Genomic DNA, 57,671 nt, shown 5'->3' on the forward strand with positions numbered 1-57,671 from the left:
AAGTGAACCTTCATTTGCGGGCCCTACGCCTGTCCGTGTCACTGCGCGCATAGACAAAAAGGGGCGGGCGGTGTCCCAGCCATTTACCATAAATGTTGCAAACTGAGACCTTGTAACCAGGCCCAAATGATATACATTAATAGATGTGTATCATCTGATGATTGGAAGGTGCCATGCAAGTAGCAAAATGGGGAAATTCTCTTGCGGTTCGACTGCCCGCAGATTTGGTGCGGAAGTTGGGTATCAAAGAGGGTGACAGCATTGAATTACATCCTGACAAAGAGGGCCTCTCTGTGTCCCGTCACCCTCGGCCAGAAGAGGTTCTTGCGAAGTTTAGGCAATTCCGTGGGCGGCTTCCCGCCTCAAAGCGCATGAGCCGCGATGAAGCTCATGCGAGGTGACTTCTTTGACACAAACGTCATTCTGTATCTCCTCGACAGAAGTGTTAAAGCTGATACTGCCGAACAGGTTTTGAGTTCCGGTGGAAAGGTTAGTGTTCAGGTTCTGAATGAAGCCCTGGTAAATTGTATCCGAAAAGCTGGAATGTCTTGGGAGGAAGTAGGCACTTTTTTGGATGGTATTCGAGATATTTGCGACGTCGTGGAGCTCACCACGGAAATACACGACGTTGGGAGTGCCCTTGGTGAGCGCTACGGGTTTTCTGTATATGACGCAATGATCGTTTCTGCTGCACTCGTGAGCGGTTGCAGCACACTTTATTCAGAAGACATGGATGGTGGGCTTCTTGTCGAAAACACGCTTCGGATCGTGAATCCGTTCTCAAAAAGTTAAACAGACAGTAATAAGCCCACCTCGAAAAATTGTTCGAAGCAGGCTTGTTCTCATCACGTTCCAAGCATGAACTTCAGAGAATGAAACAGGAGAATGTGCAACATTTATGGTAAAGGGCTGGGCGGTGTCGCCGCTTTCTTGATCCATAAGCGCTGTCGGACGTCAGACGGTTTTGCCCTTTGGGTCACAACACCGATCCTACAGGGTCTGAGGGAACTCTCCAGTTCCCACTGTCGAATGTCACATCCCTTCGGTCCGATGTCGCGCAGCGGAAAAGGCCCGTTGTGAACCCAAAGTGAGAGCAACCATTAAGTGGTTTGGCTCTTCTCAATGCACTGCAGCGGAATCTGAAGCCCCGCCGTTATGCGCGTGATGAGTTTCTATAGACAAACAGAAACCTCCTGCCGCAATTGAATCTCTGTCACACCGGGTCGATCTGATCCGGCGTGCGCCAGTTCAGAGATGGCGTGACGACTCCCGAAAAAGGAGACCTCTGCCACCGAAACTGAAAGACCACCGGATGTCCGTATTTGACATCCCACGACTCGCGGCGTCCGGTCGTGTCAGTATTTTCTGCCAATGTTTTTTGATTAGAGCTCAGGGAGCCACCTCCTTTCCAGAACTTGGAAATGGAGACCCCGAATGATTGTATCCCCTGATGAAACCTTCTCGGCCCGCGAAGCGGCTGAGTTTCTGCGCAAGTCCGAGCGCCAGGTGCAACGCTATCTCGCTGATGGCCGGCTACAGGGCAACCGCAAGAACGGCCGGTGGCAGATCACCGCGCTGGCCCTGTGGAATTACCAGGGCATTGCCCGCGAAATGCAGGATATCTGGGTCGATTACTGCGTTCGGGTGGCAAAACATGACGCAGAATAAATTCACATTAATTCAATGGGTTAGAATTCCCGGGGATTTTGGGTGGTCTCCATTGTGTGGGAATGCAGGCCGACCTTTTTACCCCGATGTCTGCTTATGCCGCCCCGTGTCCGAAGATGACGCAGAGGGGTTGCTGATGTCTGCCCCTGCCAGTGATCCGATGAGGATCTGAAAGCCCGTTTCCCGGTGAACGGACTTTCAGATCATCCCCGTCATCCCAATCAGAAAGATAAGAAAATGCTGGATAATACCCAACCTCAAGGAACCGTTGCAGACGTGATTGCTGTTTTGCGTCTGACACCCATGAACGCAAGCACGCGGGTGGTCACGATCAAATCCGTGCGTGACCTGCGTGCGGCTCTATCAGGTGGAACGAACCTGTCAGCCTCGGAGTTCTTCGATGCGACCACAGTCCCCACGCCGGAGTTGCGCAGTAAGCTCGGCCCGCGACATGTTCAAATCCTGAGCGACGTCAAACGGGCGCAACGCGCCTGGTCGGACAGGTTTCGCCGTGACCTGGTATTGCGGCTCAAAGGTAAGTTGCCAACTTTGGCGGACGCCATTGATGCGGTCGAAGCCATGGGCGCTTCTGATCATGGTCAACGGACAGTTCAATCGATCCGAAAATTTGCGACCGCTCAGGCGACATCACCGGCAAACATTACCGCGACAGCCGTGGTTACCGAACCCCTGTTGCGCGCATTGGTGCCGGAAGATCTCGGAGTTCGGACAGCCAAGACGCTGAGGAACAAGGTTGTGCAAATCCGTTCCGCCGTTGAGTTGATCGATCCCAACGCCGTGTCCGGACGGGAGGCGGATGTCAAAGGCCTCCCGAAGGTTTGGCAGGAGTTGCTCGCAAAGTTGGAAGCAGAGATTCCGAAATCCTGTAACGCCGAGCTGGCTATTCTTCGCCGGCTCGCGGTTCGGGCGGATCGCGATGGTCTCGTGCCTGGTCAGGTACAGGCCGAGCTCATCGCCGGTTTTGTCGCTTATGAGAAGGCCACCAAGTCCTCCGGCCACATCGAAAAAATACGCCGGGCAGCAAAAATCTGGAACAAAGTGATTGTTCAAGAAGGCCTGCTTGCCGCGCAGTTTGAAACCACCAATCCTCAGAACAGGCTTCCGGACGTGGCCTGGGATGAGGTTCCCGAACCGATACGGTCGCGTATCGACGCACTCACTGACAGAATGGTCGCCCCTCAAGGGGATGAAGCCTGGTCCTCGTTCATTGAAGATGAAGACGATCTGGGACTGGGTGAACTTTCCTTGGGGGTTGGGTCAACCGATACAAAGCTCGCCCGTGAGAAAGGCACACAGCGCAACCTTCGAGATGCGGTGAAGCGGGTCTGGCACGCGGCTCAGACCAGTCCCAAAGTACTGGAAAAGCCGCGGACACTGGACGATCTTTTCCGCACAGACTGCCTTCTGGCTGTCGTTGCAGCCATTCGCGAAAAGCGGCGTGCACGCGTCGAGGCGAGGGGAGACAGTTGGGAGGCCCAGAAAAAAGGCCGGTATGAGTGTTCTCTGATCCAGGCACTATACTCGGTTGGCAAATCCTGTGAACTGCCCGTCGAGATCCTGGAACCCGTCAGGGAACTGACTCTCAAGCTGGACCCAAGCGTCGTTGGCACCAAGATCAATTCCGATGGCACGCTGGCTTATGTCTACGAAGATCGCAAGATCGGCCGTCATCACGAAACGATGTTGCGCCAGTTCAACGAAGACTCGGCGCTGAGGCGCTGGTTCCAGGCACCGGCTGTCCTGTGGCGTGAAGCCGAGGCATGGACGCGCCGGGGCAAGAACCGGCCCACATTGGCCCAGGCAGCACTGGCGCGTTCCGCATTGATCGCCCAGCTCGAACAACGTGTCACGCCGATGCGTCGTACCAACCTGGCGCGGTTGCGAGCCTTCGGTGATGACAGTCACCTCAGCTTTCCCGTGGGGGCAGGGGAGGGAACGTTGATCCTGCCGGGGGCGGAGTTGAAAAACCTCCGGTCGATCCATGTCACCATAGATCCGGAGACGGTGAAGATGGTGAAGAGTTTCATCGAGGTCTATCGGCCACTCTTTGTTGAAAATGCAAATGCCGACCCGGAAAACCCGCATCTCTTTCCCGGCGCGGCCAGTGAGCGCAAGGAACGTGGCGAAGATGGCGGTTATCCGACGGGTCTCGGCTACATCACCAAGGAAAAACTGTCCCAGCGCTTCCGGCAGCACATCTGGAAACACTGCCAGTTGCGCATGGATCTGCAGGTGATGCGCCATATCGCCGGCAAGGTGATCCTCGACATGGATCCGAGTGCTATGGGGCTGGTGCAGGAAGTGCTGGGGCACAAGCGGATTGAGACCACGCAGTCTTACTATGCGCAGGTTTGCAAGATCGTCGCGCAGAAAAACTACCTGCAATTGCTCGACCAATATACGCGTCGCGTCGTTTCGCATGTGGATTTCCAGGTCATGCTCGAACAACAGAAGGAGGGCTGAGATATGCCAAGATACCGCCTTTCCATGGCACCTTCCAACTGGCCCGAGGATGTCCGGGCCCAGTTCGAGGAGGTGTTTTCAAGCGCGACAAAACATCAGCATCGGCGGCTTGAGCAGGGGCTTGGCCGTTGGCTTTTGGAGGCAGATCGCGATGATCTGCCACCGGACCTGATCACGCCGGCGCTGGTTGAGCGCAGGTTGGGGCATCTGCGGCCGGAAATCGCGGCCGCAGCCAAGCAGGCGCTGCAGGCCGTCTATCCCGAGGCGGCGGTCTTTGTTCGGGAAAACAAGGTCGAAGTGGAAAGCAAGCGGAAGGCACTGCAACGCGAAATCGACCGCAACTGGCATCGTTTTCCAGCATTGTGGCAGGAAGAGGCCCAGCCAAAGCTGCATTTTTGTTCCGAGGGGCTCAATGATGGCATTCTGGTGGAAGCCTGGACATCCGATACGCTGCAATCGCGTTTGCAAACGGCCTGGTCCTTTTTCGATTTCTGCCGGCAAGAGGGACTGGAAGAAGAGATCACAAGAACCACCGTGCAGCGGCGCCTGGATGCGCGTCAGGCGGAGTTTCGGGCGGGCCACGTTTCTCTGGCAACGGTCCATGGGGAGATACAGCGCCTGAAGTTACTGGGCATAGCGACGTTTCGGGATCGGGACTGGACATGGCTCGATCCGGTTCTGCGCGTACTAAAAAAGAAAATGGCGCTGCAGCCTTCCCGCAGTGATGCCCGGCTTGTCGATCTGGCCGAGCTGCGCCAGGCGGCAATCAGCTGTTCCGAAGTGGCGCTGCGCCATCACAAAGCTGCTGTTGGGTGCCGAGCCAAAACAACAGCCAACAAATTGGCACGCACCGGGCTTGCGATCAGCCTGCTCGTGAATTCGCCGATCCGACGGGAGTCGCTGGCGACTCTGGATCTGAGGGAGAATTTTGATGCCGACTTCACGCGCCTTTTTCTATCGCCCCACGAGACTAAGGACAAGAAACGCGATGAACGTATATTGACGCCGGAGGTTCGAAAGCAGTTACTGGATTATGTGGCGGACCACAGAGCTTCAGTTGCTCCGCAACGGGAAACCGCTCTGTTTGTTGGCAGCCGCGGAAAGCCGGTCGCACCCGGCTACCTGAGTCAGACTGTGGGCGATCAATGCCAGAAGCTCTTTGGCAAACGTGTCACACCGCAAGTCATCCGCAACATCATTGCCGGTTTCATCGTGTCTCAGGTGCCGGAGAAAGCCAGCCTCGCCAGTGTCGTCCTGAACCATGCGTCGACCACGACGACGGAAACCTACCGGGCCAATGGCAAGCAGGTTCAGGCAGCGAAGAAACTGCGCGAGGCCAATGACCTGGGCCGGGCGGACCATGGCGTAAACCAATCTCCGTTGGAACAACCTGAAAAGCGGGGAAGTAGTCGCAAATGCCGTATCAGGCCAGTGCGACGCCAGCATCGTAGATACTCCGAACCGACATAAGCGGTGCGAATACCGATCTGATGGCTATCGATGCAGCACTCCCCTGTTGGCTTCGCGGCTCCTCTCCATGAGAGCCGCAACGCCAAAGGCGATGTGCTGTTTCAATCAAAAACAAAAAACCCCAACCGTGCCCGAGGAGCGGTTGAACTTGTCACCCGGGGCATCCCGCTCCGGGCATTCAAGGGAGAACGCAATGTTCGATACCCCATCAGCCGGAAACGGTCTGCTTTTCTTCTTATCCAGCAATTCGGAGGCGCTGCAGAATGCGGTTCTTCTGCTCGGCGGGCCACCCTGGGTGCGCCGGTTTCTGAGGATCACATGTGATCTGGAGCAGGCCGGATATGCCACGCCGAAAATCCGCCGCGAGCTGAATTCTCTGCGTAGCCTGTTGGCATTAGAGAATGTTCATGACGCTGAACAGGTTGAAGCTGGCTATTTTGCCCAGATTGACCCGGCATCGGACAACGTTCAGGAAATATGCCGCCTGACCGACGGGTTGGAAGACGCCATGACAGGGCAGGGGATCGCGACTTCAGCCTGTCCTGACACACTCGGCACATATGAAACCCGGGAGGTCTGGCAATGAGTGTGTTCGACGATCCGATCCAAAAGGCGATCTACGAAGCGCTGGTTGCCGCGGGTGCTGCGCGCGATGCTGTCTACGAAGCAACTTCCCGTTCCACCTGTCCCAAAAGACTACAGGCGGCCGCGCTCCGGTTTGAGCGGCTTCGAGATGATGACCTGTTTAAAGGCGCCGCGTTCGACGAAGTGTCCGCGTTCGAGCAAGTGCTGAGCACGCATGTCGCCGCTGAAAGTCAGTCTGGATATGTTGCCGACGAGCATTGTATGTCAGGTGGCGGTTTCGAGATTACGCATCTTTCTGAAGACGGGCAACGGTTTGAAGCCGCGCGCAGGTCGGTTGCGGCACTGGTCGCAGCCCTTCAGGACGTGAGCCGTCAATTGCACGCAGAGCGCCTTTCCGTGTCGTTGCGTGGATAGTTGCTGCCTCGGTTGGCCAAAACTTGGCCAACCAAAACCAATCAGCATCCCGCAAGGCCCACCGAAACGGTTCTGTTTGTCGATGCCGACTGCAAATGGCTCCTGCCGCCGTTGTAGACCAGGGGATGCGAGGCATCAGATCCTCTGAAGCCGAATTGCTACAAGAGGTCCGGGAACTGGGTTTTCAGTTTTTCGGATTCCATGACGGCCTGCATGATTTCGTGCGCAGACAAAATTCCAGATGGTAGTTTGTCCATATGTTCAGTTGTCAGGAGTTTGAAATATTTGCGGGCGTTTTGGTTTGTATCCTCATGGTATTCCGCAAATTCTGTGCGGACATGGAGGGTTCGTTTAGTACGAGTTCCGGCCGTGTTTGAGACCACTCCGACTGCAGGATAACCTTCAGTACAAACCATGATGGTTCCAACTGGGACTTCACGAAACTGCTTCGCCAATCGTCGTTCACGAGCATTTTGCTGCCGAATGTCGTTATCCTTTTCGCGCGCCCGAATAAGTCCCTGGGTGAGGGCGAGAAGCATTGCTCCAAATACAGACTTCGCCTCGCTACTGACATTTTCGATGCCCGGGAAACTTGCTTCAATGGAGCGTCGCTCTTCAGACTTCAACGAATTCACAGGAATTTTTTGTATATGTTCCCATGGAAGCAGATCTTTCACCCTGTCCAAAACCGGTAGCAATTGGGGTAGAAAAGAGAGAACTTGTTTTTCACATAAGGGCTTGTTGCCGACTCTATCAAGTGTTGAACATTCCCAAGTGTGTTCATCGTCCCATGCTCTGTAGCATACGCCGTAGTCGCGATTTCTGAGTGCAACAACAACCTCCTTGGCACCGTTTTCAAATGAAATCAGTGTATCGACAATCACCCCCTCAACAGTTTCTTGGGTTCTCGTTTCCTGCAGACAATACGGGTCATACCTATTTGGAATAAGATTGTCCTGAAACTGTTCATAGAGAGAATAGTACGACGCATAGGGCATTTGGTTTTCCGTCTTTGTTTGCGCTGTTCTTCAGCGGAGTTTCGAATTCTTCTGACTCGCATGTTTCTGCGGGGTCGATCAGAAGATTGGATGGACCGCATTCAATCCAAGAAAGTTTGTTCACTTTTTCATAGGGGGTGTCCGCAAACCGTGTTGGTGCGCTTCGGTGTTTCGCAGAGAAGCCTATATCACTTCGCCATCTACGCGGAGGATATGTGACCCTGCGAAATGCGACCAACGAAACGTCCTCGACGAGTCGGAGCCGACGCGTGCTAAGCTTTCCGGGCACGGACGAACTTATCGAGATGCCGGCAAACGTGCGCAGTAAACCTTTGAAACGCACACCAGCCATGCGGCACGGAATCGACGCTGTCACGAAGAAGGACGGCACCGTGGCGGTTTCAAACCTATATCGCGTGTTGTATCGTCCGTGGCTCTATGCGGGAACACCTGTCGGCAAGAAGTTCGAGCGAAATAGGTAGCAGATACACAGCCGGGGGATCGTACAACGGCAAGTGAATGGGAGGTTCCGATATTCGGTTGGCCAATCCTCACTCACATCGCTTGAACCGCCGCCACATATCTGACGTGAAGTGCGGTTTCCAGCCATTTGCCGCAGCACACGCTGCCGTCCGAACTGCGGACAAAACGGGCGCTAAAGTGCCTTAGGATTAGGAACTAAATCATCCATGCTCAATTGAAGAACCACTCGGCTTTTCGCCGTTTTTGACTGTTAATCAGAGATCGATCTCGGAGGCTATTCCAAATGCTCAAGTATTGGTTTCAAGCTATGAAGATCGAAAATGTACAGCTTACTGGTAGCGAACATCGGCGTTTGCCGCCCTACAGTCAGTGATGGAGTTTGCCTACCTTGAACGGGGCTAAGCTCTCTTGGAACTGCTCGATGAACTCTAGCGTCACCAATGACGGTTGCTTCAAAACCGGACGCACAAGGGAAAGCGTATGTGACAAGAGCGGTTTGAACGGTCGGTAGCTCAATCCGTTGTCTGCGTATTGGACGGCGTCCAACTCGCTGACCACGGAAATCCCAACACCCTTTACAGCTAACTCACAAGCCGCCGTGAACTGCCTGACTTCGATGTGGGAATTGAGTTTGACGTTGGCGCTTTGAAACGATTTTGAAAGTTTCCCAAAAAAGTCGCTGTCGCGCCTTGTGTGAATAATCTTGGCATTCGCAAGATCCGTAGGTGACACCTCGCAGAGTTCTTCCAATTCATGTCCGGTAGGAAACACGCAAACTGTGCGGACATCGATGTCTCTGCTTTCGACGGCCGGATGCCCGTTAAAACTATCTGTGATTCCGAAATCATATTGCTCACCGATCATCCACTCGAGAATGCGTTCCGGTCTGTCTGGTTCGATCGTCATTGTTACACCTGGCCGATGTTCTAAAAAATTGGCGATGACGTTGGGAAGGTGACTGGTGGCGAACCCGGGCAAACATGCGATGCGGATGTGTCCCGCCTTGCGTTGGGTTATATCTTGGCTAACGTCCGAGATCTGCTTCATCAACTCCAAAACACGCTCTACGCTGGGTTGCAGATAACGCACCTCCTGCGAAGGCACTAAGCGACCTTCACGGCGATCAAAAAGTTGAAAGCCAAGCGATTTTTCCAGATCAGAAAGCAGTCGGCTGACCGCAGGCTGGCTTATCCCCAGATCCGTAGCTGCAGCAGTGACCGACCCATTTGTAGAAACTGCCATGAGCGCTTCCAATTGGCGGATCCTCAAAGTTTGACTCATGTTTTGAACCTGGTTCGTTGTTTGCTTTGCAAGTTTATAATGTAATGTTATTTTTTTCTCAAAAATTAAATGCTTGAATTATAAAATTGTGACGTTAACGTCGGGAAATCGTCATGTGTGCTGATTACGCGTTGCGGTCGGTATTCAACGAAGCATCAACACTGATGCATGGGAGGAAACATGAATAAGCAATTTCTCGGCGCTCTCGCCGTAACTACTGCGTTGTCCCCCGTGGCGGCGATGGCCCAAACTGAAGTTCAGTTCTGGCACGCCTTCACCGGCCGACTGGGTGAGCTTGTTAAAGCGCAGGTCGAAGAGTTCAACGCCAGCCAGGATGAGTTCGTCGTGGTCGAAAGCCACAAAGGCAATTACTCAGAAACTCTGAACGCAGGAATTGCGGCTTTCCGCGCCGGTGAGCAGCCCCACATTCTAATGGTTTTCGAAGTGGGCACTGCAACGATGATGTCGGCCGAAGGTGCAATCAAACCCGTCTATGAAGTGATGGCTGAAAGTGGTGCATCGTTTGATCCTGACGCGTACATTGGCGCTGTCAAAGGGTACTATACTACAACGGACGGAGAAATGCTCTCACTGCCTTTCAACTCGTCCACACCGGTGCTGTGGGTCAATCGCGATGCCTTCGAAGCGGCGGGTGTTGATCCGGACACAGACCTATCGACCTGGGAAAAGGTTGGCGACGTACTTGAGCAGCTTAAGGCTGGCGGCGAGGACTGCCCACTGGTGACAGCCTGGCAAAGCTGGATTCACCTCGAGAACCTGTCGGCCTATCACGACGTTCCGTTCGCATCGCAGGACAACGGTTTTGCCGGTCTGGATACCGAGCTGATGTTGAACGGTCCGGCGCAGGTCGCACACCTGACAGCAATGGGTGACTGGGCCAAGGATGGCAAGTTCATCTATACCGGGCGCAGAAACGAAGGTGGCGCAAATTTCCGGGCTGGTGAATGCGCGTTGTTCACCGAAAGCTCGGCTGGTTATGCCGGTATCAGCTCTGAAGCTGAGTTTGAGTTCGACGTACGCCCGCTACCCTATTGGGAGGCAGTCACCAGCGAGCCGCAGAACACCATTATCGGCGGCGCATCGCTTTGGGTAATGGAAGGCCATGATCCCGAGGAATACAAAGGCGTTGGCGAGTTCCTGAGCTTCCTTTCGTCGTCGGACGTTCAGGCTGCTTGGCACCAGAATACCGGTTATCTTCCGATCACGTCCGAAGCTGGTGAAGCTACTCGTGCTGCAGGTTTCTATGATGAAAACCCCGGCACCGACATCGCGGTGATCCAGATGACTGCGAAGGAACCAACCGCAAACTCTAAAGGTCTGCGTCTGGGATCGTTCGACCAGATTCGCGGCATCATCGACGAAGAGCTTGAGGCCGTCTGGTCCGGTGAAAAGACCGCTCAGGAAGCGATGGACAGCGCAAAAGAGCGCGGTGACGCACTGCTGCGCCGGTTCGAATCCGCCAATCAATAAGTCTTAGTTTGATGCGGGCCTGTTAAGGGCCCGCATTTTCTTTTTTCGGTGGAATATCAGGATGGAAAAACGCGTCACCTTCCGCGGCTGGCTTTTGCCATTGGCGCTGATCGCTCCTCAGGTCATCATTTCCGCCGTATTCTTCTTTTACCCCGCAGGCCAGGCCGTTTGGCAGTCTCTGTTCATACCTGATCCCTTTGGGTTGTCGTCCCAATTCGTCGGGCTCGGCAATTTTGAGTTCCTGCTGAGTGATAAATTCTACCGCGCCTCTTTTGTGACTACGGCGGTGTTTTCAACGCTCGTAACGCTTTGCTCAATGATCCCCGCCTTGTTTCTGGCGGTCATTGCTGATCGTCTAGTCAAGGGATCGGGCGTTTACCGGACGCTGCTGATCTGGCCCTACGCCGTTGCCCCCGCTGTTGCAGGCGTGCTGTGGCTGTTCATGTTCAACACACGCGTCGGCGTCGTCTCGTGGTACCTCGGCCAACTCGGCTATGACTGGAACCACGTCCTGAACGGAACCGAGGCCATGGGGCTGGTTGTTGTCGCCTCGGCATGGGGGCGCATCAGCTATAACTTCCTGTTTTTCTTCGCGGCATTGCAGTCAGTTCCAAGGTCCGTGATTGAAGCCGCCGCGATCGACGGCGCGCGTTTCTGGCGCCGGTTCTTCACCATAGTGCTGCCGCTCTTGTCACCAACCGCGTTCTTCCTGCTGGTGGTCAATGTTGTCTACGCCTTCTTTGAAACCTTCGGCGTGATCCACACGATTACCGGCGGTGGACCACAACAGGCAACGACCATTCTGGTCTACAAGGTCTTCTCGGATGGGTTCGTGGGACAGGATCTGGGTTCGTCTTCGGCGCAATCGGTCATCCTGCTGATCGTCGTCGGCCTGCTGACAGTCATCCAGTTCAAATACGTTGAAAAGAGGGTGCACTACTGATGGCAGCCCAACAACACGGAATGGTCGAAAAACGCGGGATGGGGATCTGGCTGACCCACGCATTGATGATTCTTGGAGTGCTGATCATCTTTTTCCCGATCTGGCTGGCATTTGTTGCCTCCACCGTTACCCAGCCGGAAATCGTGTCACCGCCTATGCCGTTGGTGCCGGGTGACCAGTTCTGGGAAAACTACAAGGCCGCGCTGTTTTCTGGTGTGAATGTCCCGGTCGCTACAATGTTGTTCAACAGCCTCGTGATGGCCATTGGTATTGCGGTGGGCAAGATCGTGATCTCACTATTGTCAGCCTTTGCGATTGTCTATTTCCGGTTTCCCGGGCGGACGACGTTCTTTTGGCTGATCTTCCTGACCCTTATGCTCCCGGTCGAGGTGCGTATCGTTCCGACGTTCGAGGTTGTTGCCGGGTTCGGTATGCTCAACAGCTATTACGGATTGATCTTCCCTCTGATCGCTTCGGCCACGGCAACGTTCCTGTTCCGGCAGTTCTTTCTGACGATCCCGGATGAACTGGCCGAAGCTGCCCGCGTGGACGGGGCCCGCCCGATGCGGTTCTTCATCGATATCGTGGTGCCGATGAGCCGGACCAATATCGCGGCCTTGTTCGTGATCCTTTTCATCTATGGGTGGAACCAATATCTCTGGCCGCTTTTGATAACCACCGACCCTGAAATGAACACCATCGTGATGGGCATCAAACAGATGTTCCCGTCCGGCGATGATGTGGCCGAATGGCCGGTCATCATGGCCACATCCATTCTGGCGATGATCCCGCCGGTCATCGTGGTGGTGTCGATGCAAAAGCTCTTTGTCCGCGGCCTTGTCGATAGCGAGAAGTAAGAAATGGCAACAGTAACCCTTGAGAACGTCAAAAAGAGCTTTGGCACGACGGACGTCATCCATGGCATCGATATCGACATTGCGGATGGTGAGTTCATTGTAATCGTTGGTCCTTCGGGCTGTGGGAAGTCCACGCTTTTGCGGATGGTTGCGGGCCTGGAAACCGTGACATCCGGCGAAGTCCGGATCGGAGAGGAACGGGCCAACGACAAAGAGCCGATGGATCGTGACATCGCGATGGTCTTCCAGAACTATGCGCTCTACCCACATATGTCTGTGCGCCAGAACATGGGATATGGCCTGAAAATCGCCGGGTTGCCGAAGGTCCAGATTGATCAGAAAGTGACCGAGGCCGCCAAGCTGTTGCAGCTGGAACCCTTGCTGGATCGCAAACCCAGACAGTTGTCAGGTGGTCAGCGTCAGAGGGTGGCGATGGGTCGGGCTATTGTCCGCGAGCCAGCAGTTTTCCTGTTTGATGAGCCGCTCTCAAACCTTGATGCCAAGCTGCGGGTCCAGATGCGTCTGGAAATTCGCGAACTCCAAGAAAAGCTGGGGATCACGGCGCTCTATGTGACCCACGATCAGGTCGAGGCCATGACGATGGCCGACAGGATGATCGTGATGAATGGTGGCATTGCCGAGCAGATTGGAACGCCGTTGGAGGTTTACGAAACGCCCAGAACTCTGTTCGCGGCACAGTTCATTGGCAGCCCTGCGATGAATGTGTTTGACGCCTTGCGTGAAAACGGGACGATCAAGATCGGTGAAATTTCAGTCGGCCGATCTGCAGGTCCTGATACCGCGTTGAATCTGGGGATTCGCCCAGAGCATCTGCTGTTGGATGATAATGGTCCGCTGGAAGCAGCGATTCAGATGGCAGAACCGTTAGGGGCCAACACTCTGTTGCACGGTCAACTCGCGGGCGTCGGCGGAGCGATCACGATAAGCCTTCCAGGCGTCCATCCGATCGAAGGCAGGCATCCGAACATGCGGTTTTCGGTCGACCCAGAACACATGCATCTGTTTGACCAATCAACCGGCGAAAGGCTGGACGGCTAATGGCGTTTCCACAAGTCGAAGCCTTCCGTGGTGGAGAAAACCTGATCCGGGTCGTGGGCCATCGAGGGGCAAGAGGCGTTTTGCCGGAAAACAGCATGATTGGTTTTGATTTCTCGCTGTCTATCGGTGTCCCGCTTCTTGAGTTTGATGTTGTCCTTACGGCGGATGACGTTCCGGTCATAACCCATAATCATCGTCTGCACGCCCCCAGCTTTCGCGGCGCAGATGGCCTGTTTCTGACCGGGGAGGAACCGAAGGTTTCGTCACTGACTTTCGAACAGTTACAGCAATTCGATATTGGACGGTTAGACGGGCTTTCTGCCTATGGCCAACGCTTTCCAGACCAGGCCCAATTGGATGGCGTCCGTGTCCCAAGGCTGATGGACTTGCTAGATTTGGTAAGTGAACCAAAATATGGCGATGCCTATCTGATGCTCGAACTGAAGTCGGATCCTGACTTGGCCCATGATCCGCTTCATAGGGAGAACTTTGTCGGGCGAGTTCTACAGAAAGTTCGCGCCAAAGGTCTTTCGTCGCGCGCGGTGCTGCACAGTTTTGATTGGAACCTTCTGGAGGAATGTAAGAGACAAGCTCCTGATATGCCGTCTTCTTACCTTACACAGCTTCCAAATAACGCGGATGATGTTGGGGAGGATTCCTCGAAAGCGGTTTGCCCTGACTTTCGTGGTCGTCGTGATGAAATTCCAAATTTGGTCAAGCAAGCTGGCGGCTCGCTTTGGTGCCCGTACTACGCGGATGTAACGGCTGAAAATGTGGCGCGCGCAAAAGATCTGGGCCTATGCGTTGCCGTTTGGACGGTCAATGAGCACGAAGAAATAGACAGGATGATCGATCTGCGCGTGGATGCAATCGTATCTGACTACCCCGGCCGGGTTCAAAGGCATCTGTCGGATTTAGGCATGGGATGGCATGTCGACAACCAGTGAAATCTGCGTCGCTAATTCGTGATTTATTTGTTTCTGCCAATCACAATCGGAAAGGATCGATCACATCATCACTTCAACCTACTGTGGAGGCCGCGACCAAGCTGATCTACTTGGCGATCAGGAACTTCGAGAAAGGAGGCAGGAATGTCCGCGAATGGTTTGCCGCCCGTAACCAATTCGCTATCATGTTCGAGGAGCGCTTCAATGCGTGACCATATCTGAAACCCGCATGGGCCGGAACAGATACACAGAGTTCATGACACTTCTGGGCAGTGGGTACTTTTCTACCACCAACGGCGCCATTCCCGAAGACATCGTCCTTCGATACCTCGAAATCACATCGCCGATCCTACCGGCGCCAGCCGGTAGATGGGATGGTTGCCGCCCATCTCCGACGGCATCGCAATGTGCCAAGGTGGTGATGTTGGAAACCACGAGATGAAAGGACGGCAACCATGACAGAGATTATGATGATCGGTGTGGATCTGGCAAAGAACGTTTTTCAACTCCATGGGGCTTCAATTGCAGGCGACACGGTGTTTCGCAAGAAGCTTACACGGGCTCAATTCCGACGGTTCATGTCTGAGCATCCGCCATGTGTGGTGATTTTTGAAGCTTGCTGTAGCGCCAGTTACTGGGCGCGTGAGATGACGAGGAGTGGTCACAAGGTGAAGCTCATCGCGCCCGCAATATGTGAAGCCTTTTGTCAAAAGGCACAAGAATGACCGTGCGGATGCCGAAGCAATCGTCATTGCCGCACGCCAGCCAGAAATGCGCTTTGTTGAACCAAAGACCGCAGAGCAACAAGCCAGGGCGGTGCTGTTCCGCAGCCGCGAACGGCTTGTCCATCAAAGGACGGAACTGGTGAACGCCTTGCGGGCCGTGCTTTATGAATACGGCCATGTCATACCAAAAGGGATTGGCCAACTCGGGCGGTTCAGGAGATCATTGCAGAGCCGGACAGCAACCTGCCTGAACTGGTACGGGAGGAGTGCTGGGACTTGCTGGAACAGATTGCCGGGAAATCGGAGCGGATTGATAAGAAGACCATGAAGGCAAAGGAACTCGCCGCAAAAACGGACATGGCCCGCCGCTTGAAAACGATGCCGGGGATCGGCCCCATGACTGCACTGGCGATAGAAGCATTTGCGCCTGCGATGGAGAGCTTCAGGTGTGGCCGAGGATTTGCGGCCTGGCTTGGCCTCGTGCCTCGCCAGCATTCATCGGGAGGTAAAGACAGGCTTGGACGAGTTTCCAAGGCTGGCCAGGCCGATATCCGTCGCTTGCTGATCATCGGTGCGATGTCCCGGCTGAACTGGATTGGGCGGCAACCAGTTCCGCCCGCTTCCTGGCTGGGGCGTATGCTGGAACGAAAACCGAAAATGCTCGTCGCAATCGCATTGGCCAACAAGATGGCGCGCGCTATCTGGGCCATGTTGACCAAGAAAGAGGACTATAAGGATCCAGCGTCAGCGATGGCCACATGATATCAATGTGCGCTGAGGCCTGACGCTGGCACCAACGATGTGAGAGGACACTGATCAGAATGGGCAAATGATCGAACAGATCAGGAGTCGGAAAACCAGGTGAACGACTTGAGCTGTTAAGCTCGCTCGGTAGATTTGGACCTGCTCCGCTGATCACCATCCCGGCCCGCGGCGCTGGAAAGGCCGCACTTCAGAGGCCTGACACAAGACCGCATTCGATCACATTGCCGAAAGCTCAGAAAACTCTTGCGTCAGCGGCGGCAACCACACAAGTCGTTCAGTTCTCAACGCCGACAGTTTGGGGGGCTAATACCAAGCTACTATTACTTTGTCGCCGTGCATGAAAAAGGGTAACTCGGGCGAGCCTGTTGCCCAATCGCAGATTTCCCGGGCACCAGCCAGAAATGCCATCTGCTGTGTTGGCAGCGGGTCAGAGACAGGTTGTGTAATAACATCGGGGTAATCGGGAAGCGCGGGGTATAGCTCAAGCATTGCAACCCAACCATCTGATTGTTTCTTGACCTGAAAATCCTTCAGGCCAGGCTGGTTGAGACACAGACATCTCGTTCCATCCATGATCCATTCAGGTTCTCCATTGGGTATTCGGCGGGTCATCTCGAGCGCATCCAAAACAATTTCAAGCAGCGAGGCTTTGTTTTTGGGCTTCTTTTCAGGATTGTATTCAGGTGTGATCGTACAGATTTTCATGTTTGGTACTTCCATCTTTGTGGAGATTTGCGCCCTGTCGCTCAGAAATCGAGAAGTTATGAGGTTAGGCTGGCCTCGTATGTTCACTCGTCGATTTCGGAAGTGTCGGGAATGGCATGGATGCGGTATCGCTGATTTCCTCGTCGCTTGGTCATCTCGCGAGGCGGTGATCGTATGGGATAGCTGCTCGGCATTGGTTCTCGTCCAGGTGATTTCAGACAAGAGTTGGGTTCGTTCGAAACTTCTGAAAAACGCGTTTCACAAAAAAATTCGATTTTCTGAGTTTTGAACCGACCCGCTTGAGTGCAACCCAGCAAAAGTGACAGTGGTTGATAGTGACAGCTACTAGTATGCCGCCATCTCTGGTTTGGTATTTCGGCAATCCAGATCAAATGATCTGCCTGCACTTCAGATCACTGGAGCCGGGCGTCAGGAAGGCAGCAAGTTCAGACGCTCGTCGGGCAAATGCCGAGCTATCGCGAAGCGTGTCGGAGAACTTTCATCGCGCGCCGTGAGTAAGTCCTCATGAGCGACATGCTTGTTGTTTTTTGACCCGCAGTGGTGGCCAACAAGGGCACAAACAGAAAAAATCAAAAAATTTTCGAAAACGATTTCTGGAAAACCGGAAGACGCCCATCTCTTTCCTACAGCAAAGAGCGTGTCTTTGCAGTGACCCCTGAACACCTACATACGAGCGAAAAAAATGGGAATATATACAGTCAACAAATGCATCCTTCTCGACGAGAAAGATTTTGCAGCGATGAACGCCGCGCCAATTGCAACCTCCGAAGAGCTTTCCGATCTCGTTAGAGACATTGCCGATGGCATCATTGGATTTGACGAGAATGAAGACATTCTTACCGAGGTAGTCTCAGTCGTATCAGAGCGGTTTGACGAGGTAGAGTGTTTCTCCGATATCAGCCCCTGCTATGCTAAGGACAATTGGAAAGCCAGCTTGAACACCATTGCTGAGAATTTCGCAGGTGTTGAAGCCGCTAAGATGGCAGAACTCATGCAGACTGGTAACGTTGATGCGCTGAAAACTGCACAAATTGCAAGATTGCATACAGCGATCGACCAAGACCAGTATTGGAAAGCCCGGCAACTTCTGGACGGAATTGAGAACCTGAAAGCGTCGGGGTTGCCAGGGTTCCGTTCAAGCGGCTGCCAAGACATTGGTGGTTCTGATGAGGCTTACGATTTCCGTGATCGAAACCATGGTGCCGGTACGCGTCTCCTGGTCGAATACGCGATTCAATGGCCCTGAACCTAAACCTGAGAATGGCTTGAGTGACGGGACCTACTACGCTCGGGCCATTCAAGTAAGAGCTGTCGCAAAGTTATCATCGAACGATCATCAACAAGCGTTTGGCAAGTGTATGGCCCGGAACCATTTGGCCGGATCACACAGTTCCAGCCTTGGCTTGACGAAATTTAAGTGGGCTGTTGTGCAATCCAAATTTTAACATAAGAACTCTTACCGGTCACAAGGCTGTAGCCGCGGTGCGCGCTACCCTGAAGTGCGACTCCTGTTAGAAACCAATGGGTTATCTAATGAGGAGATCATGGCATGGGCGCAGTATATTCGCAACTCAGCATCGAAGAACGCCGCAGAATTGAGCGCTGGAGGCACGCGAAAGTCCCTGTTCGAGAGATGGCACGTGTGTTGAAGCGCTCGAAGGCAACCATTCATCGAGAGATCAAACGAAACTTCTTCTCGGATCCGTGTCTACCTAAATGTGATGGCTACTACGGCGTGTCTGCGCATCGGAAAGCTGCGGATCGACGCGCCAGGCAACGAAAACTGATCCGCCATCCTGAGTTGCGCAAGCGTGTGATCGAGCGGCTGAAGAATGGCTGGACGCCCGAACAGATCGGCAACCGGATGATCTATGAAGGCGCCAAGCTGCGCGTCTGTCAGGAAACGATCTACCGCTACATCTATTCCAGCGAAGGCATGGCCGACGAGCTCTGGTGGTATCTGCCCGAGCACAGAATGTCCCGCAGGCCACGCCGGGCCAGGACACGTCAGGCCCCCAAGTTTGACCGCGATGTCAGCATCCTGTTTCGCCCGGATGATATCGCACATAGACGTCAATTCGGCCACTGGGAAGGCGATTTGATGCTGTTCAAGCAGGCGCTTGGCCAGTCGAATGTGACGTCGCTGGTCGAGCGCGTCAGCCGGTTCACGGTGCTGCTGAAGAACCCGAACAAACGCACCAAACCCGTGATGGGCAAGATCATGAAAGCTGTGCGCGACCTGCCCCACCTGGCGCGCAAATCCATTACATTTGACCGCGGCACCGAATTCGTCAGCTGGCCGCATCTTCAGGCCGAGATCGGGACGCAAACGTGGTTTTGCGATCCTTCAAGCCCGTGGCAAAAAGGCACCGTCGAAAACACCAACCGCAGGGTGAGGCGCTGGCTTCCCCGCAAGCGCGACATCACGGCGGTCACAGATCATGAATTGAAAATGATCTGTGACCGCCTCAACGCGACGCCCAGAAAATGCCTGGGGTGGAAGACACCGGCCGAAGTGTTCCGGGAAAAGATACTGGAGGAAATGCAATGACGCCCCTACCCTGACACCCAACAGGAGTCGCGGTTCAGGTATCGCTCACAAAAGTCGTTCGCGCCGAAGAAGTCACCTCAGATCTCGATCTCATATTTGACTATCTTGTTGAAACCGCTGAGCACTTTGGCGAAGATCTGGAAACCGCTTTTCTGCGCGCTGAGAAGCGCGTCATAGAGATTCAGGAGAGCCTCGAAAGCCTGGCGAACGTTTCACATCAAGGCACCCTTAGACCACATCTCGGCAATAGCATTCGGAACGTAACCAAGAACAAAACGATCATCTATTTCGAAGTCGACGATGACGAACTGATCGTACGCGTACTCGCCATCTTCTATAGTGGTCAAAACCACGATGCGCATATTCTGCTGCGCCTATTGTCCTGAACCCAACGCGTCCATTGGACGTACGATCGGCCGGCAGTTCTCATAAGTCAGCTACCTTTTTTTGATAGTCGAACAGTACTGAATCTCAAATGTTTCTTTACCGATCCGTTGTGTTTTTGAGCGATGCCATCAGGTTGTGGAACTTCTCGCCTTGCACGGCGACGTGGGAACGAAGGGCGTTGGCAGTATCGTCCGCCAAGCCTTCCTCAAGAGCATGAACGATGTCCTGATGTTCGGACATAGACTGCGCCATACGGCCACGAAATCGAAGCTGTTGCCGTCGGAAAGGTTTGAGGCGCCGATGCAGCTTGGAGGCCTCTTGTTCCAGAAACGAATTCCCGGATTGCTTATAGATAATTCGATGAAACCGTTCATTTTCGAGGTAGTACGTATCTGGATCACCGTCATCGACGGCCTGCTGACATCTCGCATTGGCGTCCGTCAGATCTTTCAAGGCCTCTTCGGAAATGCGCATAGCGGCAAGTCGGCCGCATACAGCTTCGAGTTCGGCCATGACCTCGAACATCTCCATCAGTTCTACCGGACCCGGCTGTCGCACAAAAGCACCACGGCGCGGGATAAGGTCGACTAGGCCTGACAGCGCAAGTCGTTGAAATGCTTCCCTAAGCGGCGTTCTTGAGACTCCAAACTGTTCGGCCAGTTTGACCTCATCCAGACGGTCGCCGTTAGAGAATGTACCGTCAAAGATCAACTCTTCCAGTTCCTGGGCGATATTATCGGCAAGTCGTAAGTCCATAGGATTATGTATAGGACTCAATTTGAAAAAAATTCAAGAGCATTGGTCTTGTATACAAAAAAGTTGACTAAAAAACAGAACCGGCTTAAGCATACCCTGACCCCGGTGCGCCGGGTCGAACCAGGGAGGAAATAATGAAAACCATTTTTAAGACAGCCGTTGCTGTCGCAGCGCTTGTATCTGCTGGCACACTTGTATCCGCAAAAGAGCTGCGCCTGTCGCACCAGTGGTCCAACAAGGACATCCGTCACCAGGTCGCCCAGATCGTGGCCGATGAGGTTGCCGCCGCCGATGTTGATCTTGAGATTAAGATTTTCGGCTCAAAATCGCTATTCAAACCGCGCGAGCAATACAAGCCGCTCAGCCGAGGTCAGCTGGACATGACCGTTCTGCCGCTCAGTTATGCCGGTGGTCAGCAGCCCGCCTATAACCTGACTTTGATGCCCGGTCTGGTGAAAAACCACGATCACGCAGCGCGTCTCTCCGAGTCTCCCTTTATGGAGGCGCTGGAAGAGAAGATGGCCGAGGATGATGTGATGGTTCTGGTCCATGGCTATCTGGCCGGCGGTTTTGCCGGAAAGGACAAGTGCATCACCAAGCCCGAAGATATCGCAGGCTTGCAGACCCGCGCAGCAGGTAAATCCTTTGAGCAGATGCTGGCCGGGGCCGATGCCTCGATCGCCTCGATGGCGTCATCGGAGATCTACAACGCAATGCAGACTGGTGTATTGCAGGCCGCCAACACTTCGTCATCGTCGTTCGTCAGCTATCGCATCTACGAACAGGTCAGCTGCTACACGCCAGCGGGCGACGTTGCGTTGTGGTTCATGTACCAGCCACTGCTGATGAACAAATCCACCTTTGAAGGGCTGAATGAAGATCAGCAGGCCGCATTGCTGGCCGCGTCTGAAAAGGCACAGACCTACTATCTTGAAGAAGCCAAGAAACAGGACGCAAACTCAGCCAAAGTCTTCGCCGAAGCGGGCGTCGAGATCGCTGAAATGACCGCGGAAGACTTCGAAGCATGGCGCGCTCTGGCACAGGAAACATCCTATAAGGCGTTCGTAGAAGAAGTGCCGGACGGGCAGGAGTTGCTGGACAAGGCTCTGGCGGTCGACTGACCCTTTCTCGCCCGGGCGGCCCCGCTGCCGCCCGGCACTGATCTCAGTTCTGATTTTCAGACTTAATTGCATCTCAATCATCAGGAGACGCAAATGGCTGGCCATAGCTCTGCCGTTGCTTCCCATACCGGGAACAATCCCTTCCTTCGCCTTGTCGCTGCACTTTCAACTCTGGCCGGATGGTGTTCCGCAGCTATGATCGTTGCCGCCGTCGCCATCACCTGCCAAATGATCGTCGTGCGCTTTGTCCTGAATGGCTCGACCATCTGGCAAACCGAAGCGGTCATCTATCTTGTCATCGCTGCGACACTGGTCGGTCTGCCTTATGTGCAGCGCCTGCGTGGGCATGTGAACGTCGACCTGATCCCGATTTCGCTGGCCCCGCGCCCCCGCTTTTTGATGGCGATCCTCACGTCGGTTCTGTCCATCGCCATCGTCTCGGTCATGCTGTTCTACGGCTACGAGTATTGGCACTTTGCATGGGAGCGTGGCTGGAAATCCGACACCGTATGGGGTGTACGACTTTGGATCCCCTACCTGTCTATCCCGGTCGGCTTTGGACTGCTGCTACTGCAGCTAATCGCCGACCTCGTCGCCGTCCTGCTTGGCATCGATAAACCCTTTGGTCTGGAGTAAAGCCGATGGATCCCCTCCTACTCGGCGCCGTTGTCGCCATTGCCACTATCCTTGTTCTGTTTTCGGGCGTGTCGGTCGCCATCGGTCTGCTGATTGTTTCAGCCGGTTTTCTGATTGTCTTCGACGGCCCGCGTTCGCTGGAACTGATGCCTGAGATTCTGTTTGGAAAGCTGGATAACTTTGCCCTTCTGTCGATCCCGATGTTCATCATCATGGGGGCCTCGATTGCCTCGACCAGGGCAGGGGCCGACCTTTATGAGGCGCTAGAGCGCTGGCTGACCCGTGTTCCGGGCGGTCTGGTTGTCTCGAATCTTGGTGCCTGCGCTTTGTTCGCAGCCATGTCCGGTTCGTCGCCCGCCACCTGTGCCGCCATCGGCAAGATGGGCATCCCCGAGATGCGTAAGCGCGGTTATCCTGATGGCGTTGCTGCTGGTTCGATCGCCGCAGGCGGTACGCTGGGCATCCTGATCCCGCCGTCGGTCACCATGATCGTCTACGGTATCGCCACCGAGACCTCGATTGGCCGTCTGTTCCTGGCCGGTGTGATTCCGGGCCTGATGCTGGTTGGTTTGTTCATGGCCTGGTCGCTCTATTCAACTTGGAAATCCGGCGACGCTACCCTTCTGGGGTCTGGCAGCTACACTTGGCGTGAACGTTTCGAGATTCTGCCGCGCGTGCTGCCCTTCCTCGGCATCATTCTGGGTGTGCTTTACGCTATGTATGGCGGTATTGCCACACCATCGGAAACCGCTGCCGTTGGTGCCCTGCTCTGCCTACTGATCGCAATGATCATTTACAAACTGTGGAACCCCAAGGACATCTGGATCGTTCTGCGCGACAGCACCAAGGAAAGCGTGATGATCCTGTTCATCATCGCTGCTGCCGGTGTGTTCTCGTACATGCTCAGCTCTCTGTTCATCACACAGGCGATTGCCGAATGGATCGGTACGCTGGATGTGAACCGCTGGGTGCTGATGGGTGCGGTCAACGTGTTCTTGCTGATCGCCGGGTTCTTCCTGCCGCCCGTGGCAGTGATCCTGATGGCGGCACCGATCCTGCTGCCGATCATCACTACCGCTGGCTTCGATCCGATCTGGTTTGCGGTTGTACTCACCATCAATATGGAGATTGGCCTGATCTCACCACCTGTCGGTTTGAACCTCTATGTGATCAACGGCATCGCGCCCGACATCTCGCTGAAAACCATCCTGACAGGCTCTCTCCCCTTCGTGGCCTGCATGGTGATTGCGATTGTCCTGCTGTGTCTGTTCCCCGGTCTGGCCACATGGCTGCCTGACTTGGTGATGGGAGCAGCGGTATGACCCTGCTGGCGGATCTTCTGTCCACCGTGTTTGAGCGACGCTATCACCGCTCGGGCGCGGCGGCCCTCGATGGCCGCCCGCTGACCGAACTGGCCGATGCGCTTGTTGGATCAGCGGGCGAGACCTCGGGGTTGGCGCTGGCCGAGGAAATCTTGACCCGGTTCGACGCTTTGGGTGACGAGGAAAAACTGGAGTTCTTCCGCTATATCGCCTCGGCCATGAATATCGACCCCGAGGCGGTGCGGTCGTCGCTGGATGAATACGAACGCGACCCCTCGAAAGCGTCCTATCGCAGCTTTGCGGTTGCGGTGGAACCTGCCCGGCAGGAAATGATCCGCCGGTTGAACCGGGTGCCCGGAGCCACCGGCGCACTGGTACAGATGCGCGCCGATTTGCTGCGACTGGGTGGCAAGGAGCCAGAACTGCAGGCGCTGGATCTGGATTTCCGCCACCTGTTTGCCAGTTGGTTCAACCGCGGCTTTCTGGTCCTGCGCCCGATCAACTGGGAAAGCCCTGCGCATATTCTGGAAAAGATCATCGCTTATGAGGCAGTCCACGCCATCGACAGCTGGGATGACCTGCGCCGCAGGCTGGAGCCCGCCGACCGGCGCTGTTTCGCCTTCTTCCACCCCGCAATGCCCGATGAGCCATTGATCTTTGTCGAAGTGGCGCTGAACCAGGGCATCCCGGGCTCGGTTCAGGCGCTGCTCGCCGAAGACCGCGATCCGCTGCCGCAAGATCAGGCGGATACGGCTGTGTTTTACTCGATCTCGAATTGTCAGGCCGGGTTGGCCAGCATCTCGTTCGGCAACTCGCTGATCAAGCAGGTGGCCTCGGATCTGGCGGTGGAATTGTCGGGGCTGAAGACCTTTGTCACCCTGTCTCCCGTTCCTGGCCTGAGCCAGTGGCTGACGCAGGAAAAAATCGAATGGGACATCGAAAAGCCCGATCAGATGAAGGCACTGGCGGCGCATTACCTGCTAAACGCCAAGGGCCGGGGCAACATGCCGTTCGATCCGGTGGCGCGGTTCCATCTTGGCAACGGTGCGCTGGTTCATGCGGTTCATGCCGATGCAGACACCTCAGACAAGGGTCGGGCACAGTCCGGGGGCACCATGGTCAACTATCTCTATGACCTCAGCCGCGTGGCGCAGAACCACGAACAATTTGCCAATACCCGCGAGGTGATCGCCTCGACCGAGGTCAAATCGCTTGCCGCGTCCGCCTCTCTCACATCGACACAGGAAAGGTAATCCCTATGGCCAATCCTCTCTATGACGGTTTGTTCGGCGCTCATGCCGATAAAGACACGCCTTTTTTACATCTGCTCGACGGTTCGGTGATCACGCATAGGGACTTTTTAAGCACCGCGGCGCAGATTGCGCATCTGACAACGCAACTGGGCTTGAAACCCGGCGACCGGGTTGCGGCGCAGATCGAAAAATCACCCGAAGCGCTGGCCCTCTATGCCGCCTGCGCGCAGGCCGGCCTTGTGTTTCTACCCTTGAACACCGCCTATACCGTCGATGAGTTGACCTACTTTATTGAAAACAGCGGTGCCTCGCTGATTGTCTGTGACGCCAAAAGTGAAGAGAACCTTGTACCCATTGGCGCGCAATTGAGCGCGCGCATAGAGACCCTGAACGCGGATGGCAGCGGCAGCCTGATGGGAAAGGCATCGGGAATGCCTGTCGGTTTCGGCACTGTCGATCGGGACGGTGAAGATTTGGCGGCGTTCCTCTACACATCGGGCACCACGGGTCGGTCCAAAGGCGCGATGCTGACCCAGAACAACCTGTTGTCGAATGCCGAAACGCTCGTCGATGAATGGCGTTTCACATCCGACGATGTGCTGCTGCACGCGCTGCCGATCTTTCACACTCACGGACTGTTTGTGGCAACCAATGTGTCACTGGCTGCGGGCAGCAGCATCATTTTCATGCCCAAGTTTGATCTGGACGAGATTATCCGTCGGATGCCTCAGGCCACGACGATGATGGGCGTGCCCACTTTCTACACACGCCTGTTGGATGACCATCGGTTCACAAAGGAACTGACCGAACACATGCGCCTGTTTGTTTCCGGTTCCGCGCCTTTGCTGGCGGAAACGCATGTGCAGTTTGAACACAGAACTGGTCATCGCATACTCGAACGCTACGGAATGACTGAAACTAACATGAATACGTCAAACCCCTATGAAGGTGAGCGCCGCGCAGGCACCGTTGGCGTCCCACTGCCCGGAGTTGAGCTGAAAATCTGCGACTCTGATGGTAATGCCCTGCCCCATGGCGAGATCGGAGAGATTGAGGTTCGCGGACCAAACGTATTCAAGGGCTATTGGCAAATGCCAGAAAAAACCGCGGCGGAATTGCGCGAGAACGGCTTTTTCATCACCGGCGATCTGGGCCGGATCGATGAAGAGGGCTATGTCCAGATCGTAGGCCGAAACAAGGACCTGATCATCTCAGGCGGCTACAATATCTACCCCAAGGAGATTGAACTGGTGCTGGATGACCAACCCGGCGTGCTTGAAAGCGCCGTCATCGGCGTACCCCACCCAGACTTCGGAGAAACGGTTCTTGGTGTGATTGTCGCGGCACCGGGCGAGACCCCCAACCTTGAACAGGTGCAGGCCGCGGTGTGCAACAGCCTCGCGCGGTTCAAACACCCTCGGAAGTTGATCCTGATGGATGAGCTTCCCCGCAACACAATGGGCAAGGTTCAAAAGAACATCCTGCGCGACCAGTACAAAGATATGTTCGTGGCGGCATGAGATGAAACTCTCCGATCGGGTAGCCGTCTTTTTTGGAGTTTCCTGCAGATTTGAATTGCAAGGTGCTGGCGTCAGACAGGTTGAACCTGCCGCAGGACTACATGGTCAGCTCGGAGTGGTGCTTGCCGCCGCAATTCGAAAACGTTCTCGTGCCAGAGGACCTGCATTGAAATTGGAGATGACGCGCAAGCACTGCGGTTCGAAGTTCGTGATCACGGTGTGGGAATGCCGGAATCTGCAGCGGCAGTGCTAGTGCAACCGTATCAGAAAGCGGTAGCTCGGGGCACCGACGGCGGCGGCTCGGGGCTCGGGGCTCGGGTTGGCCATATCGCACTATCTGGTGGAAGCAATGGGCTGCCGCATCGGATACGAAAACCGGCCGCGTGGCACGTCGGTCTGGTTCGAAATTCCACTGGAGCCAGTCGCTGCCGAATCCCAGATTGCCGTGCTAGACGCAAACGATCCAACGCCGCGAGGAGGGCTAGCGCGCCTTTGCCTTCTTGTCGATGACGACCCGGTCGGATCAATCGTAACCACACACCAGCTTGAACACCTTGGCCTCGTTGTCACTCGGGCTGCATCGGTAGAAGAGGCTGTGGCCTTCGCTGCGGCGGCCAAATTCGATGTCTTTGTCGTGGACTACCTGCTGCCGGATGGGGAGGGTCCCTGCCTTGTGAGAGCGCTGAAGCCCGATCAACCGGCGTCGGCAAAGTTCCCGGCGTTGACCGCGAATGTCGAAGCGCTGGCGGATGGGGCGAAGGACTTTGATCAGGTGCTTGCCAAGCCCGCAGGTCAGGTCGGACTGGCGTCGGCGATTTTTGGTTCGGCTAACCCGCTTCAGCCAAAGACCGATAAAACGTGCGCTCATTTCGAAGGGCTATAAAGACTGGCGCCAGATACTGTCTTGGCGATGATCGCGACATTCGAATCCGCCTGGGACACACTTCGGACCGAATTTCACGATCTACGTGCTGCACCGAAAGAGGCAGAACTGGCCGTAACCGCCCATCGACTTGCGGGCAGTTGCGCTGTTCTGGGGCTGGTCGTATTGGATCGGAGGCTACCTGACAGCGACGGGTTGCTATTGATACAAAGCATCAGAGACAGCAACAACTGCCCCGTAATCATCCTAAGCGCGATGGATGACGTAAGAGACAAGCTATTGGGCATTGGTCTCGGCGCGGCGGAGTATGTGACGAAACCCTTCAATCCACTCGAACTTACCAGCCGGATACGGCAACTGTTACACACCCGCGCAGAGCCCGACGCAGACAACGACGTTTTCGAAATCGCAAACCTTGTTTTTAATCCGCGATCACGACAATTGGACATCGGCGGCCAACCTGCCATTTATTGCACCGGCGGAATCGAGATTGCTTCAGGCCCTCTTGGCAAACGCAGGTGAAGTGCAAACCAGGGACCAACTCTCCCGCGCCGCAAGTGGTCGGGAGTGGACCCCGGGCGACCGCACCGTCGACGTTCTGATAAACCGCTTGCGGCGCCACCTAAGGAAATCACATGTCAAGATCAAGACGGTTCACAGGACCGGATACATGATTTGCTGAAGCGAAGAACGCCGCCCGAACGATAGCCGACAAGTAAAAACAAGCCGCAGACATTGGGGGCCAGTTCGATTCCTCAATCCATGCGCCCCAAAAAAACTGAATCAAGATTAGTGCACGAAGCCGACTATGAACGAAAGATCTGCGTTCATTTATCTTCTCCTGTTGCCACCGAGCCCCTAATTTCCGGTCGCAGATACATTCTGGTGCGTTTACCCTGATCACGTACTCCTAATTCTCGGAAACTCACAGGCCAGCGGCGGCTTTTCTCGAGGGTGCGATCAGCACATCGGAGCAACTCCGCACGGCCCGCTCTTACACCGAGTTGTTAGATTGTTCTTTTCGCCAACGTCAGAAAATCGGGTTGCATTGTGTTGTCAGGTTTTCGCGCCAGAAACCGGGCCTTCTGAGCTTTGCTATCATTTGTTTCGCAGCTCGACGAACCGCCTGAAAGGTGAAAGAGCTGATCCAATAAAATTGCGTTACCAAGATATGCCCCGCGTCGTCTATCGCCTGTGGTAGGATCACGACGCATCGCAATAGATACAGCCACTTACGGTAGCGTCATCAATAAATGAACAACAGCGAGTTTAGCATACCGGTCATGGTGAGATTTGGGGCAGTGCCCTCCGTGAGTTCCGATTCTGCCAAACAGTTGCCTGGCAAGCACTTGTCAAGATGTCCGTTAGGGCCGCAATCGGTATTTGGTACCGACTCGGGCAGAAGGGTTTGTGATACGATCCCGCACCGAACCGGAATCCACACCTGTATCTTCGGTGGACCGTTGCAGCAGTAATTTATTGATGTTCCCACCAAATCACCCAATTCTGATTACAAGGCAGACCTCCGCGGCCAGTGCAGCCGCAAGCCCATCCGGCCCGGACCTCACAAAAAGTACATCGGTGCGTTGAATAATCGGAATTTGCCGTTCCGATTTAGTGACCAGGTCCGTCGTGCTCTCAGAGAAAAGGCAACTCGCAAAGCGTTCCGCCAACCGGTCCAGCGACACGTTTTACCATGACCCTGTCGCCGGGTTCGGCATCGACCGAGACCAGAGCAAAGCCGATATTCTTTTTCATCCGGAAAGACCAGGCGCACGTCGTCAAATCACCAATTTTTACCCCCCCTTTCTCTATGTCGTTCCAAGTGAATTCTGGATTTGCAGGACTGCCAGCGTCCAGCACAACCCCCAATTGATGCCGTTTCGGCCCCTCATCCGCAATACGGCGCAACGCATCGATCCCAATCGTGTCGTCAGGCACATGCAAGTCCACATATTTGCCCATGCGGACTTCGTAGGGATTGGTCTGTCCATCGGTGTCGCCTCCATAGGAAACGAGACCGCTCTCGACTCGCTCACTCCAGTTGGGGTTCCCTGGACCAATACCGTGTGGCTGGCCGGCCTCTTTGACAATGTTCCAGAGTGCAGTGCCTTTGGCACTATCCATCAGGTAAATCTCGAACCCACCTTGTTTGGACCAGCCCGACCGGGCGACGGCGACCGGAATACCGTCAATTTCGGTTTCCCGGAACCAGAAGTATTTCAGGTCTCGCACCCAATCACCAAAGATCGAGGCAACCACAGTTTCCGCCTTGGGACCCTGCACGGCCAGAGGTGAGACATCAGGCTCACTGACTTCCACATCCAATCCGCGCTCTCGTGCGACGGCTTCGGCCCAGAACCAGATATTGCTGTCCGCGATAGACAGCCAGTAGCGGTCTTGGTCCAGCTTCAGTAGGATTGGATCGTTGATAAGCACGCCATGGTGGTTGCAAAGTGGAACATACTTGCCTTGGCCCATCTTGCATTTTGAAAGGTCTCGCGGCGCAAGGATTTGCGCCAGACGCCCGGCATCTGGGCCCTTTAGCTGCACTTGCCGCTCTACCGCAACATCCCACATCGAGACATCGTTGATGATGCGCCAGTACTCCTCCTCTGGGCTGCCATAGGAGGTCGGCATCAACATGTGATTGTAAGTTGTCATAGCACACACACCATCGGCCAAGGTGGCCTCATAGAAGGGTGATGTGCGCAGACGCGTGGACGGAGAAATAGAGAACATGGCTTGATCGCGATTTAAGGGAGACAAGAGAAGGCCGCCGGTCCGGGTGGAACCGGCGACCCAAGGTCAGTTGACTGGTGCCACTGACAGGGAGAAAGCAGCCTTAGGTAAGCCAGATATTGCGTAGAGTCTGACCAAACCCACCAAGAGTTCCAACCGGATGGGGTGTGTACCCCATGACGTTTTGTGCTGTTGCCTCAAGTTGGTTCTGGAACACGGCGTTCACAAAGCCGCCATCGTCGTTCATCATATGCAACATGTCGCAATACATCTGCGCGCGTTTTGCCTCATCCAATTCGGCGCGGGCCGCCAGGATCATGGAATCGAATTCGTCAGAACCCCACATGGTCTCGTTCCAACTGCCACCCCTCATGTGAGCGATGGTCAGGAAGGCATCGACAGTAGGTCGAGCGTTCCAGCCCGACATGGTCATTGGTTTCTGCATCCAGGTGTGGGTCCAGTACCCGTCCGATGGGGTTTTTATCACATTTACATCTACCGCTCCCTTTGCAGATTGCTGGAAAGTCAAGGCAATGTCGTTTGCCGAATTCCCAGCAGTCTCGGACGTATGGAGGTCGAAGCCCGAAACCCCTGCCTTGTCGAAGTAGAACTTTGCCTTGTCGGGATCGTATTCGGCAGGCTTTACGTCCGGGCACCAGTACTTGTAGGTCGGGCCAATCGGTGTGTCTGCTGAAATAGTACCTATTCCCTTGAACACCTGGTTCAAAACAAGTTCACGGTCCAACGCGTGTTTGACACCTTTACGGAAATTCGCGTCATTTGTCGGAGCGCGGTCCACCATCATCACCATGTTGGTAAACGAACCAGTCGGTGTATTGTGAAGCGTCACAGCGTCGTTGGAGTTGAGCTGATCAACAGCGAAGGCCGGAACGTCGTATACGGAGTCTACATCCCCCGCTAACAACGCGCTCAACATTGCGTTTGCGTCCGGAACAGGGATGAAATCCAAGCCATCTAGGTAAGGCTTACCGTCCTCATAGTAGTTTTCGAAACGTTCGAAAACCACTCGCTCGCCGGGAATGAATTCCATCACCTTGAACGGGCCGGAGCCAATTGCATTCGTGAAATCGCTGTGCCCGGCTGGATGGATGGACAGATGGTAGTCTGACATGATCACCGGCAGGTCTGCATTGCCGGAGGACAAGGTGATCTTTACGGTCATAGCATCGGGTGCATCGATTGCAGTGACTGTCGAAAGCAGAGCCTTGGCAGGCGATTCCGAACCCTCGGCAATGTGGCGCGACAGGCTTTCGACTACATCGGCTGAGGTGACGTTCTGACCGTTGTGGAAAACTAGGCCATCGCGCAACTTGAATGTCCATTCGGTCGCTGCATCGTTGACACTCCATTCCTCTGCAGCGTCGCCTTCGACCTCAAGCGAGGGTAGCAAACGAGTCAATCGCTGGTAGACGCAATTGCCGTAGACTGCATCCGAAGTGTCCGTCATCCTGACGGGCTCTAGGGTATCATCGGTGTTGCCCTGCGCGATCCGCAGCCAGCCACCGCGTGTTGGCGACTGAGCGTATGCGGGACCAGCCTGTGCAAGAATGCTGCTTGCTGTGGGCACCAATAAACCAAAAGCGCCTGCGCGTTTGAAAAAACCGCGACGACTGAGCGATCCCGCCTTATATTGGCGTACCAAGCTATCGATATCGGACATTTTTTCCTCCCAGATGACCGATGCGGGTTGCACCCGCTGTTCATCGAAGTTTGAGCGGACGGCACCCTGTACACAAACAACCGATTCCATGACTTTGCCATAACTGAGGTTATGGAAATGTCAGCAGACTTCGAAAAGCCCAGCCGCGCCCATACCACCGCCGACGCACATGGTGACGACCACATACCGAACCCCGCGCCGCTTCGCCTCAATCAACGCGTGGCCAACCAACCGGGAGCCAGTCATTCCATAGGGGTGACCGACGGAAATCGCGCCGCCATTCACGTTTAGCCTTTCGGGGTCAATACCCAGCTGGTCCCGGCAGGGAATGGCCTGGGCTGCGAAAGCCTCGTTCAATTCCCAAAGACCAACGTCATCCACTTTCAATCCGGCACGCTCCAGTAGCTTCGGAACAGCATAAACTGGTCCCATGCCCATCTCCTCTGGAGCGCAACCTGCCACAGCAAGGCCCCGGTATACGCCTAGTGGAGCGAAGCCGCGCCGTTCGGCCATACGGGCCGACATCAGCACACAGGCCGATGCCCCGTCGGACAATTGGCTCGCGTTTCCTGCGGTCACGACACCGGCTTCAACAACCGGCTTCAGCCCCGCAAGCGTTTCGATTGTCGTTCCCGGCCGGTTGCCTTCGTCCTGCCGAACCGTAACGGTTTCTTCGGTAATTTCGCCAGATTCACGGTTTTTGACCAGCTTGGTCGCTGTTACAGGTACGATTTCATCGTCGAATGCTCCTGCAGCCTGGGCGGCGGCCGTGCGCGTTTGCGACAGTGCCGCGAATTCATCCTGTGCCTCACGAGTTACCCCGTGCAGACGCGCTACATTTTCGGCGGTTACAAGCATCGGCATATACGCGTGCTCTGAGGCTTGGACTACCGCTGGGTCTTTTTCGTACATAACCCAGTCGAAATACCTGGCCTGCACCGCGGAAATGTTTTCTTGTCCTCCCGCCACGACAATGCCCATTCCGTCGACCGAAATCTGTTTTGCCGCTGTGGCAATGGCCATCAGGCCCGAGGCACATTGACGATCGAGAGTCTGGGCTGCAGCCGTTGCCGGGAGACCACCTGCAAGCGCTGCCAGGCGGGCGATGTTCAGGCCGGCAGTCCCAGCGGTCAGGACCGATCCCAGCACCACATCTTCTACCTCTGCTGGATCGATACCGGCCCGACTGACGGCGGCTCGTATGGCGTGTCCAGCGAGTGTCGGCGACTTCGAGTTATTGAAGGCACCCTTGAAAGCCAACCCTATGGGTGTTCGAGCGGTTGATACGACAACGACATCTTTCATATCACGAACCTTCCTATTAGATGAACCGGGCCCTAAGGGCCTTCTTGTCCAGTTTGCCAACCGACGTTCTTGGCAAGCTGTCGGTAAATTCAATCCGGTCTGGGATCGCCCATTTCGAAATCGCCCCTTGGTCAACCGCCACATCGAACGCCATACGAAGACGGTCGTAGGTTTTTTCGGTTTCATCACAGCAGGTAACAATCAGCATAGGGCGTTCCCCCCATTTCGTGTCTGAAACGCCAATGGCGGCCGCTTCACTCACACCTTCAACGGTGCTCGCGAGGTTTTCCAATTCAAGCGAAGACACCCATTCGCCTCCGGTCTTGATCACATCTTTAACCCGGTCGGTGATCCGCAACGTGCCCGTTTCGTCGATGAACCCGACATCTCCAGTATGCAGCCAGCCGCCTTGCCAAAGTGCCCCCGTCCCGGCCTCGTTTTTCAGATAACCTTGAGTTAGCCAGGGCGCGCGCGCCACAATTTCTCCCGTCGTCCTTCCATCGCGAGGGGCATCGTTCATATCCCCATCAACCACACGGATTTGCACAAATGGCGCGGGTTTTCCTGTTGCAATCCGAGCACTCAGCGGTGTTTGCGGGTCCCGCGTGGCCATCATGTCCGCCACTGTCAGGAACGGACAGGTCTCTGACATGCCATAGGCAGCGTGCACGTCAACTCCGTGCTCTAATGCCTGCCTTGCCAGACCTTCGGACAGAGCAGAACCGCCTATGATGACCTTCCAGTTGCTGAGATCTGTTTGCGCGACTTCAGGTGCATTCAGAAGCATCGCAAGTATCGTCGGTACACAATGCGAGAACGTAACACCGTGCTTTTCGATTAGCCCCAAAAGGCGGGCGGGATCGTAACGACCTGGATAGACTTGTTTAAGGCCCATCAATGTGGCGACATAGGGTATGCCCCAACCATGCACATGAAACAGCGGGGTTATCGGCATGTAGACATCGCTCCGGTTCAGCCCGCCGCCTGGTACCGGGCCTAACCCGGCCGCGACCGCCATTGTGTGCAAAACCAGTTGGCGCTGGGAGTAGCTGACCCCCTTGGGATCACCTGTGGTACCGGTCGTGTAGAAAAGCGTCGCTCGGATATTCTCGTCAAAATCCGGGAATTCTTGCTCCGGTTCGCACTGCTGCAGCAGGGCCTCGTACTCGCCTTCCGAGGACTCCACCTCGCGGAACACCCCATCGTCGCTGAGGATTACCAACCGCCAAGGCCGCTCGATCCGCTCAGAGATCTCGAGTAGAAGTGGCAAAAAGTCGACGTGGCACAGGATTACGTCGTCCTCTGCATGGTTGATCGTGTAGAGGATCTGATCCGGCGACAATCGGATGTTCACGGTATGCAGCGTGGCCCCGATCATCGGAATAGCAAAGAAACACTCGAGATACCGATGGCTGTCCCAATCCAGAACGGCCACAACGCTACCCTCACCCACGCCAAGTGAGCGCAACGCCCCTGCAGCCTGACCGACGCGCCTGGCAAAAGTGCGATAGTCATACCGCTTCGTATCGGCGTGTACAATCTGCTGATCTGGCGTGTTTGCCAGCGGCGTGGCGAGGATTTGCTTGATCAACAATGGGTAGGAATAGGCAGTCATGGGCATCTCCGATCGCCCCAGTCTTTGCGTTCTCCAGCCCTGCGGAACAAACAACAAAATCTCGGTCTTTGCCCAAACAAAAGAATACACATGCCTTTGCTATAACCAAAACGACCCCAAACTGGTCGCTATGGTTGTTTGTCTCGCTTCAAGCTTGCGCCGAATATGCCGGAAGCCTTGAAGGGAGGACCAAGGTGTACCGAATTATTCTGACCCGCCTGGCTCAGGGTTTACTAACCTTGCTCCTTGCTTCCATCATTATCTTCGGCGCGACGGAAATCCTTCCGGGCGACGTTGCTGAAGCCATTCTAGGACAAAGCCGCACCGAAGAATCGCTTGCCGCGCTTCGCGAAGAGATGGGACTCAACCGCCCTGCAGTAGTGCGTTATCTCGATTGGCTGGGCGGTATGATCCAAGGGGATCTGGGGACATCATTGGCCACCAAGCGACCTGTGGCTGACATGATAGAAAGCCGTATGTGGAACACTCTGCGGCTTGCGCTTTTGGCAGCGGCAATCTCGGTACCGATGTCTTTGGCTCTTGGCCTTTGGTCTGCGATGCGCGCCGGTGGCCGGATCGACAAAACTCTTGCCATGACCACACTTGCGTTGATTGCAGTGCCTGAATTCTTCATTGGTCTCATTCTGATGAAAGTTTTTGCAGTCGAACTAAAGTGGCTCTCCGCGTCGGCCAACACGCGGCCCTACTTTGATTTCTGGCAGAATTTCCGGGCCTTGGCTCTCCCCGTAGCCACCCTCAGTTTTGCCGTTCTGGCGCACATGATGCGGATGACACGTTCTTCCGTCATCAACATCTTCACCTCCCCATACTTGGAGATGGCAGCACTTAAGGGCTTGCCCAAGCGTAGGCTGGTTTTGCGCCACGCGCTGCCTAACGCGCTGTCGCCGATCTTCACGGTTATTGCACTTAATCTGAGTTACATGGTGTCCGGTGTCATTATCGTTGAAACCGTGTTTGGCGTACCCGGCTTAACGCGGCTTCTGGTCGACGGTGTCACTCTGAGGGACATTCCACTCATCCAGGCCTGTGCAATGATTTTTGGCACTGTCTATATCCTTCTGAATCTACTGGCCGACGTCCTGTCCATCATGGCGAACCCGCGCTTAAGGTACCCAAAATGAGCGAAGCAACCGATATCCCCACTCCCCGGGCCTCCGTCTTTGCGGGCCTGCGCCTGACCTGGACTGCAGGTATTGCCGGCGCGGTGCTGCTGTTCTGGCTCATCCTTGCGTTTTTTGGGCCATGGATCGCACCCCATGGTGAAGCCGAAATCATCTCAGGCCAGACCTTTGCACCAATAGGCGAAGGCGGTTTGCTGGGTACTGACAAGCTGGGACGAGATGTATTGTCCCGCCTGATCTATGGAGTACGTACAACGCTGTTGCTGGCACTTGTCACCACCATGATCTCTTTTTTATTCGGCGTCGCACTCGGTTTTGCCGCCGCGATTCTGAGAGGCTGGTTCGATATCGTAGTAAGCCGCGTTGTCGAGGCATTCATGGCTTTCCCCTCCACCCTATTGGCTTTGGTTGTCATAGGCGCCTTCGGTACTTCTATCACAGTGCTTGTTCTGACTGTTGGGTTGGTCCTCTCGACCAGCGTATTCCGTGTCTCTCGAGCACTTGGTTATGACATCGGCGTTATGGATTTTGTCGAGGCTGCCCGTGCGCGGGGCGAAGGCACCTGGTGGATTCTGACACGTGAGATCTTACCCAATTCCATGGCCCCCTTGATTGCCGAGTTTGGCCTTCGATTCACCTTTTCGATCCTGTTCCTTTCGGGCCTGTCGTTTCTTGGCCTAGGAGTGCAAGAACCTGCGGCCGACTGGGGGCTCATGGTGCAGGAAAACGTGGGGGGGCTGTTCCTCGGTTCGTCCGCAGCGCTTATACCAGCTGCATGCATTGCCTCCTTGACCGTTTCCATGAACCTGCTTGTTGACTGGTTCCAACAGCGCCAGCAAGGCGAAACTGTTCTGGAGAAGATCGACCAATGACCGACATTCTGACCATCAAGGACCTGCGCGTCGAGGGACGCCCCCCAGGCGGTAACTATGTGCCAATTGTCAAGGGCGTGTCCATGAGCGTCGCCAAGGGCGAAGTGTTGGCACTCATTGGCGAAAGCGGCTCGGGCAAATCTACGATCTCTCTGGCATCAATGGGTTTTGCCCGCCCCGGCTGTCGCATCTCAGGGGGTGAAGTCTGGCTGAACGGACGGGACATTATGAAATTGCCCCCACGCGACCGCCACAGCTTGCGCGGGGACGAAGTGTCTTACGTGGCACAATCGGCAGCAGCTAGCTTCAACCCTGCGCTTAGGATCGGCAAGCAAGTTATCGAGGCACCTCTTTGGCATGGCACCGGAGATGCCGAAACTCTGACCGCGAATGCAATAGAGCTTTACCGCAAACTTGACTTGCCCGCCGCGGAAACCGTCGGCGACAAGTTTCCACATCAGGTTTCGGGTGGTCAGTTGCAGCGCTTGATGGCTGCAATGGCCATGTCCTGTGGACCCGACCTTCTGATACTCGACGAACCCACCACTGCGCTTGACGTAACGACCCAGATCGAGGTGCTGAAAGCCTTTAAGGACATTATCCGCGATCAGGGTACCGCCGCGATTTATGTCACACATGATCTCGCCGTAGTCTCGCAGGTGGCTGACCGAATTCTAGTGCTAAAAAACGGCGAGATGGTCGAGGAAGGCACAACGGATCAGATCTTGCACCACCCACAGCACGAGTACACTCGCACACTGATGGAGGCTGTCCGTCCTGCTCCACACTTGGTGGATCACGTGGAGACAGATCTGGCTCAGAGGCCGGTGATTTCGGCACGGAACGTGACTGCGGGTTATGGAGCTCTGACCATTCTCTCTGATGTATCCGTCGATGTACCTGCCGCTTCGGTCGTGGGCGTAATTGGCGAAAGTGGTTGTGGAAAAAGCACACTTGCCCGAGTTGTTGCGGGCCTCACACCGTTAAAGGGCGGAGAAGTCCAACTCGATGGCAATACCGCCGCTCCAGCAGTGAAGGATCGGTCGATTGAAACGCTCAAGGATTGCCAGATCGTCTTTCAAATGGCTGACACGGCGCTTAATCCTCGGCAACGGATCAGCGATATCCTGGGCCGTCCTCTGGAATTCTATCTGAACCTCAAGGGGCGCGCACGCGCCCAGAAGGTCGGCGACCTTTTGGAACTGGTCGATCTTCCTCGCGATTTCGCCTCCCGCTATCCCGGAGAGCTGTCTGGTGGGCAAAAGCAACGCATTAATCTCGCTCGCGCGCTTGCCGCCGAGCCCAAGGTGATCCTTTGTGACGAGGTGACTTCGGCGCTGGACACCGTGGTGGCCGCAGGTGTGATCGAACTCCTGAAATCGCTGAAGGACAAACTGGGCGTCGCCTACATGTTCATCAGTCACGATCTTTCCACCGTAGCTTCTTTCGCCGATGAGGTGGTTGTACTGTATGCCGGACGTGTCGTCGAAAAGGGACCATCAAAAGCGGTTTTTCGCCCGCCTTTTCACCCCTACACAAAGCTGTTGCTATCTTCGGTGCCCGAGATGCGCCAAGGCTGGCTGGAAGGCGTGGCAGATACAAGCGAGGCAAAGGCGGCTAGCGCTGGCAGCGTCGAAATCGGTGCGCGGGGCTGCCCCTTCGCCAACCGCTGCACCCATATCATTGCGGGAACATGTGATACTCGGACTCCACCTTTGCATGACCTACCCGGTGGATTGAGCATCGCTTGCCATTTGACCCAGACGAACCTGCCCCTAGACTGACGTCGCCTCAGTCCACCAGCGCCTGGTAACTCAGAACTCTAAGCTCACGGCGCAGGGTATAGGCGCTCGAAGGAATTAGCTGCGTCATAAGTATCACAGTCATCTCCTCGATCGGGTCCACCCAAAAGGCGGTCGAGGCCATACCGCCCCAGGCAAATTCACCGGGTGAGCCGATGATTTTGGCCCGCGCCGGGTCTAACATCACCGACACACCGAGTCCGAAGCCAACCCCCTCAAAGGTAGTTTCGCTGAAATGAGCCTGTCCCCGGCTCGCCAAATCGCCGCCCATGTGATTGCACACCATTAGATCAAAAGCCTTGCGCCCTAGTAACCTGCCTCCGTCACATCTGCCGCGCCGAAGAAGCATCGTTGCAAAACGCTGGTAGTCGTCCATTGTGGAGAGCAACCCACCGCCCCCGCTTTCCAAGGTAACCGGCGCAATGAAACCTTTCTGATCATCAGAAGCAACAAAGCCGCCTGGCGCGCGGTCATAGAGCGTGGCCAAGCGGCCAGACTTATCGGCCGATACGGCGAAGCCTGTGTCCACCATTCCGAGCGGATCAAAGATCTGTGTCTTAAGAAATTCGCCGAGAGGCTGACCACTGATAACCTCGATCAAATGGCCGAGAACATCCGTCGAAAGGCCATAAAACCAACGGTCACCCGGCTGAAAGGCCAAGGGAAAACTCGCTAGCACTTCAACAGCTTCCGCCATCGTCGTAAGACCTCTGTCAAAGTCGAGACCGCTATCCGAAAGGGCACGCTCCAGCTCGTTTCCCTGCGGATCACCATAGACGATCCCCGCCTGGTGTGTGAGAAGATCATGGATTGTAATACCCCGGTCAGCTGGCTCGGTCTCGTTCAGAGCGTGACCAGGACCCTTCCAGACCTGCGGGTTTGCGAAATCTGGGAGAAAGTCGCAAACAGGCTGATCCAGTTGAAACGCCCCTTCTTCGTAGAGCATAAGCAGGGCGAGTGAGGTCACAGGTTTGGTCATCGAATAGATGCGCCAAATAGTATCAGGTAATACAGGCCGCTTCGACTTTGCATCGGCAAATCCCGCACGCTCCGAAAAACATATCTTTCCCCGGCGAGATATTTGCACAGCCAGACCAGAAAGGCGTCCGTCATGCACATGGGCGTTCATCCAATTGGTGATGCGCGACAGCTTAATCGGGTCTAATCCCAAGGTATCTTCTGGTTGCAAGTCGTCAGCTCCATATAGTCTCAACGTCAATCTGCACCGAGATTCTCTTGGCGTTCAAGCGATAGATAATCTATCTATAACCTAACTGAAATTATGCTTGAGTTGGCCATGAGTACACGGCGACTTCCCCACCTGACCTGGCTGCGCGCATTCGAAGCGTCGGCCAGGCATCTGAGCTTTACCCATGCGGCGCAGGAACTGAACCTGACACAAGCAGCGATCAGCAAACAAGTGAAATTGCTGGAGCATTACTTGCGCGAGCCGCTCTTTGAGCGCAAACCCAGAAGTCTGGTCCTGACCAAAGTGGGCGCCGCCTATCTACCGAAGGTCAGAGACTGCTTTGAACGCCTGGCCGCGGGAACCGAGGAAGTGTTTGGCCTGCGGCGCTCCGAAGTCCTGACCGTGCGGGCGCCGGTCGGGTATTCAGTTAACTGGATCGCGCCGCGACTTCAGGGATTCTTTGACCGCCACCCGGACACTGAAGTGCGTCTGGTCTCAAGTGTATGGGGAGATCAGTTCGACAATGAGCGGTTTGATCTCGATATCCAATACGGCACAGGGAAGTGGCCAGGATACAAAGCCGACCGGTTAACTTGGGAGGTGATCAAACCGGTTTGCTCTCCAATTTTGCTTGAGGGTTCCAAAGCGATCCGCAAACCAGATGATCTTGCCCACCATCGCCTGCTACACGTGCTCGGTTACGAGGAGGGTTGGGCTGACTGGTTGCGTTATGCAAAGGCAAGCGGTGTCAACTCGGGCCAGGGGTTACAGTTCGACACCTCGCTGCTTGCTTTCGAGTTTGCCTCTCGTGGTGGCGGTGTAGCTTTAGCACGGTCCTCAATGTGCGGCGTCGAGATCGAGCGCGGACGACTTGTTGAACCCTTCGAGCTCGAAGCGCCCCTGCAGGAGGCTTTCTACTTGATCGCACCGGAAGCGGATCGCGACCATCCTGATGCCCAAAATTTTCGCGAGTGGCTGATCGAGACGTCAGAAAACGACCTCGAAAACAAGCGCATTCGAGAGACCTATCCGGCTTGAAGCCGCACGCCTGCGTCAAGACGAATGGTCTCGCCGTTCAGCATAGGGTTTTGGATGATGTTAACGGCAAGGCGCCCAAATTCCGCGGGCTCGCCAAACCTGTTTGGAAACATCCGGCCATCTAGCATCCCGTCGATTACCTCCTGCGGAATATGATCAGCGATCGGAGTGCGAAATAATCCGGGCGCAATTGTCATGACCCGCACTCCGCGGGGCATGAATTCACGGGCGGCCTGCAATGTCAGACTGGCAATCGCGCCCTTTGAAGCCACATAAGCCCCCTGCCCAATTTGACCCTCGATTGAAGTAATCGAGCCTGTGTTGATGATAATCCCGCGCTCGCCATCTTGATTGAGCGGCTCCTGCTGCATCATCCGGGCTGCGCATTTCGTCATGACGCTGACGGTTCCCATCAGGTTGACGTTGATCACCTTCGCGAAAGCTTCCATATCAACTGGACCGTCCCGTCCGACAAGTCGCATACCGCCGGGGATGCCCGCACAGTTGACAACTATGCGAATTGGTCCGCTCCAGTCTTCGGCCAGATCCAAAGCGGCCTCGACCGCAGAACTGTTGATAACATCACAACCTATGCCAAGCGCGCCGATTTCCGCTGCCGCGTTTTTTGCCCGAACTTCATCGAGGTCCAGCAAGGTAACTCGTGCTCCGGCTTTGCTGAGCGCCTGTGCAGTAGCAAGCCCCAGTCCTGATCCTGCCCCGGTCACGATCGCAGATAGTCCTTCAATATCCATGCGTGATAATCTCCGTTTGTTCAGAACTTCTTAACCCAGAACCAGAAGGTAAACATCGAAGTTCTATTTACCCTTTGGCCAACCAAAAATCATTTTGCCTCCGCGTGCAGTGCAATATGTCGGGACGGTCGGGTCACAAACCTGCGCTGTTGTTTCGAACAATTGCTCCGCGATAAGCGACTTCGGGCGGGTTGAGTTACACCCGCGACATGCCTTGTTGACAACTTCGGCAGGATATCCCGACAGACGTAAATGCCGCGCTGAGAAGAAGTTCAGTTTAGGTGATCGAAACTGGATGATCGAAGAGTGGGTCGGATCACTCTAAAAGATTCGGCCCAGGTCAAGGACTGCAAAGCGGCCAATCCGTGCCTTCCCCGCTGACACTTAGCTCGGCAACTGCAAACCCGTCAAATGACAGAAAGGCAGACGTCTCGAAGCGTTGTGGCCAGCTCTCCCATATAGGTGTCATCGTAACCCGAGTCATTCTCCAGCACACTTAAGAATGCACAGCTGGTGCCGGTGACCATATCCACCATGAGGAACTGCCCTCCATAGCCAGCATGACCGATTAATCGACCGTCGGTCATGGTCTGGTTTGAGTACTTGAGCCAATTCTTGGGTGATGTCATCGCTGGCGCGCGGCGGATCAGAGTTTCTTGCAGGAAACCGATGTTGGCCATAGGTCGACCGTGCAGGTCGCGGCCTTCCCGCGCCAGTAGCAACCCGAACCGCGCGAGGTCGCGCACGCTTAGGCAACCGCCACCAGAAAACGCTGGGTGCCCGTCCTTGCTGAGGCTGATGTGAAAGGCGCCCTCGTATCCTGCCGCATCAACAATTTCTTCGATTTGTTCAGCTAGTGGAATGGGCGAAACCTCGGCCGCTATCAGGGTCAGGACATCCGTGTTCGCGGATTTATAGTCGGCTTGTCGCACCCCCGAGTTTACCCTGAAACCAGTGATCGAGGCCGCAAATTCCGCAAGCGTGATTTCCTTTTCACCCTCGCCGGGCAAGCGCCAACCCAGGGCGACCTCTTCAGTATAGCAGTCGGCAGCGGGGTCAGCATAATCCTCGGTGAAGTCGTTATCGACGTTCATGTCGAGCAAAGATTGAATGCTGGCCTCGGCATACCCGCTGCCGATACCCGGCAGATAGTCGCGGACCCGCGCGTCCAATGACAACAGCCCCTGTGCAAGTAGACGACCTATGATTAAGTGGATGTGTAGCTTTGTCACCGACTGGATGGAATGCGGCGCTGAGGTCGAAAAGTCATTTGCGGCTTTTTCCAGAATGATCTGGTCATTCTTTAAACAGCAGAACGCAGAGAAAGCCGGATGGGCAAGCATTTGTGCCAGTTCAGGCACTCGGGCGCACAGATTCTGCTCGGCGGCTTCCAGCTGCAAAACCTCTCTGGAACGCACCATGAGACATCGGCGGAACAGCCGATATGCATTGTGGAACCCATGCCGGCGAAATTCCGGCTGGTTCCACCGCTGCTTGTTGTCGTCTCCAACAGCCAGATCGGGATTGGGTATGATCCTATTCCTGCTCATGACCGGGGCACCTGGATCAGGGCATCAACGGCGACGATGTGATCTGGGTAGACAAACATCGGGTTGATCTCGACCTCTGCGACCTGGCTGCGCGCCTCTAGGAACGCCGCACAAAACCGGTGCAGCGCATCCGAAATTCGCGGAATATCCGCTTTTTGACTGCCCCGGTACCCTTCCAACAGTCGAGCTACACGGAGCGAACACAATGCGCGCTCGATCTCGTCTTTTGAGGCAGGCAACAATACAGTGCGCGCATCTCGGACCAACTCGGTCAAAACACCGCCGCTACCAATCACCAAGCTGGGACCAAATTGCGGATCAGCACGCAGCGTGACGATCAGCTCTGCAAGCGGCTTGGGCGACATGGCTTCGATCAGGAAGCGATCCGTCACCGCCGCGCGGTCATAAGCCGCAACCGTTGCCATCATTGCCTTGATCGCCGAGGACAGCCCCTCCGCATCCTTGATCCCCAAAGCGACCGCGCCCGCTTCGGTCTTGTGAGGCAAGCTTGGTGACATCATTTTCAGCGCGACCGGATAGCCGATATCCTGCGCAACGCCAGCTGCCTCGGCCGCGTTGCAGACATGTCCGTTTGGCACAGCAACAGCCCTTTGCCTGAGCCAGGATTTACCTTTGTCTTCGGTCAATACTACTGGGTTCGGGATAGTTGCACCGGGTCGCAAGGCAGCAGGCCGGTCAATCCTTGTCCGCGCCCTTGCTTCGGACCACCAAATTGCGTCGCGCATGGCATTCAACGTCTCATGAATACCCTGCATAGGTGCAACCCCCAGTTCTATGAGATGCCTGCGGGTTCCACGATCAAGATTTTCAGGTAAGGTCGCGCAGATCGCTGCCGGGACGGAGTGTTCCTGAGCGGCCTGCGCAAAAGCTGCAGCATCGTTCTGGTAGTAGATCTTGGACGCGTCCAACCCTTCTGCCGGGTAGTCCTGTACCAGAACAGCCAGATCCGCGTTAAGGGCCGATAGCGCCGTGGCAAAAACCGGGTAAGTCTTATCGCCCTGTCCCCAGATCGGGGTCGTATAATCCAGCGGGTTGGAAACCGTCGCAATCTCAGGCAGCAAACTGGTCAGGCTTTCCTGCCCTGCAGAGCCCACTTTGGGAAAGCACACACCAATCCTTTCCGAGTGATCTGCGAGCATCGTCGCCCCGCCCCCAGAACAGGTAAAGCCAGCGACACGCCTGCCTTGCGGCGCGCCTGCTACGCAGAGGTACTTCAGCGTTTCCAGAAACTGCGACGGGCTGGTGACGTCGATCACCCCGGTGCGATCAAACAGTGCCTGATAAAGCTCGCTCGAACCGGACAGAGAGCCGGTGTGACTGACCGTCAGAGTCGCCCCAATGGCGGAATTGCCGGTCTTTAGTGCGACAACCGGAACCCCCCGATCCAGGGCTTTCAGCGCGGCGCGTTCAAAAGCAGCAATGTCACGCAACCCTTCGACGTGCAATCCAATGGCGCGCACAGCCGGGTCTTCAGCAAAGGCATCCAGGAATTCCTCAATCCCCAAGACCGCCTGATTGCCTGCAGAAACCATGTAGGCCATTGGCAATGAACGCGCACTCATGGTGATATCGGATGAGAACATACCGGACTGGGTAACGATCGCTGCACCGTATCCCGGCGACCAGCCGCCATGTTCAAATGACCAGAGAGCGGTATTGTCGACATAGTTGATCATGCCATAACAGTTTGGGCCGATCAGAGCCATATCACCGGCGGCTTCTATCAGATCTCGTTCCGATTGTATGTCGCCAGTTTCCTTGAAGCCCGCGGAAAAACAAACGACACCACCTGCACCCATCTGTTCCAATTCTCTCAGGGCATCAGTCACCCCGGCCGCAGGGATAGCGAGATAGACGGCATCAGGTGGCTCCGGCAGGTCCGAGATGCAGGGAACACAGCCCACGCCATCCAGATCGGCGCGTTTGGGATTAACGGCCCACATTTTCCCTTGAAATCCACGCCGACGGGCTTCGCGCACGGCAATGGTCGCATCACGTCCACCAATAAACGCGATGTGGCGCGGCTTTAAAAGACGCTCAAGATTTTCGCGCCGCGCCGGCGTCATGCGCCAAGTGGCCTCAGGATGGACCTGGTGATGATGTGGCGTTGGATTTCGCTGGTGCCGTCCCAAATCCGCTCCAATCGGCTATCGCGCCAGAACCGTTGGATCGGCATTTCCTCCATCAATCCCATGCCACCAAAAATCTGAACGGCATCATCGGCGATTTTGTTGAGCATCTCTGAGCAGTAAACCTTGACCATTGCCGCATCTGCATCACCCATGACACCCGCTTCGGCACGTGCAACGGCGTCTTGCACCATCAGATCGGCCGCACGCAACGTCATCGCACCGTCCGCCAAACGGAAGCCGGTGGCCTGAAACGTACCGATCGGTTTACCGAATTGCTTGCGCGTTGCGGCCCACTCGGTCGCCAGGTCAAGGATGCGTTCGGCCTTACCGCAGCAGGTCGCGCCGACCCAGATACGCCCCATGCCGAGCCACTTTCCCGACAGCTCAAGCCCGCGACCCTCTTCGCCCAGGATCTGGTCCGGACCAAGACGCACATTGTCGAAACTCAACTCAAAAGTCTTGTAACCGCGATAGCTGACGCAATGCGTCCCTTCGCGGCAGTCGAACCCCGGAAGGCCCACATCGACCAGAAAAGCCGTCACCCGTTTGCGTGGGCCGCGTGGTGTTTCATCTGTACCAGTTGCAGCAAAGACAATCGCGAAATCCGGCATGCAGGGACCGGAGATAAAGTGTTTGGAACCATTCAGGATCCAGTCATCCCCGTCGCGTATCGCATTTGTCTTCATCCCCATGACATCCGAACCTGCGTCAGGCTCTGTCAAGGCAAAGAGCTCACGCTTTTCACCGCGCACGGCAGGAAGCAAATATCGCTCGCGCTGGTCTCCTTCGCAGGCCATCAGCAATTCCGTCGGGCGGGCCGCCCAGCTTTGTAGCGCATGGCTTGTACGGCCGTATTCCCGCTCGATCAGGGACATGGGCCCATATCCCAGCCCTCCGCCACCGACCTCTTCGGGCAGGTTGCAGGCGAAGAGGCCCAATTCATGCGACCTCGCCTCAATCTGGCGGCCGATCTCCTCGGGCACATAGCCTAGGCGATCCACCTTTTCTTCATGCGGATACATCTCTGTTTCGACAAATCGGCGAACCGTTTTGACCAGCAGGTCTGTTTCGTGACTGGTTTCCAGATTCATGGCAGCCTCATTCATTCTGCCTGAGCCCGTGCGTTTCGCCGCGACAGTACCGCAGAGACGGCAAAGGCAATCAGGGTGATGGCAATCAGGATCACGGCAGCGGCAGCCACTGTCGGATCGGTGTTTTCACGGATGCCGTTCCACATGCGGCGCGGCAGCGTGTAGACGCTGTATTTCGAGATGAACAAGGTCACCACGATTTCATCCCAGCTAAGGATAAAGGCAAAAAGCGCCCCGGCAAAAACCCCTGGCCGGATCGACGGCAGGATCACCCGGCGCATGGTGGTCCAGTTGGAGGCCCCGAGGTTCTTGGAGGCTTGTTCAAGCTTGGGGTCAAACGTCGCCAATGACGCACTGACCGTTATCAGCACCATTGGGGCTGCCAGGATTGTATGCGCAAGGATCAAACCGGCGTAGCTGTCCAATAGACCCAGAGGGATCCACAACCGATAGAACGCCATGGCGGAAATAATCTGCGGTATGATCAAAGGCAGCAGCAGAAAGGCGCGAACCAATTCGCTGTACCGCGATGACACCCGCCATAGACCGATCGCACAAAGCGTGCCCAAAAGCGTCGCTAATGCGGAGCAGGACACGGCAATCACGCCACTTTGGAAAAAACTCGACAGCCATTCCTCACTGGTGAACAGCTTCTCGAAATGACGCAGAGAATACTCGCCCTGCGGCATGGACAAAAAGCGTTTCGACGTCAGCGAAACAGGGATGGCGATCAGGGCCGGTGTCACTAGAAACAACAGCAGCACCCAGGCCCCCACGCGGTTGAAAAATGAGAACAGGCCCGGCTTCATCGCGCTGCCCCCCCGAACACGGTGCTCAGCTTCATGAACCGCGACATGATCCAAAGCATCGCCAGAACGCCAAACAGCATGATGGCCGCCAGCATCGCCGCCGTGCCCCACTTCAAAGTCACCAATAACTGAACCGAGATGTATTCCGCCACCATCAGCACCTTGCCGCCGCCCAACACGGCCGGGGTGACATAAAACCCGAGGCTGAGGATAAAGACCAACAGGGTCGAAGCCACAAGCCCCGGCATGGTCATGGGCAGGTAGACCCGCCAGAAGGTCTGGCTTCCGCTGGCCCCCAGGTTGCGCGAGGCGTCCATCACCCTCTGATCAATGGATTGCATCGAGACCAGCAATGGCAACACCGCATAGGGGATCATGTAATGCACCATTCCAATCAGAACGCCCAACTCGTTGCGCATGAAGGCGATGGGTTCAGCAACCAGGCCGATGTCTTCCAATGTGACATTGACCAGCCCCTTGCGTCCCAGCAACATGAGCCAGGCGAAGGTGCGTACGAGGATGGAGATCCAGAACGACACCAATAGCAGGGTCAGCATGTAAGTCTTCTGGCGTTGATGGCAGTGCACCATCGCATAGGCGATGGAATAGCCGAAAATGACGCTGAAGACCGTCGTGATGATGCAGATGCGTACCGTGGTCCAGACAATGCGGATCAGGGCGTCACCTTCCGTCAGCTTGGCATAGTTGCCGAACCCGGGCTCAGGGTCTGTCACGCTTAGCCAAAGGATATTCAGGATCGGCCCCAGATAGAGCGCGACCACCATCAGCAGCAAAGGCGCGATAATCAGCCATCCTGGGTGGATATGACGGTTTAAGGCTTGCATCCAGAGCTTTCGGAAAGGGTTTGGCCGCCCGACCCTTGGGATCGGGTGACCATAAGGTTGCGCGATCAGCTGATCGCTTCGAGGAAGGCATTCACCGCGTCTCCGCCGTTTTTGCCCCACCATTCCGGATCGTTGTAGACGATTTTGTCGATATTCATGGCCGAGGTGATCGCATAAGGCTGTTGGTCCTCGGGGATCTGGCCAAAGGCCTCGGGATTCGACGGGGTCATGCCAAGGCAATCCAACAGCGCCAACTGCGCTGGTATGTCCTGCGCCGTGGCGATGAAATCCATGACTGCGGCACCAGCCGGGTTGCCCTTGGGCACGATATAGGCCCCCGGCATCGCCATCGCCTGATTGTTCACCAACTTGTACTGGCCATCGGTGTCGTTTTCGATGTTGCGACCCCGGTTCTGCCAGATGATCGCCATCGAGACCTCGTTGTTGACCACCATCGAGTGAACTTCCGATCCCGAGCCCCAGTAAAGGCTGTCATCTTTGATGGACTGGATTTTGTTCAGAGCTCGATCCATGTCAAGCGGGTAGAGATCGCTGCCAGCGACGCCATCGGCCATCAATGCGGCCTCGAGCGACCCATTTGCCCATTTGTAAAGCGCACGGGTCCCGGGGAATTTCTCGGTATCAAAGAAATCGGCCCAGTTTTGCGGTGGATTATCGCCATAGGCTTCAGTGTCATACACAAAGGCATACCCGTAGAGGATGATCGACACACCATATTCCAGCGCATAGCCGGGCAGCGTTTTCTCCTTGGACACCACGGAATAGTCAATCGGCTCCAGATGCCCGGTTGGTCCAAGTGACACGGCGTTGAACAAGTCCGCATCCGCCACATCGGCCGTCACATTGCCACTGTCGACCATTTCCTTGATCTTGCCTTCCAACGGACCAGAGGTATCAAACTTCAAACCTTTGCCGGTTTTGGCGGTAAAGGCCTCACCGATGGCCGAGCCATGGCATTCTTCGGATTGGCCGCCCCAGTTCCACATCACGACATGGTCCGCCGCCGCTTCGGCATCGCCCGCCAGTACCGCATTCATTGCGACACCCGAGGCACCGCAAAGCGCCAGAAACGTGCGTCGATCCATACGGCCAGCCCTAAACGCCTGGGCACTTTCGGCAAGCATTTCCTTTTTGAATTGTTTATCGTACATTTTCTTCCTCCCATTTGATCCGAGATTTGACCCGGCTTTCGGTCATGACGCCTCTGGGCGTTCTGTGTTGGGGTGCCTAGCCCGTTTGTAGCTCCACTGCTGCTGAGTCTTTCCAAAGCAAATCCACCCGCACCCCCTCCGCCAGATCAGAGGCGTTGCGCCAGACGTCGATATCAACCTCAATCTCGGCCCCTTCGTCGGTGTCCACGATGATCCGCTGCATCGAGCCGAAATAGGTGATGCTGCGAATGGCGCCCCTCATCCGGGCCTCAGTGTTTTCGTTGCCGGGCATCAGATCAATTTTTTCCGGGCGCAGGGCAAAGACCTTTCCGTTTTGATGAATAAAGTTCGATTTCCCGAGGAAACTGGCGGTGAACTGATTGATCGGGCGCTCATACAGCTCTTTTGGCGTTCCGACCTGCTCGATCGCGCCGTCGCGCATGATCACGATGCGGTCGGACATCGAAAGTGCCTCTTCCTGATCATGCGTGACATAGATGAAAGTAGTGCCAACGCGGCGATGAATGTCCTTGAGCTGCTCCTGCACTTCGACACGCAGCTTTTTGTCCAGCGCTCCCAGTGGTTCGTCCAGCAACAGCACAGGCGGCGCAAAACACAAGGCACGTGCAAGGGCCACACGCTGTTGCTGACCACCAGACAACTGCCCCGGTTTGCGATCTGCAAACTCCTGAAGCTGAACCAGCTCCAGCATCTCGTCGACACGGTTCCGAATTTCGTCGGCGGGGCGTTTACGCACGCTTAGCGCATAACCTACGTTGTCGCGAACAGTCATATGGGGGAACAGAGCATATCCTTGAAACACCATGCCGAAATTGCGCTTTTCGGCGGGCACATCCGAGATGGACGCACCGTCCAGCGCAATCTCTCCTTTCGATATGTCGAGAAACCCGGCGATCATCATTAACAAGGTGGTTTTGCCCGATCCCGACGGGCCCAACAGCGTCAGGAACTCTCCATTTCGGATATCCAGGCAGATGTCGTTGACAGCACGGAACTGACCAAAAAACTTGGAGACATTGCGAATTTGCAAGCTACCGGTTTGGGTTGGATCAGCCATCCGCCCCCCTCAGGTTCAGCTTGTTGCGCGACTCTTGCGGTGTCAGGATCCGCCCACCCATCCGTTCGATAATCTCTCGGGCGCGGGTGACAAGCTGGCCGTTTGTCGCCAGAACCCCGCGATCAAGGTAGATGTTGTCCTCAAGACCGACACGCACATTCCCGCCAAGCGCGACAGCTGCGGCTGCCATCGGCATCTGCCCCCGCCCAATCCCAAAACTGGCCCAGCTGGCGCCTACGGGCAGTTGCGCCTTCATGGCCGCCATGGTCTCCACCGTTTGATCGGCCCCCCATGGAATTCCAAGGCACAACTGGAACATCGGCGGCGCATCAATCAGCCCCTCCTCCACCATCGCCTTGGCAAATCGGATATGGCCGAGATCAAAGACCTCAAGCTCGGGCTTTACACCCCATTCTTGAACCAGTGCCGCCATCCGACGCAGTGTCGGTGGCGTGGAAATATAGATCATGTCCGTGTCGGAAAAATTCAGCGTGCCACAATCGAGAGAGCAGATTTCAGGCAGGCATTCCTTGATATGGGCCAGCCGTTCTTCTGGTCCGATCATGTCGGTGCCCGGACCGGGCATGGCGGGATTGGACGGGTCTGAAATCCAATCGCCCCCCATACCTGCCGTAACATTGATGACCACATCCGTATCGCTTTCGCGTATTCGATCCACGATTTCCTTGAAGAGCGCCGGATCGCGCGAGCCCTGCCCCGTTTCAGGATCACGCGCATGCACATGCGCGGCAGAGGCCCCTGCCCTGGCGGCTTCGATTGCCGCATCAGCAATTTCTTTCGGGGTCACCGGCACGTGAGGGCTCTTGCCGGTCGTATCTCCCGCACCGGTAACTGCGCAGGTCAGCACAACTTCGTAGGTCATATCCGAGCCCCCCTTTTTACCTAGATTGCCGCGCGATTGACGGATAAAGATGTCGATTATCCGCCACAGATTAGGTTAGAATGGCGAAAAATCTGACCTAAAGCTTCTTGGTAAAACCAATGCATGTCGACATCACAACGCATATGGCTCGGGCTAAACGGCATGCCGTATTTGTCGTTGTCCCGCGTTTCAACCTGACCACGCTGATCACCATGATCGAAACCATGCGGATCGCAAATTACCTGGCGTCAGAACCGATGTTTTCCTGGGACATCGTCTCGTTCGACGGTCCTGAGATTGTTGCCAGCAATGGCATGACGACCGCAGTTGACACCGACTACGGGAGCCTCACTCCGGCAGATTTTGTGTTTGTGTTGGGCAGTTGGGGTACTGAACACTACGATAACACCGCTTTACTCACCTGGTTGCGAAAACGCGCACGCGCAGGCGAAACTGTTTGCGGCGTTGAATTGGGCAGCTACATCGTCGCACGTGCAGGCCTGTTGGACGGCAAACCTGCGACTATTCACTGGTCGTGGTTGAGCGGGTTCCGGGAATCCTTTGATCGGGTCGATGTTCATGAGTGTCTGTTCACTATTGACGGCAAGGTAATGACGTGCGCGGGCGGGTTGGCTGGGGTCGATCTGATGCTAAGGCTGATTGAATCCATCAGCGACAGCGGCTTTTCGGGGGAGATTGCAGACCAGATGCTGCATCACCCCATTCGCGACGCCGCCTCACCCCAGCGCAGCACCATGGGCCGGAGCACGGAAACCATGCTTCCGTTGATCCGAGAAGCGATGACCCTGATCGAAGAAAACATAGAAGAGCCGCTCAAAGTGCCCCAAATCGCTGATGTTCTGGGTGTTTCTCAGCGTCAACTGGAACGCCAATTCAAGAAACACGTGGGCTGTACCGTGGTGCAATTCGGCTTATTGCGCCGATTGCAGAATGCTCGCCTGCTGTTGATTTCGACCGACCTCAGTGTACGCGAGATTGCCACCGCATCAGGATTCAATACACTGTCACATTTTGCCTATTCATTCGGTAAATTCTTCGGCCGGCGCCCATCCGAATACCGTGAGGCATGGCCGAAAAGCGAGCCGGCACCCAGCTGGCCCGGCTCTCTCTCGGATTTCTTGTCCATTCTGAACAACGTGCCCGCTCAAGGTTATCCCCCGCGGGACTGACGCAGAGCATTCAGCACTGCAACTATTTCGCGATCTCGTTGGGCTGCCATGTCCTCGAAATCTCGGTCGCCGGCGACAGCGTTGCAACCATCGACCATGCGATCGCGCAATTCCTTCGTCAGCTCAGGTGCCTCCAACCGGGTCCAGGGCAGTTTAAGCGCCGGGCCGAACTGATCCAGGTTGGTGGCCATGCCTCCGGCACCACAGGCCACGTGAAAAGCCATACACTGACCCTGCGAGACCATACGAGGCGCCGGGCCGTTCATGAGTGCGATGTCGATGTCTTCCGGCGTTGCCTCTCCATTGGCGACCATATGCAGGGCCTCTCGCCAAAGCGCCTCTTGCAGTCGGGTCGCGACAAAGCCGGGGATCTCTTTTTTCATCATCAACGGGGCCTTGCCCGCGATTTCGTAGAATGTCCCGGCCCAAGCCACCGCCTCTGGTGATGTCTGTTCGCCGCCCACGATTTCGACCAGTGGTAGCAAATAGGGTGGATTGAAGGGATGGCCGATCACACAGCGTTCCGGTGTCGCGCAAGTCGCTTGGATGTCGGTCATCATCAAGCCGGACGTGGAAGAGCCAATCACGACGTCTGTTGGCAAAATGAGCCCGAGTCGTTGATAAAGTGCCTGCTTTATCTCAAGACGCTCGGGCGCGCTTTCCTGCACAAATTCGGCGCCGTCCAGCGCAGCCTCCAAATCTGTAACGATGCGCAGGCGGTCAAACGACGCACCGGCGGCAAGCCCCAAATCCGTCAAGCTCTTCCAAGCAGTGCGTAAGATTGCGTGAAAGGCATCGGATTCGCTCGCGTCATGCAAATAGGCGGTCACATCATAACCACGCGCAAGAAAATGCGCTGCCCAGCCGCCGCCGATGGGACCAGCGCCAATACTCGTGATGCGGGTGATTGAGGAGGGATCAGGATACATCACTCACCCTTGAATTTGGGTTCACGCTTTTCGACAAAAGCCGCGACACCTTCGGCCGCGTCATCAGATTTCAGCATCTTGCGGTAGATCGGCATCGGATCGGTTCGCATCTTGTGAAAGGCCTGTTCCAGCGGCACGCACTCGATCTCGCGCTGCACTTCTTTGACTGATTGCATTGCAAGAGGCGCTGACCAGGCAATCGAGGCCGCCCATTTCCGGGCCGCTGACATCAATTGATCCTTTGGGACCACCTTGTTGACCAACCCGTAATGCGCCGCCTCCGTAGCGGTCATGCGACGGCCCAACAGAAACATCTCCATCGCGATATTGTGCGGTATTCTCCGAGGCAGGCGTTGTAGCGCCCCCGCATCCGGAACGATGCCCAAAGGCATTTCAGGCAGGCCAAACTCCACATGATCCGCCGCAATCAGCAGATCACAGGCCATGGCCATCTCGAATCCACCGCCGATTGCAAGACCGTTGATCGCCGCGATAACCGGCTTGTTGAGCGCCCAATTCTCGGTCAGACCCGTGAACCCGCCAAACCCGTAGTCATCACTCTCCCACCAGTTGTCGAGTTGCATTTCGCCCTCGTTCAGGGCCTTCAAATCCCACCCGGCCGAGAAAATCCGATCTCCGCCCCCGGTCAGAATCGCGCAACGCAAGTCCTTGTCCTCGTGCAGCTCCTTAAACGCCGCGGCCAAGGCCTGACTGGTGGGCACGTCAATCGCGTTTACCTTGCCACGCTCTAGCGTAACTTCCAGAACGTGGCCGTCGCGGCTTACCTTTACTCCATCTGACATGGCTTCAGCCCTCCTTGAATTCCGGCATGACCTCGTCGCAGAACATGCGCAGGGATCGTTGCTGCGCCGCGTGATCAAGCCCCATCGAGGCATAGTAGATGAATTCGTTCACACCCAAAGCCTCATAGCGCTTGAGCTTGGTGATGATGGTGTCCGGATTTCCGAACATGAGGTTTTCCTCTAGCATCAACGGATCGTATTGCTCGCGCCCTTCGATCTCATCAAGCGACAGGGGGGCGGGGAAACCGTTCACAACATCACCGGCGTTTCGGAACAGGTTCTCGAATTGAGAAAGCAGTCGGCGAATGGCCGCGAGGGCTTGTTCGCGATCGGGGTCGTTGTCGTATACACAGGCGTGCCGCATCAAAGCGAAGCGAGGCAGCCATCCATTGTCTGCCTTGGCGATGGCCTCGTCCAGTTGGCGCTTGTATAGTTCCGCCTCGGCAAAGGGTCTGGTCAACGGCCAGCAATTCACATGACAGCGCTCGCGCATGGCATAGTCGTAGGTGATGGGTGATCTCGCAGCGACCCAGACCGGCACCTCGGCCTGAACCGGTTTTGGAACGGATGTTGAGGTTGGAAATTGCCAGAACTCTCCGTCATGCGCATAGTCCCCGCGCCAAAGCGCGCGCACGGCCGGTAGCATTTCTTGCATGTAGCGCCAGGCGTCGGATTGCTTCAGGCCCGGCTTCATGCGGTCAAACTCTCGCTGATAAGCCCCCGATCCAATGCCAAACTCGAGCCGCCCTCCACTGATCAGGTCGGTGAAGGCAGCCTCACCCGCCAGATTGATCGGATGCCAGTAGGCCGCAGTGGCCACTGCCGTACCAAGCCGGATCCGGCTGGTCTCGGACGACCACCAAGTCAGCAATTGAAACGGGTTCGGGGCAATGGTCATTTCCAGCGCGTGATGTTCGGCAGACCAGACGATATCGAAACCGCCATCTTCGGCGATTTGCACCATCTCCAATGTGTGGCGCGCGACGTCTTTCATATCAAGACTGTCGTCGATCCGCTCCATGTTTACGGCAAGTTGGAATTTCATGCTTACCTCCCTCAGCGCATTACAAACGGGTTCGCCATCGGCTCATCCGATGTGTTCATCCAGACCGTCTTGGGCCGGGTGTAATCGTAGATCGCCTGGAACCCGCTTTCGCGGCCATAGCCTGATCCTTTAACGCCACCAAACTCGGCTATCGGCGACACAACACGGTAGGTGTTGACCCAGACGATCCCTGCACGCACCGCGTTCGCCATGCGCAAGGATCGGGCACCGTCGGCGGTAAAAATACCAGCCGCGAGCCCGTGTTCGGTATCATTGGCCAGTTCCAGCACCTCAGCCTCGGTCTTGAAGCGCTGAACGCACAGAACAGGGCCAAAAAGCTCTGTATCGACGATCCGCAGGTCCTGCCGTGGGCAGTCGATGATGGTTGGCTCGAAATAGAGCCCTGATTTGCCTTCCGGCTGCTTGCCCCCCACCAAAACCTTGCCGCCCTCTTCCTGAGCGAAGTCGACCTCGCGTTGGATGTGGTCCAACTGTCCGGCGGTGCAAAGCGGCCCCATCTGAGTTTCCTGGGCCAGTGGATCGCCAATGAGGATCTGCTGCGCCTGCGCCACCATCCTATCGAGAAACTCATCCGCGATGTCCTCGTGCAAATAGAGGCGCGATCCGGCAACGCAGCTTTGCCCTGTCGCACCAAAGATACCGGCAATTGAGGCATTGACTGCACTTTCGATATTGGCGTCATCAAAAACAATGAAGGGCGACTTGCCGCCCAGTTCCAATGAGACCTCGGCAAAGTTGCGTTTTACGTTTTCCAGCACATGGCGCGCGGCATTTGGGCCACCGGTAAAAGAGACGCGCGCCACCAGAGGATGCCCGGTCAAAGCCCGTCCACAGGGCTCACCATGACCCGTTACGATGTTGACCACACCAGGCGGGATACCGGCCATTTCGACAAGTCGCCCAAACTCCAGCATGGCCGCGCTGGCATGTTCGGATGCTTTCAGAACAACCGTATTCCCGGCAGCCAATGCCGGGCCGATCTTGACCGCTACAAGGAACAATTGCGAATTCCAAGGCACCACGGCAGCAACCACGCCCAGAGGCTCGCGCTTGGTAAAGACAAACATGTCAGGTTTGTCGATGGGCAGTGTCTCGCCGCTTACCTTATCCGCACACCCAGCAAAAAAGTGGAAAAACTCGGCAATGTACTTGGCTTGCCAACGCGTTTCCTTGAGCATCTTGCCGGTGTCGATGGATTCAGTTCGTCCCAGCTCTTCGGAATGATCCGCTAGAAGATCGCCCAGCTTGCGCAGGCATTTGCCGCGCTCGGTCGGTGTCATACGCGCCCACGGCCCGCCGACAAAAGCAGTGTGCGCCGCGGTGACTGCGCGGTTTATATCATCCTCAGTTGCCTCTGGAACACGGCTCCAGACCTCACCATTGGCTGGGTTGACGCTGTCAAAAGTACCGCCATCCGCAGCGTCGACCCAGTCGCCATCAATCAGCATCTGATAGTTTTTGACATCAGCCATGGCGTGCCTCCCCCCTGATTGTTGCCTCCCTATTCATGTCTGCTTTCGCGCCTCAGGGTTATGAAAATACGACGCAGTCTGTCGAAAAATCCGGGTCTCGCATCCGATCATGGGTGCAGGCTGTTCCAAAGGGAGGCTTGGAAATGGGTAGCAAAAAGCAGGTTATCGGAGGTCCACTGGAAATTGGCGGACGGGTTCTGTCGCTGTCCCGCGCCATTCGGGCAGGTGATTTCGTTTTTCTGACAGGGCAAATTCCTATGCGAGACGGCGTGCCTATGACCGATGGCACCATCGAAGAGCAGACCCGCGCAGTTTTGGACGACATCACCAAGACACTGGCCAAGGCAGGCTGCACCCGCGACGATGTCATCAAGGCCATGGTCTGGCTGCGGGAGCGCGACGATTTCCCTGGATTTAACGCCGTCTACGCCGACTATTTTCCAGTTGAGCCTCCAACCCGGTCGGCTGTGGTCAGCGATCTTCTGGTGGATGCCCGCGTTGAGGTCGAAGTCGTAGCCTATCGCCCCCTCAAGGACCAATCCTGATGGGCATTGCACCAGACGGAACCCATTTCAAAATGACAGGACCAGAGGATGGCCCTGTTGTCGTGATGATCCACGGTCTGGGCCTGAACCGGAATTGCTGGCAATGGACGACCCCTGCACTGTCTGATCGCTTTCGCGTTCTCACCTATGATCTATATGGTCATGGGCAAAGTGCCCCGCCACCCGAACGCCCCAGCCTTTCAATGTTTTCACGCCAACTAGAGAGCTTGCTGGACCACTGCGCCTTCCAAAGCGCCGCCATCGCAGGGTTTTCACTGGGCGGCATGATCGCGCGTCGGTTTGCCCAGGATGTGCCACAACGGGTTTCAGCTCTGGTGATCCTGCATTCCCCTCACAAACGGACCGATGCCGCACAAGAGGCAATTTTGAAACGGGTAGAACAGGCACGGCTGGACGGACCAAAAGCAACAGTCGAAGCCGCGCTGGACCGATGGTTCACCGAGGCGTTCCGCCAGTCCAACCCTCGTATGATGAACACGGTTCGTGACTGGGTCATGGCCAATGACATAGCAACTTACCACACCATCTATCGCGTACTGGCCGATGGTATCGACGAAATTGTTGCGCCAAACCCGCCGATTTCTTGCCCTGCGCTGGTGAT

52 protein-coding genes and 3 pseudogenes (1 of these 55 only partly in view) are annotated in these 57,671 nt (G+C 55.7%); 33 read left to right on the forward strand and 22 right to left on the reverse strand.

All coding sequences use genetic code 11. The annotated features are described in order from the left end of the window. Positions 1-173: 173 nt before the first annotated feature. The 7 genes from AC2FNR_RS19920 (at position 174) to AC2FNR_RS19950 (ending at position 6,621) form a co-directional block, all read left to right on the forward strand. Positions 174-401 (forward strand): AbrB/MazE/SpoVT family DNA-binding domain-containing protein, encoded by a 228-nt coding sequence (locus tag AC2FNR_RS19920; RefSeq protein ID WP_496850992.1) that lies wholly within the window; start codon positions 174-176, stop codon positions 399-401. Continuing rightward, positions 391-792: a PIN domain-containing protein gene (locus AC2FNR_RS19925; RefSeq protein WP_496851474.1), complete on the forward strand. Its 402-nt coding sequence runs from the start codon at positions 391-393 to the stop codon at positions 790-792. Before AC2FNR_RS19920 ends, AC2FNR_RS19925 begins: the two co-directional genes overlap by 11 nt. A 642-nt stretch (positions 793-1,434) precedes the next feature. Next, a complete protein-coding gene (locus AC2FNR_RS19930; protein WP_496850994.1) occupies positions 1,435-1,668 on the forward strand; it encodes a helix-turn-helix domain-containing protein in 234 nt (77 codons plus the stop codon). Positions 1,669-1,905: 237 nt separating this feature from the next. Next, positions 1,906-4,152 carry a site-specific integrase gene (locus tag AC2FNR_RS19935; protein ID WP_496850996.1) on the forward strand — a complete coding sequence of 749 codons (2,247 nt, stop codon included), beginning with the start codon at positions 1,906-1,908 and terminating at the stop codon, positions 4,150-4,152. A gap of 3 nt (positions 4,153-4,155) precedes the next feature. Continuing rightward, positions 4,156-5,622, forward strand: a complete 1,467-nt coding sequence (locus AC2FNR_RS19940) for a site-specific integrase (RefSeq protein WP_496850998.1) — start codon at positions 4,156-4,158, stop codon at positions 5,620-5,622. Between the two features lie 193 nt (positions 5,623-5,815). Further along, positions 5,816-6,208: a hypothetical protein gene (locus AC2FNR_RS19945; protein ID WP_496851000.1), complete on the forward strand. Its 393-nt coding sequence runs from the start codon at positions 5,816-5,818 to the stop codon at positions 6,206-6,208. After that, positions 6,205-6,621 (forward strand): hypothetical protein, encoded by a 417-nt coding sequence (locus AC2FNR_RS19950; protein WP_496851001.1) that lies wholly within the window; start codon positions 6,205-6,207, stop codon positions 6,619-6,621. Before AC2FNR_RS19945 ends, AC2FNR_RS19950 begins: the two co-directional genes overlap by 4 nt. Before the next feature lie 158 nt (positions 6,622-6,779). Here the strand turns inward: AC2FNR_RS19950 and AC2FNR_RS19955 are convergent, their stop codons facing one another. Further along, positions 6,780-7,619 (reverse strand): hypothetical protein, encoded by an 840-nt coding sequence (locus AC2FNR_RS19955; protein ID WP_496851003.1) that lies wholly within the window; start codon positions 7,617-7,619, stop codon positions 6,780-6,782. Between the two features lie 269 nt (positions 7,620-7,888). Here AC2FNR_RS19955 and AC2FNR_RS19960 point away from each other — a divergent pair, with 269 nt between their 5' ends. Continuing rightward, positions 7,889-8,101: a hypothetical protein gene (locus AC2FNR_RS19960; RefSeq protein WP_496851005.1), complete on the forward strand. Its 213-nt coding sequence runs from the start codon at positions 7,889-7,891 to the stop codon at positions 8,099-8,101. A gap of 367 nt (positions 8,102-8,468) precedes the next feature. Here the strand turns inward: AC2FNR_RS19960 and AC2FNR_RS19965 are convergent, their stop codons facing one another. Beyond that, positions 8,469-9,383, reverse strand: coding sequence for a LysR substrate-binding domain-containing protein (locus AC2FNR_RS19965; protein WP_496851007.1), 915 nt, complete (start codon positions 9,381-9,383; stop codon positions 8,469-8,471). 180 nt (positions 9,384-9,563) lie between these two features. Between AC2FNR_RS19965 and ugpB the strand changes: the two genes are divergently transcribed. The 8 genes and pseudogenes from ugpB (at position 9,564) to AC2FNR_RS20005 (ending at position 16,167) form a co-directional block, all read left to right on the forward strand. Next, complete coding sequence (gene ugpB, locus AC2FNR_RS19970; RefSeq protein WP_496851008.1) at positions 9,564-10,874, forward strand: sn-glycerol-3-phosphate ABC transporter substrate-binding protein UgpB; 1,311 nt, start codon at positions 9,564-9,566, stop codon at positions 10,872-10,874. Between the two features lie 61 nt (positions 10,875-10,935). Continuing rightward, positions 10,936-11,817, forward strand: coding sequence for a sn-glycerol-3-phosphate ABC transporter permease UgpA (gene ugpA / locus AC2FNR_RS19975; protein ID WP_170426879.1), 882 nt, complete (start codon positions 10,936-10,938; stop codon positions 11,815-11,817). 20 nt (positions 11,818-11,837) lie between these two features. After that, on the forward strand, positions 11,838-12,674 hold the full coding sequence (ugpE, locus tag AC2FNR_RS19980) for a sn-glycerol-3-phosphate ABC transporter permease UgpE (protein ID WP_170427154.1): 837 nt from the start codon (positions 11,838-11,840) through the stop codon (positions 12,672-12,674). 3 nt (positions 12,675-12,677) lie between these two features. Beyond that, positions 12,678-13,733 (forward strand): sn-glycerol-3-phosphate ABC transporter ATP-binding protein UgpC, encoded by a 1,056-nt coding sequence (gene ugpC, locus AC2FNR_RS19985; RefSeq protein ID WP_496851010.1) that lies wholly within the window; start codon positions 12,678-12,680, stop codon positions 13,731-13,733. Beyond that, complete coding sequence (locus AC2FNR_RS19990; protein WP_496851012.1) at positions 13,733-14,680, forward strand: glycerophosphodiester phosphodiesterase family protein; 948 nt, start codon at positions 13,733-13,735, stop codon at positions 14,678-14,680. Before ugpC ends, AC2FNR_RS19990 begins: the two co-directional genes overlap by 1 nt. 77 nt (positions 14,681-14,757) lie before the next feature. Then, positions 14,758-14,892: pseudogene (locus AC2FNR_RS19995) on the forward strand (IS256 family transposase); the annotation flags it as partial. 56 nt (positions 14,893-14,948) lie between these two features. Then, positions 14,949-15,049, forward strand: a pseudogene (locus AC2FNR_RS20000) (IS200/IS605 family transposase); the annotation flags it as partial. An 86-nt stretch (positions 15,050-15,135) separates the two neighbouring features. Then, a pseudogene (locus AC2FNR_RS20005) lies at positions 15,136-16,167 on the forward strand (IS110 family RNA-guided transposase). Positions 16,168-16,473: 306 nt separating this feature from the next. Here AC2FNR_RS20005 and AC2FNR_RS20010 read toward each other — a convergent pair. Then, a complete protein-coding gene (locus tag AC2FNR_RS20010; RefSeq protein WP_496851014.1) occupies positions 16,474-16,875 on the reverse strand; it encodes a hypothetical protein in 402 nt (133 codons plus the stop codon). A gap of 703 nt (positions 16,876-17,578) precedes the next feature. On the opposite strand from AC2FNR_RS20010, the gene AC2FNR_RS20015 reads away from it, so the two are divergent. Then, positions 17,579-18,142 carry a hypothetical protein gene (locus AC2FNR_RS20015; protein ID WP_496851016.1) on the forward strand — a complete coding sequence of 188 codons (564 nt, stop codon included), beginning with the start codon at positions 17,579-17,581 and terminating at the stop codon, positions 18,140-18,142. Between the two features lie 303 nt (positions 18,143-18,445). After that, positions 18,446-19,447, forward strand: coding sequence for an IS30 family transposase (locus AC2FNR_RS20020; protein WP_496851018.1), 1,002 nt, complete (start codon positions 18,446-18,448; stop codon positions 19,445-19,447). 483 nt (positions 19,448-19,930) lie between these two features. Here AC2FNR_RS20020 and AC2FNR_RS20025 read toward each other — a convergent pair whose 3' ends face one another. Next, the gene (locus AC2FNR_RS20025; RefSeq protein WP_496714368.1) at positions 19,931-20,590 is read right to left on the reverse strand and encodes a GntR family transcriptional regulator; all 660 of its coding nucleotides are present in this window, start codon (positions 20,588-20,590) and stop codon (positions 19,931-19,933) included. Positions 20,591-20,724: 134 nt separating this feature from the next. On the opposite strand from AC2FNR_RS20025, the gene dctP reads away from it, so the two are divergent. The 8 genes from dctP (at position 20,725) to AC2FNR_RS20065 (ending at position 28,007) form a co-directional block, all read left to right on the forward strand. Next, entirely contained in the window at positions 20,725-21,711 is a 987-nt protein-coding gene (gene dctP, locus AC2FNR_RS20030) for a TRAP transporter substrate-binding protein DctP (RefSeq protein ID WP_496714367.1), read from the forward strand. A gap of 93 nt (positions 21,712-21,804) precedes the next feature. Next, positions 21,805-22,347, forward strand: coding sequence for a TRAP transporter small permease (locus tag AC2FNR_RS20035; RefSeq protein WP_496714365.1), 543 nt, complete (start codon positions 21,805-21,807; stop codon positions 22,345-22,347). Positions 22,348-22,352: 5 nt separating this feature from the next. Further along, the gene (locus AC2FNR_RS20040; protein WP_496714364.1) at positions 22,353-23,669 is read left to right on the forward strand and encodes a TRAP transporter large permease; all 1,317 of its coding nucleotides are present in this window, start codon (positions 22,353-22,355) and stop codon (positions 23,667-23,669) included. Then, entirely contained in the window at positions 23,666-24,922 is a 1,257-nt protein-coding gene (locus AC2FNR_RS20045; protein ID WP_496714362.1) for a malonyl-CoA decarboxylase, read from the forward strand. Before AC2FNR_RS20040 ends, AC2FNR_RS20045 begins: the two co-directional genes overlap by 4 nt. Positions 24,923-24,927: 5 nt before the next feature. After that, a complete protein-coding gene (locus tag AC2FNR_RS20050; protein ID WP_496714360.1) occupies positions 24,928-26,442 on the forward strand; it encodes a malonate--CoA ligase in 1,515 nt (504 codons plus the stop codon). Positions 26,443-26,761: 319 nt separating this feature from the next. After that, entirely contained in the window at positions 26,762-27,325 is a 564-nt protein-coding gene (locus AC2FNR_RS20055; protein WP_496851022.1) for a response regulator, read from the forward strand. A 27-nt stretch (positions 27,326-27,352) separates the two neighbouring features. Then, a complete protein-coding gene (locus AC2FNR_RS20060; RefSeq protein WP_496714358.1) occupies positions 27,353-27,847 on the forward strand; it encodes a response regulator transcription factor in 495 nt (164 codons plus the stop codon). A 1-nt stretch (position 27,848) separates the two neighbouring features. Beyond that, positions 27,849-28,007 carry a winged helix-turn-helix domain-containing protein gene (locus AC2FNR_RS20065; RefSeq protein WP_496714357.1) on the forward strand — a complete coding sequence of 53 codons (159 nt, stop codon included), beginning with the start codon at positions 27,849-27,851 and terminating at the stop codon, positions 28,005-28,007. A 956-nt stretch (positions 28,008-28,963) separates the two neighbouring features. On the opposite strand, the gene AC2FNR_RS20070 is transcribed toward AC2FNR_RS20065, so the two are convergent. The 4 genes from AC2FNR_RS20070 to AC2FNR_RS20085 all read right to left on the reverse strand — a co-directional run bounded on the left by AC2FNR_RS20070 (position 28,964) and on the right by AC2FNR_RS20085 (position 34,668). Next, positions 28,964-30,067 (reverse strand): glycine cleavage T C-terminal barrel domain-containing protein, encoded by a 1,104-nt coding sequence (locus AC2FNR_RS20070; protein WP_496714355.1) that lies wholly within the window; start codon positions 30,065-30,067, stop codon positions 28,964-28,966. A 103-nt stretch (positions 30,068-30,170) separates the two neighbouring features. Further along, the gene (locus AC2FNR_RS20075; protein ID WP_170724908.1) at positions 30,171-31,748 is read right to left on the reverse strand and encodes an ABC transporter substrate-binding protein; all 1,578 of its coding nucleotides are present in this window, start codon (positions 31,746-31,748) and stop codon (positions 30,171-30,173) included. A gap of 120 nt (positions 31,749-31,868) precedes the next feature. Beyond that, positions 31,869-33,053: an acetyl-CoA C-acyltransferase gene (locus tag AC2FNR_RS20080; RefSeq protein WP_496851024.1), complete on the reverse strand. Its 1,185-nt coding sequence runs from the start codon at positions 33,051-33,053 to the stop codon at positions 31,869-31,871. Between the two features lie 16 nt (positions 33,054-33,069). Then, positions 33,070-34,668: a fatty acid--CoA ligase gene (locus AC2FNR_RS20085; protein ID WP_496851026.1), complete on the reverse strand. Its 1,599-nt coding sequence runs from the start codon at positions 34,666-34,668 to the stop codon at positions 33,070-33,072. 194 nt (positions 34,669-34,862) lie between these two features. Between AC2FNR_RS20085 and AC2FNR_RS20090 the strand changes: the two genes are divergently transcribed. Genes AC2FNR_RS20090 through AC2FNR_RS20100 form a run of 3 tightly spaced genes read left to right on the forward strand, consistent with a single transcriptional unit; the run spans position 34,863 to position 38,466 of the window. Beyond that, on the forward strand, positions 34,863-35,810 hold the full coding sequence (locus AC2FNR_RS20090) for an ABC transporter permease (RefSeq protein WP_170568174.1): 948 nt from the start codon (positions 34,863-34,865) through the stop codon (positions 35,808-35,810). Continuing rightward, positions 35,807-36,682, forward strand: coding sequence for an ABC transporter permease (locus tag AC2FNR_RS20095; RefSeq protein WP_142638852.1), 876 nt, complete (start codon positions 35,807-35,809; stop codon positions 36,680-36,682). The genes AC2FNR_RS20090 and AC2FNR_RS20095 overlap by 4 nt, the downstream gene beginning before the upstream one ends. Then, positions 36,679-38,466, forward strand: a complete 1,788-nt coding sequence (locus AC2FNR_RS20100; RefSeq protein ID WP_170667826.1) for an ABC transporter ATP-binding protein — start codon at positions 36,679-36,681, stop codon at positions 38,464-38,466. The genes AC2FNR_RS20095 and AC2FNR_RS20100 overlap by 4 nt, the downstream gene beginning before the upstream one ends. 7 nt (positions 38,467-38,473) lie before the next feature. Here AC2FNR_RS20100 and AC2FNR_RS20105 read toward each other — a convergent pair whose 3' ends face one another. Next, positions 38,474-39,673 (reverse strand): serine hydrolase domain-containing protein, encoded by a 1,200-nt coding sequence (locus AC2FNR_RS20105; RefSeq protein ID WP_245223334.1) that lies wholly within the window; start codon positions 39,671-39,673, stop codon positions 38,474-38,476. 93 nt (positions 39,674-39,766) lie between these two features. Between AC2FNR_RS20105 and gcvA the strand changes: the two genes are divergently transcribed. After that, the gene (gene gcvA, locus AC2FNR_RS20110) at positions 39,767-40,711 is read left to right on the forward strand and encodes a transcriptional regulator GcvA (RefSeq protein WP_496851029.1); all 945 of its coding nucleotides are present in this window, start codon (positions 39,767-39,769) and stop codon (positions 40,709-40,711) included. Here the strand turns inward: gcvA and AC2FNR_RS20115 are convergent. The 9 genes from AC2FNR_RS20115 to AC2FNR_RS20155 form a co-directional block, all read right to left on the reverse strand. Further along, a complete protein-coding gene (locus tag AC2FNR_RS20115; protein WP_496851031.1) occupies positions 40,699-41,463 on the reverse strand; it encodes an SDR family NAD(P)-dependent oxidoreductase in 765 nt (254 codons plus the stop codon). The genes gcvA and AC2FNR_RS20115 overlap by 13 nt on opposite strands. Before the next feature lie 407 nt (positions 41,464-41,870). After that, positions 41,871-43,013, reverse strand: coding sequence for a serine hydrolase domain-containing protein (locus AC2FNR_RS20120; protein WP_496851033.1), 1,143 nt, complete (start codon positions 43,011-43,013; stop codon positions 41,871-41,873). Next, complete coding sequence (locus AC2FNR_RS20125) at positions 43,010-45,100, reverse strand: acetate--CoA ligase family protein (protein WP_496851035.1); 2,091 nt, start codon at positions 45,098-45,100, stop codon at positions 43,010-43,012. The genes AC2FNR_RS20120 and AC2FNR_RS20125 overlap by 4 nt, the downstream gene beginning before the upstream one ends. Further along, positions 45,097-46,257 carry an acyl-CoA dehydrogenase family protein gene (locus AC2FNR_RS20130; protein WP_170667831.1) on the reverse strand — a complete coding sequence of 387 codons (1,161 nt, stop codon included), beginning with the start codon at positions 46,255-46,257 and terminating at the stop codon, positions 45,097-45,099. The genes AC2FNR_RS20125 and AC2FNR_RS20130 overlap by 4 nt, the downstream gene beginning before the upstream one ends. Before the next feature lie 11 nt (positions 46,258-46,268). Beyond that, positions 46,269-47,066: an ABC transporter permease gene (locus AC2FNR_RS20135; RefSeq protein ID WP_496851038.1), complete on the reverse strand. Its 798-nt coding sequence runs from the start codon at positions 47,064-47,066 to the stop codon at positions 46,269-46,271. Beyond that, entirely contained in the window at positions 47,063-47,911 is an 849-nt protein-coding gene (locus tag AC2FNR_RS20140; protein ID WP_010443824.1) for an ABC transporter permease, read from the reverse strand. The genes AC2FNR_RS20135 and AC2FNR_RS20140 overlap by 4 nt, the downstream gene beginning before the upstream one ends. 65 nt (positions 47,912-47,976) lie before the next feature. Beyond that, entirely contained in the window at positions 47,977-49,083 is a 1,107-nt protein-coding gene (locus AC2FNR_RS20145; protein ID WP_496851040.1) for an extracellular solute-binding protein, read from the reverse strand. A gap of 76 nt (positions 49,084-49,159) precedes the next feature. Then, a complete protein-coding gene (locus tag AC2FNR_RS20150) occupies positions 49,160-50,161 on the reverse strand; it encodes an ABC transporter ATP-binding protein (RefSeq protein WP_496851042.1) in 1,002 nt (333 codons plus the stop codon). Then, positions 50,154-51,044, reverse strand: coding sequence for a beta-keto acid cleavage family enzyme (locus tag AC2FNR_RS20155; RefSeq protein WP_170570572.1), 891 nt, complete (start codon positions 51,042-51,044; stop codon positions 50,154-50,156). The genes AC2FNR_RS20150 and AC2FNR_RS20155 overlap by 8 nt, the downstream gene beginning before the upstream one ends. Positions 51,045-51,163: 119 nt before the next feature. Here AC2FNR_RS20155 and AC2FNR_RS20160 point away from each other — a divergent pair, with 119 nt between their 5' ends. Beyond that, positions 51,164-52,234 (forward strand): GlxA family transcriptional regulator, encoded by a 1,071-nt coding sequence (locus AC2FNR_RS20160; protein ID WP_496851044.1) that lies wholly within the window; start codon positions 51,164-51,166, stop codon positions 52,232-52,234. Here AC2FNR_RS20160 and AC2FNR_RS20165 read toward each other — a convergent pair. The 4 genes from AC2FNR_RS20165 to AC2FNR_RS20180 are packed head-to-tail and all read right to left on the reverse strand — an operon-like array spanning position 52,216 to position 56,504. After that, positions 52,216-53,163 carry a 3-hydroxyacyl-CoA dehydrogenase NAD-binding domain-containing protein gene (locus AC2FNR_RS20165; RefSeq protein ID WP_496851046.1) on the reverse strand — a complete coding sequence of 316 codons (948 nt, stop codon included), beginning with the start codon at positions 53,161-53,163 and terminating at the stop codon, positions 52,216-52,218. The two genes, AC2FNR_RS20160 and AC2FNR_RS20165, sit on opposite strands and share 19 nt — an antisense overlap. After that, positions 53,163-53,966, reverse strand: a complete 804-nt coding sequence (locus AC2FNR_RS20170) for a carnitinyl-CoA dehydratase (RefSeq protein ID WP_496851048.1) — start codon at positions 53,964-53,966, stop codon at positions 53,163-53,165. Before AC2FNR_RS20170 ends, AC2FNR_RS20165 begins: the two co-directional genes overlap by 1 nt. Positions 53,967-53,970: 4 nt before the next feature. Continuing rightward, entirely contained in the window at positions 53,971-55,011 is a 1,041-nt protein-coding gene (locus tag AC2FNR_RS20175; protein ID WP_496851050.1) for an LLM class flavin-dependent oxidoreductase, read from the reverse strand. An 11-nt stretch (positions 55,012-55,022) separates the two neighbouring features. Further along, positions 55,023-56,504 (reverse strand): aldehyde dehydrogenase, encoded by a 1,482-nt coding sequence (locus tag AC2FNR_RS20180; protein ID WP_496851052.1) that lies wholly within the window; start codon positions 56,502-56,504, stop codon positions 55,023-55,025. 143 nt (positions 56,505-56,647) lie between these two features. On the opposite strand from AC2FNR_RS20180, the gene AC2FNR_RS20185 reads away from it, so the two are divergent. Together AC2FNR_RS20185 and AC2FNR_RS20190 are read left to right on the forward strand one after the other, a co-directional pair. Further along, positions 56,648-57,049: a RidA family protein gene (locus AC2FNR_RS20185; protein WP_209599166.1), complete on the forward strand. Its 402-nt coding sequence runs from the start codon at positions 56,648-56,650 to the stop codon at positions 57,047-57,049. Further along, positions 57,049-57,671 carry the 5' portion of an alpha/beta fold hydrolase gene (locus AC2FNR_RS20190; RefSeq protein ID WP_496851054.1) on the forward strand. 178 nt of this gene lie beyond the right edge of the window, so only the first 623 of its 801 coding nucleotides appear in the window; its start codon is at positions 57,049-57,051; its stop codon lies off the right edge, out of view. The genes AC2FNR_RS20185 and AC2FNR_RS20190 overlap by 1 nt, the downstream gene beginning before the upstream one ends.

The organism is Ruegeria sp. SATB045 (assembly GCF_059613525.1).

Coding starts and splice junctions, on each gene's coding strand:
- AC2FNR_RS19920 (WP_496850992.1), top strand. CDS start 174: ATGCAAGTAGCAAAATGGGGAAATTCTCTTGCGGTTCGACTGCCCGCA.
- AC2FNR_RS19925 (WP_496851474.1), top strand. CDS start 391: ATGCGAGGTGACTTCTTTGACACAAACGTCATTCTGTATCTCCTCGAC.
- AC2FNR_RS19930 (WP_496850994.1), top strand. CDS start 1,435: ATGATTGTATCCCCTGATGAAACCTTCTCGGCCCGCGAAGCGGCTGAG.
- AC2FNR_RS19935 (WP_496850996.1), top strand. CDS start 1,906: ATGCTGGATAATACCCAACCTCAAGGAACCGTTGCAGACGTGATTGCT.
- AC2FNR_RS19940 (WP_496850998.1), top strand. CDS start 4,156: ATGCCAAGATACCGCCTTTCCATGGCACCTTCCAACTGGCCCGAGGAT.
- AC2FNR_RS19945 (WP_496851000.1), top strand. CDS start 5,816: ATGTTCGATACCCCATCAGCCGGAAACGGTCTGCTTTTCTTCTTATCC.
- AC2FNR_RS19950 (WP_496851001.1), top strand. CDS start 6,205: ATGAGTGTGTTCGACGATCCGATCCAAAAGGCGATCTACGAAGCGCTG.
- AC2FNR_RS19955 (WP_496851003.1), bottom strand. CDS start 7,619: ATGCCCTATGCGTCGTACTATTCTCTCTATGAACAGTTTCAGGACAAT.
- AC2FNR_RS19965 (WP_496851007.1), bottom strand. CDS start 9,383: ATGAGTCAAACTTTGAGGATCCGCCAATTGGAAGCGCTCATGGCAGTT.
- ugpB (WP_496851008.1), top strand. CDS start 9,564: ATGAATAAGCAATTTCTCGGCGCTCTCGCCGTAACTACTGCGTTGTCC.
- ugpA (WP_170426879.1), top strand. CDS start 10,936: ATGGAAAAACGCGTCACCTTCCGCGGCTGGCTTTTGCCATTGGCGCTG.
- ugpE (WP_170427154.1), top strand. CDS start 11,838: ATGGTCGAAAAACGCGGGATGGGGATCTGGCTGACCCACGCATTGATG.
- ugpC (WP_496851010.1), top strand. CDS start 12,678: ATGGCAACAGTAACCCTTGAGAACGTCAAAAAGAGCTTTGGCACGACG.
- AC2FNR_RS19990 (WP_496851012.1), top strand. CDS start 13,733: ATGGCGTTTCCACAAGTCGAAGCCTTCCGTGGTGGAGAAAACCTGATC.
- AC2FNR_RS20010 (WP_496851014.1), bottom strand. CDS start 16,875: ATGAAAATCTGTACGATCACACCTGAATACAATCCTGAAAAGAAGCCC.
- AC2FNR_RS20015 (WP_496851016.1), top strand. CDS start 17,579: ATGGGAATATATACAGTCAACAAATGCATCCTTCTCGACGAGAAAGAT.
- AC2FNR_RS20020 (WP_496851018.1), top strand. CDS start 18,446: ATGGGCGCAGTATATTCGCAACTCAGCATCGAAGAACGCCGCAGAATT.
- AC2FNR_RS20025 (WP_496714368.1), bottom strand. CDS start 20,590: ATGGACTTACGACTTGCCGATAATATCGCCCAGGAACTGGAAGAGTTG.
- dctP (WP_496714367.1), top strand. CDS start 20,725: ATGAAAACCATTTTTAAGACAGCCGTTGCTGTCGCAGCGCTTGTATCT.
- AC2FNR_RS20035 (WP_496714365.1), top strand. CDS start 21,805: ATGGCTGGCCATAGCTCTGCCGTTGCTTCCCATACCGGGAACAATCCC.
- AC2FNR_RS20040 (WP_496714364.1), top strand. CDS start 22,353: ATGGATCCCCTCCTACTCGGCGCCGTTGTCGCCATTGCCACTATCCTT.
- AC2FNR_RS20045 (WP_496714362.1), top strand. CDS start 23,666: ATGACCCTGCTGGCGGATCTTCTGTCCACCGTGTTTGAGCGACGCTAT.
- AC2FNR_RS20050 (WP_496714360.1), top strand. CDS start 24,928: ATGGCCAATCCTCTCTATGACGGTTTGTTCGGCGCTCATGCCGATAAA.
- AC2FNR_RS20060 (WP_496714358.1), top strand. CDS start 27,353: ATGATCGCGACATTCGAATCCGCCTGGGACACACTTCGGACCGAATTT.
- AC2FNR_RS20070 (WP_496714355.1), bottom strand. CDS start 30,067: ATGTTCTCTATTTCTCCGTCCACGCGTCTGCGCACATCACCCTTCTAT.
- AC2FNR_RS20075 (WP_170724908.1), bottom strand. CDS start 31,748: ATGTCCGATATCGATAGCTTGGTACGCCAATATAAGGCGGGATCGCTC.
- AC2FNR_RS20080 (WP_496851024.1), bottom strand. CDS start 33,053: ATGAAAGATGTCGTTGTCGTATCAACCGCTCGAACACCCATAGGGTTG.
- AC2FNR_RS20085 (WP_496851026.1), bottom strand. CDS start 34,668: ATGACTGCCTATTCCTACCCATTGTTGATCAAGCAAATCCTCGCCACG.
- AC2FNR_RS20095 (WP_142638852.1), top strand. CDS start 35,807: ATGAGCGAAGCAACCGATATCCCCACTCCCCGGGCCTCCGTCTTTGCG.
- AC2FNR_RS20100 (WP_170667826.1), top strand. CDS start 36,679: ATGACCGACATTCTGACCATCAAGGACCTGCGCGTCGAGGGACGCCCC.
- gcvA (WP_496851029.1), top strand. CDS start 39,767: ATGCTTGAGTTGGCCATGAGTACACGGCGACTTCCCCACCTGACCTGG.
- AC2FNR_RS20115 (WP_496851031.1), bottom strand. CDS start 41,463: ATGGATATTGAAGGACTATCTGCGATCGTGACCGGGGCAGGATCAGGA.
- AC2FNR_RS20120 (WP_496851033.1), bottom strand. CDS start 43,013: ATGAGCAGGAATAGGATCATACCCAATCCCGATCTGGCTGTTGGAGAC.
- AC2FNR_RS20125 (WP_496851035.1), bottom strand. CDS start 45,100: ATGACGCCGGCGCGGCGCGAAAATCTTGAGCGTCTTTTAAAGCCGCGC.
- AC2FNR_RS20130 (WP_170667831.1), bottom strand. CDS start 46,257: ATGAATCTGGAAACCAGTCACGAAACAGACCTGCTGGTCAAAACGGTT.
- AC2FNR_RS20135 (WP_496851038.1), bottom strand. CDS start 47,066: ATGAAGCCGGGCCTGTTCTCATTTTTCAACCGCGTGGGGGCCTGGGTG.
- AC2FNR_RS20140 (WP_010443824.1), bottom strand. CDS start 47,911: ATGCAAGCCTTAAACCGTCATATCCACCCAGGATGGCTGATTATCGCG.
- AC2FNR_RS20145 (WP_496851040.1), bottom strand. CDS start 49,083: ATGTACGATAAACAATTCAAAAAGGAAATGCTTGCCGAAAGTGCCCAG.
- AC2FNR_RS20150 (WP_496851042.1), bottom strand. CDS start 50,161: ATGGCTGATCCAACCCAAACCGGTAGCTTGCAAATTCGCAATGTCTCC.
- AC2FNR_RS20155 (WP_170570572.1), bottom strand. CDS start 51,044: ATGACCTACGAAGTTGTGCTGACCTGCGCAGTTACCGGTGCGGGAGAT.
- AC2FNR_RS20160 (WP_496851044.1), top strand. CDS start 51,164: ATGCATGTCGACATCACAACGCATATGGCTCGGGCTAAACGGCATGCC.
- AC2FNR_RS20165 (WP_496851046.1), bottom strand. CDS start 53,163: ATGTATCCTGATCCCTCCTCAATCACCCGCATCACGAGTATTGGCGCT.
- AC2FNR_RS20170 (WP_496851048.1), bottom strand. CDS start 53,966: ATGTCAGATGGAGTAAAGGTAAGCCGCGACGGCCACGTTCTGGAAGTT.
- AC2FNR_RS20175 (WP_496851050.1), bottom strand. CDS start 55,011: ATGAAATTCCAACTTGCCGTAAACATGGAGCGGATCGACGACAGTCTT.
- AC2FNR_RS20180 (WP_496851052.1), bottom strand. CDS start 56,504: ATGGCTGATGTCAAAAACTATCAGATGCTGATTGATGGCGACTGGGTC.
- AC2FNR_RS20185 (WP_209599166.1), top strand. CDS start 56,648: ATGGGTAGCAAAAAGCAGGTTATCGGAGGTCCACTGGAAATTGGCGGA.